This is a genomic window from Microtetraspora malaysiensis (assembly GCF_001528665.1).
Lineage (GTDB): Bacteria > Actinomycetota > Actinomycetes > Streptosporangiales > Streptosporangiaceae > Microtetraspora_A > Microtetraspora_A malaysiensis.
In genome coordinates this window covers 1-56,595 of the sequence record NZ_BBYJ01000004.1, presented here as the reverse complement: position 1 = coordinate 56,595, position 56,595 = coordinate 1, and the positions used below count along the sequence as shown (strand labels likewise).

General features: G+C 70.2%; 49 protein-coding genes, 1 rRNA gene and 1 pseudogene (1 of these 51 only partly in view). 28 read left to right on the top strand and 23 right to left on the bottom strand.

The window, feature by feature from the left end; translation table 11 throughout:
• From dprA to AWQ71_RS00255, 5 genes are all read right to left on the bottom strand, one after another.
• A protein-coding gene (gene dprA / locus AWQ71_RS00275) for a DNA-processing protein DprA (RefSeq protein ID WP_084258380.1) crosses the window boundary here: on the bottom strand, positions 1 to 425 show its start. It extends 778 nt beyond the left edge of the window; 425 of the gene's 1,203 nt are visible here — the first part of the coding sequence; its start codon is at positions 423 to 425; the stop codon falls past the left edge of the window.
• Complete coding sequence (locus AWQ71_RS00270) at positions 425 to 1,990, bottom strand: YifB family Mg chelatase-like AAA ATPase (protein WP_067124666.1); 1,566 nt, start codon at positions 1,988 to 1,990, stop codon at positions 425 to 427. The genes dprA and AWQ71_RS00270 overlap by 1 nt, the downstream gene beginning before the upstream one ends.
• A 1-nt stretch (position 1,991) precedes the next feature.
• The gene (locus AWQ71_RS00265; RefSeq protein ID WP_067124663.1) at positions 1,992 to 2,345 is read right to left on the bottom strand and encodes a YraN family protein; all 354 of its coding nucleotides are present in this window, start codon (positions 2,343 to 2,345) and stop codon (positions 1,992 to 1,994) included.
• 131 nt (positions 2,346 to 2,476) lie between these two features.
• Positions 2,477 to 3,331, bottom strand: a complete 855-nt coding sequence (locus AWQ71_RS00260) for a bifunctional 5,10-methylenetetrahydrofolate dehydrogenase/5,10-methenyltetrahydrofolate cyclohydrolase (protein WP_067124660.1) — start codon at positions 3,329 to 3,331, stop codon at positions 2,477 to 2,479.
• Complete coding sequence (locus AWQ71_RS00255; protein WP_067124653.1) at positions 3,328 to 3,948, bottom strand: cyclodeaminase/cyclohydrolase family protein; 621 nt, start codon at positions 3,946 to 3,948, stop codon at positions 3,328 to 3,330. Before AWQ71_RS00255 ends, AWQ71_RS00260 begins: the two co-directional genes overlap by 4 nt.
• Before the next feature lie 147 nt (positions 3,949 to 4,095).
• Here AWQ71_RS00255 and AWQ71_RS39725 point away from each other — a divergent pair, with 147 nt between their 5' ends.
• Positions 4,096 to 5,484 carry a CoA transferase gene (locus AWQ71_RS39725; protein ID WP_084258241.1) on the top strand — a complete coding sequence of 463 codons (1,389 nt, stop codon included), beginning with the start codon at positions 4,096 to 4,098 and terminating at the stop codon, positions 5,482 to 5,484.
• Here the strand turns inward: AWQ71_RS39725 and AWQ71_RS00245 are convergent.
• Entirely contained in the window at positions 5,375 to 6,673 is a 1,299-nt protein-coding gene (locus AWQ71_RS00245) for an MFS transporter (RefSeq protein WP_084258239.1), read from the bottom strand. The two genes, AWQ71_RS39725 and AWQ71_RS00245, sit on opposite strands and share 110 nt — an antisense overlap.
• Before the next feature lie 71 nt (positions 6,674 to 6,744).
• Here AWQ71_RS00245 and AWQ71_RS00240 point away from each other — a divergent pair, with 71 nt between their 5' ends.
• From AWQ71_RS00240 to rlmN, 7 genes are all read left to right on the top strand, one after another.
• A complete protein-coding gene (locus tag AWQ71_RS00240; protein ID WP_067124644.1) occupies positions 6,745 to 7,389 on the top strand; it encodes a winged helix-turn-helix domain-containing protein in 645 nt (214 codons plus the stop codon).
• Positions 7,390 to 7,673: 284 nt separating this feature from the next.
• The gene (rpsB, locus tag AWQ71_RS00235; RefSeq protein WP_067124635.1) at positions 7,674 to 8,621 is read left to right on the top strand and encodes a 30S ribosomal protein S2; all 948 of its coding nucleotides are present in this window, start codon (positions 7,674 to 7,676) and stop codon (positions 8,619 to 8,621) included.
• 154 nt (positions 8,622 to 8,775) lie between these two features.
• Positions 8,776 to 9,609, top strand: a complete 834-nt coding sequence (gene tsf / locus AWQ71_RS00230; protein WP_067124633.1) for a translation elongation factor Ts — start codon at positions 8,776 to 8,778, stop codon at positions 9,607 to 9,609.
• Between the two features lie 139 nt (positions 9,610 to 9,748).
• Positions 9,749 to 10,447 carry a UMP kinase gene (gene pyrH / locus AWQ71_RS00225; RefSeq protein WP_067125921.1) on the top strand — a complete coding sequence of 233 codons (699 nt, stop codon included), beginning with the start codon at positions 9,749 to 9,751 and terminating at the stop codon, positions 10,445 to 10,447.
• A gap of 9 nt (positions 10,448 to 10,456) precedes the next feature.
• The gene (gene frr, locus AWQ71_RS00220; protein ID WP_067124630.1) at positions 10,457 to 11,014 is read left to right on the top strand and encodes a ribosome recycling factor; all 558 of its coding nucleotides are present in this window, start codon (positions 10,457 to 10,459) and stop codon (positions 11,012 to 11,014) included.
• A gap of 132 nt (positions 11,015 to 11,146) precedes the next feature.
• Complete coding sequence (locus AWQ71_RS00215; RefSeq protein WP_084258237.1) at positions 11,147 to 12,043, top strand: phosphatidate cytidylyltransferase; 897 nt, start codon at positions 11,147 to 11,149, stop codon at positions 12,041 to 12,043.
• A 214-nt stretch (positions 12,044 to 12,257) separates the two neighbouring features.
• Positions 12,258 to 13,382 carry a dual-specificity RNA methyltransferase RlmN gene (gene rlmN, locus AWQ71_RS00210; protein WP_067124628.1) on the top strand — a complete coding sequence of 375 codons (1,125 nt, stop codon included), beginning with the start codon at positions 12,258 to 12,260 and terminating at the stop codon, positions 13,380 to 13,382.
• Positions 13,383 to 13,400: 18 nt separating this feature from the next.
• Here the strand turns inward: rlmN and AWQ71_RS00205 are convergent, their stop codons facing one another.
• Together AWQ71_RS00205 and AWQ71_RS00200 are read right to left on the bottom strand one after the other, a co-directional pair.
• On the bottom strand, positions 13,401 to 14,063 hold the full coding sequence (locus AWQ71_RS00205; RefSeq protein ID WP_067124625.1) for a hypothetical protein: 663 nt from the start codon (positions 14,061 to 14,063) through the stop codon (positions 13,401 to 13,403).
• Entirely contained in the window at positions 14,060 to 14,779 is a 720-nt protein-coding gene (locus AWQ71_RS00200) for an ABC transporter ATP-binding protein (protein WP_245658038.1), read from the bottom strand. Before AWQ71_RS00200 ends, AWQ71_RS00205 begins: the two co-directional genes overlap by 4 nt.
• 137 nt (positions 14,780 to 14,916) lie before the next feature.
• On the opposite strand from AWQ71_RS00200, the gene AWQ71_RS00195 reads away from it, so the two are divergent.
• Both AWQ71_RS00195 and AWQ71_RS00190 read left to right on the top strand, forming a co-directional pair.
• Entirely contained in the window at positions 14,917 to 15,783 is an 867-nt protein-coding gene (locus AWQ71_RS00195) for a DivIVA domain-containing protein (RefSeq protein WP_157570117.1), read from the top strand.
• Positions 15,784 to 15,863: 80 nt separating this feature from the next.
• Positions 15,864 to 17,252, top strand: a complete 1,389-nt coding sequence (locus tag AWQ71_RS00190) for a M1 family metallopeptidase (RefSeq protein ID WP_067124616.1) — start codon at positions 15,864 to 15,866, stop codon at positions 17,250 to 17,252.
• A 9-nt stretch (positions 17,253 to 17,261) separates the two neighbouring features.
• Here the strand turns inward: AWQ71_RS00190 and AWQ71_RS00185 are convergent, their stop codons facing one another.
• Positions 17,262 to 18,716 carry a PucR family transcriptional regulator gene (locus AWQ71_RS00185; RefSeq protein WP_067124613.1) on the bottom strand — a complete coding sequence of 485 codons (1,455 nt, stop codon included), beginning with the start codon at positions 18,714 to 18,716 and terminating at the stop codon, positions 17,262 to 17,264.
• A gap of 258 nt (positions 18,717 to 18,974) precedes the next feature.
• Between AWQ71_RS00185 and AWQ71_RS00180 the strand changes: the two genes are divergently transcribed.
• The 4 genes from AWQ71_RS00180 (at position 18,975) to speB (ending at position 23,380) form a co-directional block, all read left to right on the top strand.
• Complete coding sequence (locus tag AWQ71_RS00180) at positions 18,975 to 19,772, top strand: MHYT domain-containing protein (protein ID WP_067124610.1); 798 nt, start codon at positions 18,975 to 18,977, stop codon at positions 19,770 to 19,772.
• 384 nt (positions 19,773 to 20,156) lie between these two features.
• Complete coding sequence (locus tag AWQ71_RS00175; RefSeq protein WP_067124607.1) at positions 20,157 to 21,683, top strand: purine-cytosine permease family protein; 1,527 nt, start codon at positions 20,157 to 20,159, stop codon at positions 21,681 to 21,683.
• A 44-nt stretch (positions 21,684 to 21,727) separates the two neighbouring features.
• Positions 21,728 to 22,426 carry a cyclase family protein gene (locus tag AWQ71_RS00170; protein WP_067124604.1) on the top strand — a complete coding sequence of 233 codons (699 nt, stop codon included), beginning with the start codon at positions 21,728 to 21,730 and terminating at the stop codon, positions 22,424 to 22,426.
• Positions 22,427 to 22,432: 6 nt separating this feature from the next.
• Positions 22,433 to 23,380 (top strand): agmatinase, encoded by a 948-nt coding sequence (speB, locus tag AWQ71_RS00165; protein ID WP_067124601.1) that lies wholly within the window; start codon positions 22,433 to 22,435, stop codon positions 23,378 to 23,380.
• Positions 23,381 to 23,393: 13 nt separating this feature from the next.
• On the opposite strand, the gene AWQ71_RS00160 is transcribed toward speB, so the two are convergent.
• From AWQ71_RS00160 to AWQ71_RS00150, 3 genes are read right to left on the bottom strand one after another with little or no spacing between them, the layout of a single operon-like run.
• Positions 23,394 to 23,690: a type II toxin-antitoxin system RelE family toxin gene (locus AWQ71_RS00160; protein WP_067124598.1), complete on the bottom strand. Its 297-nt coding sequence runs from the start codon at positions 23,688 to 23,690 to the stop codon at positions 23,394 to 23,396.
• A complete protein-coding gene (locus tag AWQ71_RS00155; RefSeq protein ID WP_067124595.1) occupies positions 23,687 to 23,971 on the bottom strand; it encodes a type II toxin-antitoxin system Phd/YefM family antitoxin in 285 nt (94 codons plus the stop codon). Before AWQ71_RS00155 ends, AWQ71_RS00160 begins: the two co-directional genes overlap by 4 nt.
• A gap of 49 nt (positions 23,972 to 24,020) precedes the next feature.
• Positions 24,021 to 24,509 carry an Lrp/AsnC family transcriptional regulator gene (locus AWQ71_RS00150; protein WP_067124592.1) on the bottom strand — a complete coding sequence of 163 codons (489 nt, stop codon included), beginning with the start codon at positions 24,507 to 24,509 and terminating at the stop codon, positions 24,021 to 24,023.
• Between the two features lie 220 nt (positions 24,510 to 24,729).
• Here AWQ71_RS00150 and AWQ71_RS00145 point away from each other — a divergent pair, with 220 nt between their 5' ends.
• The 6 genes from AWQ71_RS00145 to AWQ71_RS00120 all read left to right on the top strand — a co-directional run bounded on the left by AWQ71_RS00145 (position 24,730) and on the right by AWQ71_RS00120 (position 31,833).
• Positions 24,730 to 26,163, top strand: coding sequence for a gamma-aminobutyraldehyde dehydrogenase (locus tag AWQ71_RS00145; RefSeq protein WP_067124589.1), 1,434 nt, complete (start codon positions 24,730 to 24,732; stop codon positions 26,161 to 26,163).
• A gap of 48 nt (positions 26,164 to 26,211) precedes the next feature.
• Positions 26,212 to 27,354 carry an ABC transporter ATP-binding protein gene (locus AWQ71_RS00140; RefSeq protein ID WP_067124586.1) on the top strand — a complete coding sequence of 381 codons (1,143 nt, stop codon included), beginning with the start codon at positions 26,212 to 26,214 and terminating at the stop codon, positions 27,352 to 27,354.
• Positions 27,355 to 27,382: 28 nt separating this feature from the next.
• Complete coding sequence (locus tag AWQ71_RS00135) at positions 27,383 to 28,642, top strand: polyamine ABC transporter substrate-binding protein (RefSeq protein WP_067124583.1); 1,260 nt, start codon at positions 27,383 to 27,385, stop codon at positions 28,640 to 28,642.
• Positions 28,639 to 29,502: an ABC transporter permease gene (locus AWQ71_RS00130; RefSeq protein ID WP_067124581.1), complete on the top strand. Its 864-nt coding sequence runs from the start codon at positions 28,639 to 28,641 to the stop codon at positions 29,500 to 29,502. Before AWQ71_RS00135 ends, AWQ71_RS00130 begins: the two co-directional genes overlap by 4 nt.
• Positions 29,499 to 30,278 (top strand): ABC transporter permease, encoded by a 780-nt coding sequence (locus AWQ71_RS00125; protein ID WP_067124579.1) that lies wholly within the window; start codon positions 29,499 to 29,501, stop codon positions 30,276 to 30,278. Before AWQ71_RS00130 ends, AWQ71_RS00125 begins: the two co-directional genes overlap by 4 nt.
• 160 nt (positions 30,279 to 30,438) lie before the next feature.
• Positions 30,439 to 31,833: an NAD(P)/FAD-dependent oxidoreductase gene (locus AWQ71_RS00120; RefSeq protein WP_084258230.1), complete on the top strand. Its 1,395-nt coding sequence runs from the start codon at positions 30,439 to 30,441 to the stop codon at positions 31,831 to 31,833.
• A 60-nt stretch (positions 31,834 to 31,893) separates the two neighbouring features.
• On the opposite strand, the gene AWQ71_RS00115 is transcribed toward AWQ71_RS00120, so the two are convergent.
• The 4 genes from AWQ71_RS00115 to AWQ71_RS00100 form a co-directional block, all read right to left on the bottom strand.
• Entirely contained in the window at positions 31,894 to 32,775 is an 882-nt protein-coding gene (locus AWQ71_RS00115; RefSeq protein WP_067124573.1) for a phosphotriesterase family protein, read from the bottom strand.
• A 9-nt stretch (positions 32,776 to 32,784) separates the two neighbouring features.
• Positions 32,785 to 33,441: a DUF998 domain-containing protein gene (locus AWQ71_RS00110; protein ID WP_067124570.1), complete on the bottom strand. Its 657-nt coding sequence runs from the start codon at positions 33,439 to 33,441 to the stop codon at positions 32,785 to 32,787.
• Between the two features lie 158 nt (positions 33,442 to 33,599).
• On the bottom strand, positions 33,600 to 34,325 hold the full coding sequence (locus AWQ71_RS00105; RefSeq protein WP_067124567.1) for an SDR family oxidoreductase: 726 nt from the start codon (positions 34,323 to 34,325) through the stop codon (positions 33,600 to 33,602).
• Between the two features lie 133 nt (positions 34,326 to 34,458).
• A complete protein-coding gene (locus AWQ71_RS00100; protein ID WP_067124564.1) occupies positions 34,459 to 37,641 on the bottom strand; it encodes an ATP-binding protein in 3,183 nt (1,060 codons plus the stop codon).
• Positions 37,642 to 37,727: 86 nt separating this feature from the next.
• On the opposite strand from AWQ71_RS00100, the gene AWQ71_RS00095 reads away from it, so the two are divergent.
• Together AWQ71_RS00095 and AWQ71_RS00090 are read left to right on the top strand one after the other, a co-directional pair.
• Positions 37,728 to 38,978, top strand: coding sequence for an FAD-binding oxidoreductase (locus tag AWQ71_RS00095; protein ID WP_067124561.1), 1,251 nt, complete (start codon positions 37,728 to 37,730; stop codon positions 38,976 to 38,978).
• A gap of 97 nt (positions 38,979 to 39,075) precedes the next feature.
• The gene (locus AWQ71_RS00090; protein ID WP_067125915.1) at positions 39,076 to 39,744 is read left to right on the top strand and encodes an SDR family oxidoreductase; all 669 of its coding nucleotides are present in this window, start codon (positions 39,076 to 39,078) and stop codon (positions 39,742 to 39,744) included.
• Between the two features lie 79 nt (positions 39,745 to 39,823).
• Here the strand turns inward: AWQ71_RS00090 and AWQ71_RS00085 are convergent, their stop codons facing one another.
• Complete coding sequence (locus AWQ71_RS00085) at positions 39,824 to 40,459, bottom strand: VC0807 family protein (protein ID WP_067124559.1); 636 nt, start codon at positions 40,457 to 40,459, stop codon at positions 39,824 to 39,826.
• Between the two features lie 220 nt (positions 40,460 to 40,679).
• A complete protein-coding gene (gene leuE, locus AWQ71_RS00080; RefSeq protein WP_067124556.1) occupies positions 40,680 to 41,369 on the bottom strand; it encodes a leucine efflux protein LeuE in 690 nt (229 codons plus the stop codon).
• A 202-nt stretch (positions 41,370 to 41,571) separates the two neighbouring features.
• On the opposite strand from leuE, the gene AWQ71_RS00075 reads away from it, so the two are divergent.
• The 3 genes from AWQ71_RS00075 to AWQ71_RS00065 all read left to right on the top strand — a co-directional run bounded on the left by AWQ71_RS00075 (position 41,572) and on the right by AWQ71_RS00065 (position 47,008).
• On the top strand, positions 41,572 to 42,960 hold the full coding sequence (locus AWQ71_RS00075) for a selenium-binding protein SBP56-related protein (RefSeq protein WP_067125912.1): 1,389 nt from the start codon (positions 41,572 to 41,574) through the stop codon (positions 42,958 to 42,960).
• Positions 42,957 to 43,559: a hypothetical protein gene (locus AWQ71_RS00070; RefSeq protein WP_067124553.1), complete on the top strand. Its 603-nt coding sequence runs from the start codon at positions 42,957 to 42,959 to the stop codon at positions 43,557 to 43,559. Before AWQ71_RS00075 ends, AWQ71_RS00070 begins: the two co-directional genes overlap by 4 nt.
• Before the next feature lie 191 nt (positions 43,560 to 43,750).
• Entirely contained in the window at positions 43,751 to 47,008 is a 3,258-nt protein-coding gene (locus tag AWQ71_RS00065; protein WP_067124551.1) for an AfsR/SARP family transcriptional regulator, read from the top strand.
• 236 nt (positions 47,009 to 47,244) lie between these two features.
• On the opposite strand, the gene AWQ71_RS00060 is transcribed toward AWQ71_RS00065, so the two are convergent.
• Both AWQ71_RS00060 and AWQ71_RS39720 read right to left on the bottom strand, forming a co-directional pair.
• Complete coding sequence (locus tag AWQ71_RS00060; RefSeq protein ID WP_067124548.1) at positions 47,245 to 48,036, bottom strand: ABC transporter permease; 792 nt, start codon at positions 48,034 to 48,036, stop codon at positions 47,245 to 47,247.
• 464 nt (positions 48,037 to 48,500) lie between these two features.
• Positions 48,501 to 49,301, bottom strand: a pseudogene (locus tag AWQ71_RS39720) (ATP-binding cassette domain-containing protein); the annotation flags it as partial.
• A gap of 213 nt (positions 49,302 to 49,514) precedes the next feature.
• Here AWQ71_RS39720 and AWQ71_RS00050 point away from each other — a divergent pair.
• Positions 49,515 to 51,152: a chitinase gene (locus AWQ71_RS00050; RefSeq protein ID WP_067124542.1), complete on the top strand. Its 1,638-nt coding sequence runs from the start codon at positions 49,515 to 49,517 to the stop codon at positions 51,150 to 51,152.
• Between the two features lie 99 nt (positions 51,153 to 51,251).
• Here the strand turns inward: AWQ71_RS00050 and AWQ71_RS00045 are convergent, their stop codons facing one another.
• The gene (locus AWQ71_RS00045; protein WP_157570116.1) at positions 51,252 to 51,404 is read right to left on the bottom strand and encodes a hypothetical protein; all 153 of its coding nucleotides are present in this window, start codon (positions 51,402 to 51,404) and stop codon (positions 51,252 to 51,254) included.
• Between the two features lie 149 nt (positions 51,405 to 51,553).
• Here AWQ71_RS00045 and AWQ71_RS00040 point away from each other — a divergent pair, with 149 nt between their 5' ends.
• On the top strand, positions 51,554 to 52,897 hold the full coding sequence (locus AWQ71_RS00040) for a putative hexosyltransferase (protein WP_067124536.1): 1,344 nt from the start codon (positions 51,554 to 51,556) through the stop codon (positions 52,895 to 52,897).
• Positions 52,898 to 52,915: 18 nt separating this feature from the next.
• Here AWQ71_RS00040 and AWQ71_RS00035 read toward each other — a convergent pair whose 3' ends face one another.
• Positions 52,916 to 53,326 carry a hypothetical protein gene (locus AWQ71_RS00035; RefSeq protein WP_067124533.1) on the bottom strand — a complete coding sequence of 137 codons (411 nt, stop codon included), beginning with the start codon at positions 53,324 to 53,326 and terminating at the stop codon, positions 52,916 to 52,918.
• 61 nt (positions 53,327 to 53,387) lie between these two features.
• On the bottom strand, positions 53,388 to 54,452 hold the full coding sequence (locus AWQ71_RS00030; RefSeq protein WP_067124530.1) for an AI-2E family transporter: 1,065 nt from the start codon (positions 54,450 to 54,452) through the stop codon (positions 53,388 to 53,390).
• A 610-nt stretch (positions 54,453 to 55,062) separates the two neighbouring features.
• Here AWQ71_RS00030 and AWQ71_RS00025 point away from each other — a divergent pair.
• Positions 55,063 to 56,584, top strand: a 16S ribosomal RNA gene (locus AWQ71_RS00025).
• Positions 56,585 to 56,595: the final 11 nt, after the last annotated feature.

Here is a 56,595-nt window from a genome sequence, read left to right as displayed (position 1 = left end):
AGGCAGGCGAACCGCAGGTTGACCGTGCCGTGGAGCCACAGCCCGTACGGGCGGCGGTCGCCGAGGTCGTCGAGCTGGGTGGGCCACTCCGGATCGCCGGGAACGACCAACCGGGCGCCCTGCTCGCGCCCTTCGGCGAGGTCGCGAACGGGGTCGGCGTAGCGGGCCGCCCACGACGCGGCGAGCCGATCCAGCGCGGGCGGACGGCCCGCGGCCCGGGCACGGTTGATCTCCTCAGAGACGAACTCGGCGGCGAGGACGCCGCGGCGTGCCTGATCCGCCGCCGCCACGGCGCCGTAGCGCGCGATCAGCCTGCCCATCACCTGATCGCCGGGCTCGGCCATCCGCATGATGGCGACGCGGGCCAGGAGCTCCGCTTCCGGGACGTCGTCCGTCCGGACGTCGTGGGCGAGGTCGGCGACCATCAGTCCGCCCCCAGCCACATCGCGAGAGCGGCCGACGTGTCGGACTCGTCGGGGCGGTCCTTGCCCGCCAGATCGGCGATCGTCCAGGCCACCCGGAGGACTCGATCGACACCGCGAGCGCTCAGCGTGCCGAGATCGAGGCCCCTGTGCAGGGGGGTGAGCGCACTGACGGGCAGCCGGAAGTCGGTGTGCAGCGCCGCCGAGCCGACCTCCGCGTTGTTGCGCCAGGGCGTGCCCGCCAGGCGGTTGAGCGCCCGCTCGCGCGCCGACCGCACTCGCTCGGCGACGGTCGTGCTCGACTCGGCGACATGCCGGTCCGCCATCAGCTCGGCGCGGGTGGCGCGGGCGACCCGCACCTTCACGTCGATCCGGTCGAGCAGTGGACCCGAGAGCCTGGCCAGATAGCGCCTGCGTGCGGTGGGCGTGCAGCGGCAGCGGTGGCCGGGCATGCCCGCCGCGCCGCAGGGACACGGGTTGGCGGCGAGTACGAGCATGAACTGGGCGGGGAACGTCACCGTGCCGGCCGCGCGGGCCACCGTCACCTGGCCGGACTCGAGAGGCTGGCGCAGCGAGTCGAGGACGCCGGTCGAGAACTCCGGCGCCTCGTCCAGGAAGAGGACCCCCTGGTGGGCGAGGGACACCGCGCCGGGCCGTACGAGACCGCTGCCTCCGCCCACGACGGCCGCGACCGTGGCGGTGTGGTGCGGCGCCACGAAGGGTGGCCGGTCAAGCAACGGCCGGTCGGGCGGCAGCGTGCCCGCCACGGAGTGGATCGCCGTGACCTCCAGCGCCTGCGCGCGCTCCAGAGGCGGGAGGAGCGTCGGCAGCCGCTCGGCCAGCATGGTCTTGCCGGTGCCGGGAGGGCCGAGCATCCACAGGTTGTGACCGCCGGCCGCGCACACCTCCAGCGCCTTGCGCCCGGTGGCCTGGCCCGCGACGTCGCGGAGGTCGAGACGGGGACGGCCGTCTTCGCCGTCGCTCTCGCCCGCGCGCGGCGCGTCGCCGGGCGCCGGCGAGGGCCCCGCGATCGCCACCGGCAGCCGGCGCGGCTCGTCCTCGCGGAGCCGCTCCACCAGCTCGGCCAGGCTCTCCGCGGGCACCACGGTGAGCTCGGGGACGAGCGCCGCCTCGGTCGCGTTCAGCGCGGGCACGACGATCGTGCGGGCGCCGGCCCGCGCCGCGGCCAGGGCGGCGGGGAGCACGCCGCGCACCGGGCGGACCCTGCCGTCCAGTCCCAGCTCGCCGAGGAAGAACGGCTGGGCGATGCGGTGCGCGGGGACCGCCCCCGCGGCGCCGAGTACGGCGATCGCGATGGCGAGGTCGAAGATCGAGCCTCGTTTGGGGAGGCTGGCGGGGGACAGGCTGACGGTGATCCGCGCGTCCGGCCACCCGAAACGGCTGTTGAGCAGGGCGGACCTGACCCGGTCACGGGCCTCGCTGATGGCGGTGTCCAGCAGGCCGATGAGATGCGTTCCCGCCAGCCCGCGGCCGACGTCCGCCTCGACCTCGACCATGTGCCCGGTGACGCCGATCAGTGTGACGCACCGGGTGCGTGCCACGGCCATGTCAGACCACCCCGCGCTCGTGCCGGATGGCGAAGTCGCCGGCGAACCGCTCCAGGGCGATCACGTCAACCCGTACGGATTCGAAACGCTCGTCCTGCTCGGCCAGCCAGCGGGCGGCGAGTGCCCGCAGGCGGTGGAGTTTCGCCTGGCCGATCGCTTCATAGGCCGTGCCGTGGCTGCGCCCTGAGCGAGTCTTGACCTCGACGACGACCAGCGCGCGGCCGTCCCGCGCCACGATGTCGATCTCGCCGGCCTTGCACCGCCAGTTGCGGGCGAGGACGGAAAAGCCCCTGGATCTCAGAAACTCCGCGGCGAGCTCTTCGCCCTGCCTGCCCAGTTCGTCTTTGGCCGCCATGGGACCACCTCCGGTCCCAGACGTTCGCTCATCCGGGCCGGGCGCCGAGGGCGGCTAGGCCGATCTGTGGAAACTCCTCGGCCTGTGGACAACGGCTCGTCGAGTGGACAACGGCCCGTCCGGGGAGCGCGTCAAGCCCGTCGCAGGGCGCTCGCGGCCTGGACGGTGTGCGCCAGCAGGAGAGCGGTCGTCACCGGCCCCACGCCACCCGGCACCGGTGTCAGCGCCCCGGCCTTCTCGCCGGCGGAGGCGGCGTCCACGTCCCCGACCAGCCCGCCGTCCTCGGTGGGGTTGGTGCCCACGTCGACGACCACGGCGCCCGGCGCGACGTGGTCGGCCGTGATCAGCCCGATCCGGCCGGCCGCGGCCACCACTACGTCGGCCGCGGAGGTGACCGCCGCGAGATCCCTCGTACGAGAATGGCACACGGTCACCGTGGCGTTCCGGTCCAGCAACAGATGGGCGGCGGGTTTGCCCACCACGGTGGAGCGGCCCACCACAGCCACGTGCCGGCCGGCCAGGTCGACCCCGTGATGCTCCAGGATCCGTACGACGGCTTCGGCCGTCGCCGGGGCGAACGCGGGCAGACCGGCGGCCAGCCGCCCCAGGGAGAGGGGGTTGGCGCCGTCCACGTCCTTGTCGAAGCGGATCGCGAGCGCCATCTCCTGGGCGTCGACTCCCGGCGGCAGGGGGGTCTGCAGGATGATGCCGTGGACGCGATCGTCGGCGCTGAGGGCGTCGAGCGTGCGGCGGATCTCCGGGCCGGTCGCCTCCTGGCCGAGGTCCACGATGTCGCAGGTGATGCCCACCTGTTCGGCGGCACGCGCGATCGAGCGGACGTACCAGGCGCTGGACTCGTCGGCGGTGGCGACGACGACGGCGAGCGTCGGCGCGGTCCCGGCGGCGCTCAGTCGCGCGGCCTCGGCCGTGGTCTCGGACCTGATCGCGGCGGCGAGTTCCCTGCCGGAGAGGACGGCGGCGGTCACTTCGCGATCTCTTCGCGCACGGTGGCGGTCACCCGGTCGGCGCGGAGGGCGATGTCGTCGACCGTGGCGGCCTGGGCCGCCAACTCCGCCCGCGCCGTCTCGTCCTTGATGCCGCTGAGGTTGATCTCGACGTTCACCCGGGCGGTGGCCGCCGCCGCCCGCGCCGCCTCCGCGGCGGCGGCGATGTCGGTGACGACGTTGCGGTTGCCGATCGGGAGCAGCTCCTCGGCCAGCTCGACGACCGCCCGGGCGATGCCGATCACCTCGGCCGGCGGCCGGCCCGCTTCGATCAGGGCCGCCGCGATGGCGGCGGACCTGGCGGCTTTCGCCTCGTCGGTGTCCGTTGGCAGCTTGTACGCGTGGGTGACGGCGGTGAACGCGGCCGCGTCCTCCCCGGAGAGCCGCAGCGCCGCGTTCCGCAGGCTGTCCGTCTCGGCGATGACGCGTTCAACGGTCGCCCGGTGGTCGGCGTACTTCTCACCCGTGCTGTAGCGGGCCACCATCCCCAGCAGGGCGGCGGCGTGTGCGGCGTGCAGGGCGGCGACCGCCCCGCCGCCGGGAGCCGGTACGCGGTCGGCGAGCCGGGCCAGGAAGTCACTGATCTTCTCGTCGCGCATGAACGCTCGTCCTCCGTCAGGAATGGTCACCACGCGCGGCAAATCCTCCCACGTGCCGCTCGGCGGGCGACGACGACGGCCTCGCGCCGGGAGGAAGCAGGGAGGAAGCAGGGAGGAAACTGTCACGGACGGCCAGGAGGGGGTCAGGTGACGGAAAAGCTGATCGAAAGCCTCGGCGAGGAGGTCGGAGTCGACCTTCCCGATGTGCGGATCACGGGGGTGGAGCCCCGCCTGCCGTCGGTGTTCCGCGTCGCCACGGCCGCCGCCGTGAGCGTGGGGGCGGTCACCGCCGCGGTGGCGCGGTACGGCACGCGGCACGAGGCGCCGGAACGGACACCGCCGGAGGTGAGCGTCGACGTGCGGCACGCCGTCGCCGCGTTCATGAGCGAGCGGTGCTTCCGGATCGACGGCGAGAAGATCGGCCTGTGGGCGCCCCTGTCGGGCGACTACCGGACGTCCGGCGGCTGGGTCCGGCTGCACTGCAACTTCGACCACCATCGGGAGGCCGTGCTCCGGGCGCTGGGACTCCCGCCTGACGCTGACCGGGACGCGGTCTCCCGGGCCTGCGAGAGCCGTACGAGCGTGGAGATCGAGGACGCGGTGATCCGCGAGGGCGGGTGCGCGGCCGCCATGCGCAGCCGGAAGGAGTGGCTGGCCCACCCGCAGGCCGAAACGGTGGCCGGTACGCCGCTGGTGGCGCTCTCGCGCCTCGATTCCGCGGGGCCGTCTCCGGTCGGGACCGCACGCGCGGGCGGCCGGCCCCTGGACGGAGTACGGGTGCTCGACCTGAGCAGGGTGATCGCGGGTCCGGTCGCGGCGCGGATCCTGGCGGCGCACGGCGCGGAGGTGCTTCGCGTCGGGGCCGGGCACCTGCCCGAGGTGCCCGGGCTGGTGGTGGAGACCGCGTTCGGGAAGCGGTCCTGCCACATCGATCTGCGGGCTGAGGCGGACACGCTGCGCGAGCTGGTACGGCGGGCCGACGTGGTCATCCAGGCGTACCGTCCCGGCTCACTGGCCGAGCGGGGGTTCGGGCCGGAGGGGCTCGCCGGGCTGCGGCCGGGCGTGGTGTGCGTCGAGCTCTCCGCGTACGGATCGCGCGGCCCGTGGGGGCGGCGCAGGGGGTTCGACAGCCTGGTTCAGATGGTGTCCGGCATCGCCCACGAGGGTGGCGACGGGACCCGCCCGTCTTCTCTGCCGTGCCAGGCGCTCGACCACGCCACCGGGTACCTGGCCGCCTTCGGCGCCGTGGCCGGGTTGCTCCGCCGTGGAGGCGAGGGGGGTTCCTGGCGGGTGGAGCTGTCTCTCGCCCGGACCGCGCGGTGGCTGGACGGACTCGGCAGGACCGACCGCGCCGAGTCCGCCGGCGGCGATCCGGGGTTCGGGGTGGGCGATCTCCTGGAGAGCGTGGACAGCGCGTTCGGCCGGCTCACGTACGTGCGGCCTCCGGGTCGGATTGACGGTGCGGAGCCGTACTGGGCGAGTCCTCCGCCGCGGCCCGGCGAGCACCCCGCCGAATGGGCGACAGCCACAGGCTGACGATGCAGAGCAGCGATCCGGCCGCGCAGATCCAGAGTGCGGGACGCAGGCCGAGCAGCTCACCGAGCACGCCTCCGAGAATGCCGCCGAGGGCCATCACTCCCTGGGTGGCGAAGTTCGTCGTGGCGTTGACCCGGCCGAGCAGCCCGTCGGGCGCCTCCCGCATGGTGACCGAGCCGGAGCACACGCTGTAGGCCACGACGGCCACACCGGTGATCACCTCGGCTCCGGAGATCTGGCAGATGGCGAGCCAGAGCGGGCCGCCGGCCCCCGCCGTCGCGGCGAACCCGAGAGGGAAGAAGAGCACGGAGCCGAGGAGCACCTTGTTCTCGCCGAACCTGGCGGTCAGCCGGGGTGCGAGCATGGCGCCGATCAGGCCGCCCACGCCGAAGCCGATCGCCGCGACCCCGACCAGAGGCGCGGGCAGTCCCAGGATGTTCACCGCGAAGAGGACGAAAAGGGCCATCTGGGCCGCGCCGAGCACGTTCACGATCATGCCGGTGAGGCAGAGCGCGCGCAGGATGGGGTGGTGCACCAGGACGCGCAGGCCCTCGCCGATCTCCCGGCCCAGCCCGCGCTTCACGGCCGCGGCGCCGTTCTCAGGCGTCCGGATGGCCCGCAGGCAGACGGCGGACACCAGGAACGTGACCGCGTTGACCACGACCGCGACGGGCGCGGTGAGCAGGGCGACCAGCATGCCCGCCAGACCGGGCCCGCCCATCTGGGCGACGGAGAAGACCGACTGGAATCCCGCGATGGCCGCGGTCCGCTGCGGTTCGGCGACCACGGTGGCGAGGTGCGGCGTGTTGAAGGTGCGGAACACCACCGTGCACATGCCGATCGTGAACGCGACGGCGATCAGCCAGGGGATGGTCAGCAGCCCGGCGAGCCAGGCGAGCGGCACCGACAGCGCCGCGAGGCCGGAGAGCAGCTCGCAGGCGACCATCACGGGCCTGCGGCGGGCCACGCGATCCGCCATCGCGCCGGACGGCAGGCCGACCAGCAGGAACGGGAACGTCGAGGAGGCTGCGAGCACGCCCATCTGGATCGGGGACGCGTCCAGCGTCACGGCGGCCGTGAGCGGTACGGCCAGCTTGGCGATCTCGCTCCCGGTCTCGGAAATGGCGCGGGCGGACCAGAGGAGCCGGTAGTCCCGTTGACGGCGGAGGGGGATCAGGGGAGTCGTCACAACTATGAAGGTAATACTTCATAACTGTGAAAGCAATACTTCATATCATCCGGGGCGGTAGGTTCGAAGGCATGGCGAGCTCATGGCCGGAGGGGTCCCGGCAGGTCACCGATGTCCGTGTGTTGCGGGCGCTGGCGCATCCCGCGCGGCTGGCCATCCTGAGTCGGCTTCAGACGGAGGGCCCCGCCACCGCGACCGAGTGCGCTGAGGTCGCCGGGCTGTCCCCGAGCGCCTGCAGCTACCACCTGCGGCAACTGGCCAAGCACGGGCTGGTCGCCGACGCGCCTCCGCGGGGGGACGGCAGAGAGCGCGTCTGGCGGGCGCTCCAGCCCGGCTGGGGGTTCAAGTCGTCGGACCAGGAGACCCCCGATCTCGTCGAGGCGCAGAACGCCGTGATCGACGCGGTCCTGGCGGAGGCGAACCAGCGGCTCGGCGACTACTTCGCCCAGTCGGACCGCGAGCCTCCGGAGTGGAGGACCGCCGCCTGGCTCACCCACGCGGTGCTGCGGGTGGACGCCGAAGAGCTGCGGGAGCTCGCGGAGCGGATCAACGCGTTGATCGATCCCTACCGCGTGGCCGAGCGCTCCGCCGAGGACGCGCCGGCCGGCGCCCGGCTCGCGGAGCTCCACCTCCGGATGTTCCCCAGAGCGCCCCGCAGGCAGCCGTCGCAGGCCGCCCCGCCCCCCGGCGGCGAGGAGGGTCAGGAGCCCTCCTGACACGCGGGAACGGGTGCTCGCGCCCCTGTCGCAGAGCCGGTCGCGCGAGGGGCGATTCGCTCGCGATCGCCCAGGGTGACGGTGTTCGGGACGGTCAAGTCCCCGGTCATCCGAAGGGACGGATCCAGGTAGACTGTTCGACGGCCTGCGGCATGCGGGCCGAATACGCACGCCCATTCATGAGTTGTCCCATCGGTCCGGTTCTTCCGGCTGGAACGACTCAGGGCGTCAGGGCGGGGGCGGTTGGGCTCCCGCACGGAACCGAGTTCTGGAGGACCATCACCATGGCTCCTGTCGTAACCATGCGACAGCTGCTCGAGAGCGGCGTTCACTTCGGCCACCAGACCCGTCGGTGGAACCCGAAGATGAAGCGCTTCATCTTCACCGAGCGCAACGGCATCTACATCATCGACCTGCAGAAGTCGCTCTCGTTCATCGACCGGGCGTACGACTTCGTGAAGGAGACCGTCGCGCACGGCGGCTCCATCATGTTCATCGGCACGAAGAAGCAGGCTCAGGAGTCCATCGCCGAGCAGGCCTCGCGCGTCGGCATGCCGTACGTGAACCAGCGCTGGCTCGGCGGCATGCTCACCAACTTCTCCACCGTGCACAAGAGGCTTCAGCGTCTGAAGGAGCTCGAGGAGCTCGACTTCGACAACGTGGCCAGCTCGGGGCTCACCAAGAAGGAGCTCCTGATGCGCCGTCGTGAGAAGGAGAAGCTGGAGCGCACGCTCGGCGGCATCCGGGACATGGCCCGCGTCCCCAGCGCCATCTGGATCGTGGACACCAAGAAGGAGCACATCGCGATCAGCGAGGCCAAGAAGCTTGGCATCCCGGTCGTCGCGATCCTGGACACCAACTGCGACCCCGACGAGGTCGACTACCCGATCCCGGGTAACGACGACGCCATCCGCGCCGTCAGCCTCCTCACCCGCGTCATCGCCGACGCGGTCGCCGACGGCCTCATGACCCGCGCCGGCGCCGGCCGCGGTGACGAGAAGCCGGCGGGCGTCGCCGCTGCCGAGCCGCTGGCCGAGTGGGAGCGCGAGCTCCTCGCCGGCTCCGGTGAGAGCGCCGAGGCTCCGGCCGAGGCCGCCGCCGAGACCCCGGCCGCCGAGACCCCGGCCGCCGAGACCCCGGCCGCCGAGGCTCCGGCCGCTGAGGCTCCGGCCGAGGCCGCCGCTGAGGCTCCGGCCGCCGAGGCCCCGGCCGAGGGCGAGCAGCAGGCCTAGTTCCGGCTCGGTACGGCCCCGCCGTACGGCGCCGAAGGCTCCACAGGGTGGGCGTGTCCGACGGACGCGCCCACCCCGTCCACGAGACAACTGATCTCACGCCGACTCTGGGATCAGGAACGACTTCCCATCAGGGTTCCGAAGAGGAAAAAACATGGCTTCCGTGAACATGGCCGACGTCAAGCGGCTTCGCGAGCTGACCGCCGCCGGCATGATGGACTGCAAGAAGGCGCTCGAGGAGTCCGAGGGCGACTTCGATCGCGCCGTCGAGATCCTGCGCCTCAAGGGCGCCAAGGATGTCGGCAAGCGCGAGGCCCGCACCGCCTCCAACGGGCTCGTCGCCCTCAAGCAGGAGGGCGACACCGCCGCCGCTCTGCTTGAGCTCAACTGCGAGACCGACTTCGTGGCCAAGGGTGAGCGCTTCCAGGAGCTCGCCGCCGAGGTCGTCGCGCACATCCTCGCCACCCGGCCGAGTGACGTCCCGACCCTGCTCGAGTCGGAGCTGAGCGGCAAGAGCGTCAAGGAGCTGCTCGACGAGGCCAACGCCGCGCTCGGCGAGAAGATCGAGATCCGTCGCTTCTCGGTGCTGGATGGCGGCTACGTCGGCGCCTACATGCACAAGACCGACCCGCAGCTCCCGCCGGCGGTTGGCGTGCTCGTCCAGCTCGACGCCCCGAACGCGGACGTGGCCAAGGACATCGCCCAGCACGCTGCCGCGATGGCTCCCAAGTTCCTCAGCCCGGACGAGGTTCCGGCCGACGTCATCGCCAAGGAGCGCGCGCTCTTCGAGGAGATGACCCGCGAGGAGGGCAAGCCCGAGGCCGCCATCGCCAAGATCGTCGATGGCCGGGTCAACGGCTGGTACAAGGACTTCACCCTGCTGCAGCAGGCGTTCGTGAAGGACAACAAGAAGAGCGTGGGCAAGTACGCCGATGAGGCGGGCGTGAAGGTCCTGGCCTTCACCCGCTACAAGGTCGGCCAGGCTTAGGCTAGGGACACGACCCAGAAAAGCCAGGAGCTAATTGACCCGCAGAACCATCGAGGAGGCCGCCGTCGTGCAGGAGAACATTCAACCCGCTACGCCGGCGGCTTCGTCGCAGCACGGCCCGTTGCGCTGGAAGCGGGTGATGCTGAAGCTGTCAGGTGAGGCGTTCGCCGGAAGCGAGTCTCTCGGAATCGATCCGGCCGTGGTCGCCCAGCTCGCCGACTCCATCGCCGAGGCCGTCCGCGAGGGCGTCCAGGTCGCGGTGGTCGTCGGCGGGGGCAACATGTTCCGGGGCGCGGCCCTGTCGGAGCGCGGCATCGACCGCGGCCGGGCCGACTACATGGGCATGCTCGGCACCGTGATCAACTGTCTCGCTCTGCAGGACTTCCTGGAGAAGCGCGGCATCGACACCCGCGTGCAGACGGCGATCACGATGCAGCAGGTCGCCGAGCCGTTCCTGCCGCGCCGCGCGATCCGGCACCTTGAGAAGGGCCGAGTGGTCATCTTCGGCGCCGGACTCGGGTCCCCGTTCTTCTCCACGGACACCTGCGCCGCGCAGCGCGCCCTGGAGGTCGGCGCCGAGGCGCTGCTCAAGGGCACCCAGGTTGACGGAGTGTACGACTCCGACCCGCGCAAGAACCCCGACGCCGTCCGGTTCGACCAGCTCGAATACGGCGAGGTGCTGACGCGGGGGCTCGGAGTCATGGACGCCACCGCGATCAGCCTGTGCATGGACAACGGCCTGCCCATCGTGGTCTTCGACCTGATGGGCGACGGGAACATCCTGCGGGCGGTCCGCGGTGAGAAGATCGGCACGCTGGTGAGTCCGGCAGGGAAATAGGGAGCCGCTGTGATCGACGAAACCCTCCTCGAGGCCGAGGAGAAGATGGACAAGGCGGTAACGGTCGCCAAGGAAGACTTCGCGGGCATCCGCACCGGCCGTGTCGCGCCCTCGATGTTCAACAAGATCAACGTGGACTACTACGGATCGCCGACCCCGATCCAGCAGCTCGCGTCGTTCCACGTTCCCGAGGCCCGCATGGTCCTCATCCAGCCCTACGACAAGGGCGCGATGACCTCGATCGAGAAGGCCATCCGGGACAGCGACCTCGGTGTCAACCCCGGCAACGACGGCGCCGTGATCCGCGTCGTGTTCCCCGAGCTGTCGGAGGACCGCCGCAAGGAGTACATCAAGGTCGCCCGGAACAAGGCCGAGAACAGCAGGGTCTCCGTGCGGAACATCCGCCGCCACGCCAAGGAAGTCCTCGACAAGCTGGTCAAGGACGGCGAGGCCGGTGAGGACGAGGTCCACCGCGCGGTGAAGGAGCTCGACGACCTGACCCAGAAGCACGTCGCCAAGATCGACGAGCTGCTGAAGCACAAGGAAGCCGAACTGCTGGAAGTCTAGGCATCGCCTGGGCACAGCCGTGATCCTTGTGCCGTGCTGTTCCCGCGAACAGCGCGGCACAGGGATCACGTGTATAGGGAGTAGAACGCGTTGGACGGAACGGCTGCTGGCGACCGAGGATCGGCCGAGGACATGAGCGCCTCCTCCAGCGACGGTCGGAACACGCCGCGGAACGGGTCTCCCGGCGGCTCGCCCAGCGGATCCGCGCCCGCACCGGGCGGCGGCCGCACCGGGCGCAACCTGCCGGTCGCGGTCGCGGTCGGCCTGGCGCTCGGCGCGCTGGTCATCGGCTCGCTGTACGTCGTCAAGGTGGTCTTCCTCGTCGTGCTCGCGGCGGCCGTGGGGCTGGGCGTCCACGAGCTGGTCCGGACACTCGCCGTCCGCGACGTGCGCGTTCCGCTCATCCCGCTGCTCGCCGGTACGGTCGCCATGCTGGGTGGCGCGTACTGGGGCGGGCCGGTGTCCCTCGTCGGCGCTTTCGCGGTGACCGTGATGGTGCTGCTGGTCTGGCGCATGTTCCAGGGCATCGACGGCTATGTCCGCGACGCCACCGGCAGCGTGTTCGTCGCCGTCTATCCGTCGTTGCTGGCCGGGTTCGTTCCGCTGCTGCTCGTCCCGGAGGACGGCCCGCACCGCGTGATCATCTTCATCGCTGTCACGATCAGCAGTGATATCGGGGGATATTTCGCGGGAATTCTCTTCGGCAAGCACAAGATGTCGCCGGTCGTCAGCCCGAAGAAGACCTGGGAGGGCTTCGCCGGCTCCGCCATCGCCTGCGTGGTGGTGGGTGCGCTGCTCGTCCACTTCCTGATCGACGGGGCGTACTGGCAGGGCGCGGTGCTGGGCGCGGTGGCGGTGGTCTGCGCCACCCTGGGCGACCTGATCGAGTCCGTGATCAAGCGGGACCTCGGCATCAAGGACATGGGCACGTTGCTGCCCGGCCATGGCGGCGTGATGGACCGGCTCGACTCGCTGCTCTTCACGCTGGTCCCCATATGGCTGCTGCTGCAGCTGTTCGTCCCCGCCTGACGGAGATCCGCCCGGCGGTTCCGCGTCACCCCCGCAGGTAAGCTACGAGGACGCCCGGCGACGGCCGTTCCGCACGCGGCCTCCCCCTGACGGGAGCATCCCGAGGCGTCGCCCGGCGTCCTGGCCGGGGCCGCCGTGCCGTACGCCCCGAGGGGTCCCCGCGGGTCGCCCGGGGTCCGGCGGACGAGACGAACGAGAGATCGGAAGTGACCGCGTGAGCGAGCCGCAGAGCAGGAACGCCGCCCAGCTCACCCTCGTGGCACCGCGCCGCGCCAAGCCGCAGCGCCATCTGGCCGACATGACCATGGCCGAGCGCCGCGCCGCGGTCGCCGAACTGGGCGAGAAGCCGTTCCGCGCCGACCAGCTCTCCCGGCACTACTTCGCCAAGCTGACCGCGTCGCCCGAGCAGATGACCGACCTGCCGGGAGGTGTCCGCGAGCGGCTGGTGTCCCAGCTCATGCCGTCGCTGCTGACCCCCGTACGCGAGATCACCTGTGACGGGGGCACGACCCGCAAGACGCTGTGGCGGCTGTTCGACGGCTCGCTGGTCGAGTCGGTGCTCATGCGCTATCCCGACCGCGCCACGATGTGCGTCTCGTCCCAGGCCGGATGCGGCATGAACTGCCCGTTCTGCGCCACCGGGCAGGCGGGCCTCACCCGGAACATGTCCACCGCCGAGATCGTCGAGCAGGTCGTCGCCGGAGCCCGCGAGCTCGCGGCGGGCGAGGTGCCCGGCGGCCCCGGACGGGTGAGCAACATCGTCTTCATGGGCATGGGCGAGCCGATGGCGAACTACAAGGCCGTCATCGGCGCGGTCCGCCGGTTCGTCGACCCCTCACCGGAAGGGCTCGGCATCTCCGCGCGCGGCATCACCGTCTCGACCGTGGGCCTGGTGCCGGCGATCGAGAAGCTGGCGGGCGAGGGACTCCCCGTCACGCTCGCGGTGTCCCTGCACGCTCCCGACGACGAGCTGCGCGACACCCTGGTGCCGATCAACACCAGATGGAAGGTCGCCGAGGTGCTCGGCGCGGCCTGGGAGTACGCCGCCAAGACCAAGCGCCGGGTGTCCATCGAATACGCGCTGATCAAGGACGTCAACGACCAGGAGTGGCGGGCCGACCTGCTCGGCCGGCTGCTCAAGGGCAAGCTCGTGCACGTCAACCTCATCCCGCTGAACCCGACGCCGGGCTCGAAGTGGACCGCCTCCCGCCCCGAGGACGAGCGCGCGTTCGTCCGCAGGCTGGAGTTCCACGGGGTGGCGGTCACCGTGCGCGACACCCGCGGACGCGAGATCGACGGCGCCTGCGGGCAGCTCGCCGCCGCCGCTCCCGAGGCCTGACCCCGGTCCCGAGGCCCGTCAGGGCCGCGTACGGCGCAGCCTGCCGTACGCGGCGAGGCCGATCAGCGGCCACAGCAGCGACCACGCGGCGAGAGCGGGGAAGTGGGCGAGCAGTTCGCCCTGGTGTGCCTCCCGCATCCACAGCATGAGCGGGACCGTGAGCCAGGGCAGCCCGGTCAGGCTGAGCAGCAGCACCGCGAGATAACCGAGGAGCAGCGCCAGGGTCGATGCCGCCGGCGAGCTGAGGACGGGACGGCTCGTCAGCGCGCCCAGCGTGGTGCCGACCAGGATGGCGATCAGGTGCAGTCCGATGCCCGCCAGCACCGCGGCGACCTCCGGCCGGGCCGACAGGCGCAGGGTGAGCACGGCGAACGAGATCGCCGCCAGCCCGGCGTTGAAGATCCACGCCGCGCCGAGCCCGACGACGGCCTCGCGGCGGCCGACGGCCGTGATGGCGATCATCCGCTGTTCGTCCGGCTCGTTGTCCAGGAGCCCGCGGGCCGCCCAGGCGAAGACCGGGATCAGGATGGCGGCCGAGTCGGCCATGGCTCCCAGCTCAGCGCCGGGGGGCAGCGGGGCCCCGTACAGGATCGCCAGGAGGACCAGCAGGCCGATGAGCGGCTGGAACGCCCGATGGGAGCGTACGTAGGCGGCGAGCCGGAACCGGGTCAGGGCGATCACTCCGCCACCTCCGCCTCTGAGATCCGTACCGTGTGACCCTCTCCGCGCAGGCGGTCTGCCAGCTCGCGGGCCCGGGAGAGCGTGACGACGACCTCAAGGATCGTCACGGCCTCGGGGGGACCGGAGTCCGCCGGATCGTCCGGCTCCGCCCCCGCGACCTCGGGAGCGACCTCGCGGGCCGTGGTCCCGCCCACCTCGATGCGACGCAGATCGGGAAAGCCGCGCAGGTCGCCCTGGTGGTCGCTGACGACCACCAGGCCACCGCGCTCCGCCACCTCGCGGATGATCAGGGGGAGCTCCGCGCGGGTCGCCGCGTCCAGGCCGGCGAACGGCTCGTCGAGGATGAGCAGCCCCGGCCCGCCGAGCAGCGCCTGGGCCAGCCCGACCTTGTGCGCGCTGCCCTTGGACAGGTCGGCCAGCCGATGGCCCAGGAGATGGTCCATGCCGAGCCGTTCGGCCCACGTCTGCACCGCGCCGGGGTCGGTTCGGCGGATGCGCGCCATGTGCCGCAGATAGTCCGCCACGGTGAACGGCTGGTCCACGGGGAAACGCTCGGGGGCGTAGCCGACGACGTCCGGGCGCTCGGAGATCGTGCCGTCGACGGGACGCAGCAGCCCGGCCAGTAACCGCAGGAGTGTGGATTTGCCCGCCCCGTTGCGTCCCACGATCTCGGTCACATCTCCGCGCGCGAAGGCCAGATCCACGTTGGAGAGCACCCAGGGAGCCCTCCGCCGATATCGGAAGGACAGATTTGAGACGCGCATAGGGTTCGCAGCCTATCCCGGCTCGCGCGGCCTTCCCGGTACGTCCACAATGGACAGGGTTTGGCGTGCCGGACCCCGGGAGGACATGCGTGAACCGCTTTCCACGTGTCAGGGGAGTTCGTCTGGGTTATGACCCCGGCCAGGTGGACGAGCTCGTCCGGCGGATCGAGGGCACGCTGGGCCGTACCGATCTGGACGGCCCGCCGATATCGGCGGACGAGATCCGGTCGGCGGTCTTCCGGGTCAAGCGCGGCGGCTACAACGAGACGGCGGTCGACTTCGCGCTCGACGCCTTCATCGTCGCCGTGGAGGCGCTTTCGGGCCGTCCCGCGCACAGCGACGGCGCGGACCGCTCCGGTGATCCGGAGACGCGTCCAGATCGCCCGTCCTCCGATCCGGCCCTCGCCGGCACGGAGGCCGCGAGCACGGACCCGGTGCCTGCGGAAACGGACCCGGTGCCTGCGGAGACGGAGCCAGTGTCCGTGGAAACGGCCCCTGTGGTCGCGGAAACGACCCCCGTGCCTGTGGAAACGGAGCCTGTCTCCACGGAAACGGAGCCCGGGGACGCGGGGGCCGTGGGCGGGGCGAGTCCGGTGGACACGACCGCCGACGTCGCGTCGTCCGATGTCGTGTCGTCCGATGCGGCCGCCGCCGACGGGGAAATCCCGGAGGCGATCCCCGCCGCTCCCGGCGACGGGGATTTCGCGCTCCAGGTGGAGCGCGTCGAGCGGGTGGCGTTCCGGCCGGGACGGCTCGGCATGGGCTACGTCGAGGACGAGGTCGACGCGTTCCTCGATCGTGTGGTGGCGACCCTGCGCGGCACCGCCGACCGGCCGGTGACGGCAGAAGAGATCAGGAAGGCGACGTTCGCCACGGTCGTCTTCAAGACGGGCTACGCCATCGCCGACGTGGACGCGTTCCTCGCCGAGATCGCCGGCGTCCTGGACCAGCGCTGACAGAGCGGTTCGGGCGTCCGGAGAACGTGGCTTGGTCGCTATGTGACCAAGAGGTACCGCCATATAGCACCATAGGGCGCATGCTGCACAGAAGATCCCCTCTCGCGGCGATCGCCGCCGCGGCCGGCCTGGCCCTGATCGCCCCCACCGCGGCGCACGCGGACACGTTCACCCCCGGCTCGTCCGGGATCGGCGACCCGTACTTCCCGCACGCGGGCAACGGCGGGTACGACGTGGCGCACTACGACATCGCGCTGCGGTTCAGCCCGAAGACCCGCAAGCTGAGCGCCACGACGACGATCACCGCCACGGCCGTCCAGGGCCTGTCCCGCTTCAACCTCGACTTCTCCGGTCCGAAGATCAAGAAGGTGGAGGTGAACGGCAAGAAGGCCGCGTACACGCGCAAGGGCCAGGAGCTCGTGGTGACCCCGGCGAGCGGCCTGCCCTCGGGCGAGAAGTTCACCGTCAAGGTGTCCTATGCCGGCAAGCCGCGCGCCATCAACGACAAGGCGCTCGGCAAGGAGGGCTGGATCAACACCAAGGACGGCGCGGTCGTCCTCTCGCAGCCGGACGGCGCGCGGAGCTGGTTCCCGGCCAACGACAGCCCGGCGGACAAGGCGACGTACACGTTCACCGTCACGACTCCGGTGGGGGTGACGGTCCTCGCGAACGGCGAGCCCAAGCACTCCGGCATCTCGTCCGTACGCGGCGGCTGGACCACGGTGAAGTGGGAGATGAAGGAGCCGATGGCCACCTATCTGGCCACGGTGGCGATCGGCAAGTTCAAGGTCACCGAGAGCACCGTGGGCGGCGTGCTGAACATCACCGCCTACGACCCGTCGGTGGCGAAGAAGTCGAAGCACCTGCACCGGACCACGGCCAAGGTCGTCGGGTGGGGGTCGAAGCTCTTCGGCGACTACCCCTTCGCCTCAACGGGAGGGATCGGCGACAAGGTCAACGTCCAGTACGCGCTGGAGACCCAGGGACGGCCGGTCTACGACGGCGGCCCGTCGAACGACCTGGAGGTCGTGCACGAGCTGGCCCACCAGTGGTTCGGCAACAGCGTCGGCCTGCGGAGCTGGAAGGACATCTGGCTCAACGAGGGCTTCGCCAGCTACGCGGAGTGGCTGTACGAGGAGCAGCACGGCGGCCCCTCGGCGCAGAAGACGTTTGCGGGCCTCTACAAGAACAAGAGCGGGTTCTGGAAGATCAAGACCGGCGACCCGGGCATGAAGAACATGTTCGACTGGGAGGCCGTCTACCAGCGCGGGGCGATGACCCTGCACGCGCTGCGCAAGAAGATCGGCGACGAGACGTTCTTCTCGCTCCTGAAGACCTGGGCGGAGCGCAACCGTCACGCGACCGTCGTCACCCGGGACTTCATCGACCTCGCCGAGGAGATGTCCGGGAAGGACCTCGACCCCCTGTTCGACGCCTGGCTGTACAGCTCGAAGAAGCCCGCCCTCTGACGGCGGAGGTCAGGGGATGCGGCCGAGCTGCTGGGCGGCGCGGATGGCCAGCCACACCTCGGCGAATTCGCCGGTCGCGGTCAGGTCGCGGCCGGTCAGCGCGCTGAAGCGGCGCAGCCGGTACGACAGCGTGTTGGGGTGGATGTGCAGCGCCCGCGCGGCGTCGTCGGTGCGCCGGTCCCGCTCCATCCACGTCTGTACCGAGGCGATCAGCTCGGACCCGTGCGCGGCGTCGTACCGCAGCGCGTCGCCGAGCACGTGCTCGACCAGGCCGGCCAGCACGCCCGGGTCCTCCGGCAGCCACCGGCCGGTCGTGTCGTCGCCGTACGACACGAGGGGCTGGCCGGACTCGGCGGCGCGGGCGGCGGCCCACCGCGCCTCCCGCTGGGCGACCTTGAGCGAAGAGCCCGGCGGAAGGGGACGGCTCGCGCCCGCCGCGACACCGGGGATCTCGCGCAGCGGCGCCGGGTCGTGCGCGAGCACGTAGAGGTCGGGGTGGAGCCCGAGCATCAGGTGGGGGTGCTCGTCGAGGGCCCGGACGACCGCGTCCTCGTCGACGTTCCTGACCACCAGGAGCACCACGTCCCGGTCGGGTGACATCCCCATCCGGGTCAGCCTGCGCCGCGCGGTGGCCGGGTCCAGCACGTCCTGGAGCAGCTCGGCCAGGGTTTCCGCGCCCTGGCGGCGCAGTGTCTCGCGCTCGTGGCGCACCATGGCGACCTGCAGCGCCGCGACCGTGGCGATGTGCTGGACGACGGCCAGCCCGGCGGGCCGGGCCCCTTCGCGTTCGAAGGCCACGAGGAAGCCGGCCGGGCCGCCGGGGGCGTTCACGGGGACCGCGAAGCCGCCGGGGATGGTCGGCGGGGCGTCCACGGACGGCGGCAGCGACGCGATGTCCGGCGGGACGGGCACACCGGGCAACAGCGGCCGCCCCTGCGGGGTGCTCAGGTAGACGTCGTATCCCGACAGCCGTTCCAGCCGCCGGAAGAGCTGCGCGGGATCGAGCCGTTCGGCGGCCAGCCAGCGCAGCGCGCCGAACACCTGCAACTGCGCGCCGAGCCGCTGCCGGGCGTCCTCCTGCACCGCCGCGGCCACCTCCTGCGCGACGGCGATGAACGGCACGGCCAGCGGGACCTCCAGGACCGGGAAGCCGCGCTCCTCGGCCGCGGCGAAGAAGGCCGGGTGGAGTGGCGGCACGTGGAGCCCGGCGCTCAGCGCGAGGGCGGCCACGCCCGCGTCGTCGAGCCGGTGCAGATACGCCCGCTGCCTGGCGCCGCCGCGGGGGACGCCGATGCCGGTGGTCATGATGACCTCCGAGCCGAGCAGCCAGGGCGTCGGGTCCTCCAGCTCGCTCACGTGCGCCCACGAGACCGAGCGGTCGAGGCCGCGTTCACCGGCCAGCACCCGGAGCTGGAGGGCGGGGAAGCGGACCAGGTCCTCCACCGTCAGCTTGTTGTCGCCCACAACTCCACGCTAGTTCTCCGTGGCCGCGCGACACCCCGCGGGTGCCGTCCTGACGGGGCGCGTGGCCACGCCCGGGGCTCCGACAAAATGCAAAATCGCGCTCCATATTGTCAGTGAATTCGCCTGTGCGCCCCTTCTGAAGCGCGAAACGCCGCCAGAAATGGCATTTTTCGGGGGGTAAACGGCGACCCGGTGATCAGGTGCCGGCCGGGCCCTCGCCATCATGTCGCCGATGATCTCCCTGAAATGAGTACTTTCGTGTCGAACATTGATCTTTTCTCGCATGGCTTCATTACGCCCGCCCTGGCGTACGTGATGTCCGTGCTCGGCTCGCTGATCGGCCTGTTGATGGCGGGGCGGGCGCGTTCCGTCGCGGGCATGTCGCGGTTGTGGTGGCTGGCCGGAGCGGCGTTCGCGGTCGGCGGGACCGGTGTCTGGGTCATGCACTTCGTCGGGATGCTGGGCGTACGGGTCGAGGGCACCCCGATCCGCTACGACGTGGCCCTGACGGTCCTGTCCGCGCTGGTGGCGATCGTGGCCGCCGGGGCCGGTCTGGCCTGCGCGTTCCTCGGGGGAGGTCGGGGCGGCGCGCTGGCCGCGGGCGGCCTGCTGGCCGGGCTCGGCGTGGCGGGCGCGCAGCACATCGGCATGAAGGCGATGACGATGTCGGCGGAGGTGAGCGCCAACCCGGTGTTTCTCGCCGTCTCCGTGCTCGTCGCCGTGGCGGCGGCCTTCGTCGTCCTCCGGTCGGCCCGGCGCGCGCGGGGCCCGGTTCCGGTCATCGGCTCCGCCCTGGTGGCGGGTCTCCTGCTGAACGGCATGCACTACGCGGGCATGCTGGCGCTGAGCGTCCAGCCCGTGGAGCCGCAGGCCGCGCTGGCGGGCGCGCAGGCGGTGGACTTCCTGCTCCCCCTGATGGTCGGCGTCGGCCTGCTCACCATCGCCCTGCTCCTGGCGGTGTTCCTGTCGCCGTCGTCGCACGAGCTGCGCGAGGAGGCGGAGCTGGAGGCGATGATCGCGTCCCGCCGGGCGCGCAACGCCGACTGGATGAGCTGACCTCCCGGCGCCCTTTTCCGCCCGCCCGCGGCCTTCCACGGCGGGCGGGCGGAAAAGGGAACGAGGAGGCAGAAGTTATTACAGTTCGTCATGTTGAAAAAGAGAAGCCCGGTCGCCTCGACGAGAAAGGCGACCGGGCTTTCGCGTGAGTTATCTCATAGTCGTGGAACGCCGCCGGCGAATCGCGAGTGCTTCCACCCCGGTTCCCCGAAGGTAGCGTCGAATGGCGGGTCCAGCATCCCGGGCCCCTTGTCGTGGGCCACAACCCGCGCGGCGCTTCTCCGTGTCTGCCCCAATTGTCGTCGAGGTCGGGTTCGCCGAAACTTGCTGGGATTACCACGCTGACCAGGAACCTCGCGTCCTGCAACCCTCAGAGGAGAAGCCGTGGCCGAGGCGCCGCCCATCACCGAGATCGAGACATACGGGGTCGAACGCATCCCGGACGCCGACCGCACGGCGCGGCCACTTGACCTCTTCCGGGTGGCGTTCGGCGGTGCGAACACCTTCGCCACCTGCGTGCTCGGCGCGTTCCCCATCCTGTTCGGGTTGTCGTTCTGGCAGGGGCTCGCGGCGACGCTGCTCGGCCTCTTCGTCGGCGCGCTGCTGCTCGCGCCGCTCTCGGTCTTCGGACCGACGAACGGCACCAACAACGCCGTCTCCTCCTCGGCGCATCTCGGCGTGCACGGCCGGGTGGTCGGCTCCTTCCTGTCCCTGCTCACCGCGATCGCGTTCTTCTCGATCTCGGTGTGGTCCTCCGGCGACGCCCTGGTCGGCGGCGCGAACCGGCTCGCGGGCCTGCCCGACACCGACCTGACCTACGCCGTCGCGTACGGCGTCTTCGCCGCGCTCGTGCTCACGGTCTGCGTGTACGGCTTCCGCTTCATGCTCTTCATCAACAAGATCGCGGTGGTGGCGGCCTCGGCGCTGTTCGTCCTCGGCGTCGTTGCCTTCGCGGGTGACTTCGACCCGTCGTACCCCGGGACGTTCGCGTCCACGGCCGATCCGATGTTCTGGCCGTCCTTCATCGGCGCGGCGCTGATCGTGCTGTCGAACCCGGTCTCGTTCGGTGCGTTCCTGGGGGACTGGTCGCGGTACATCCCCGCCTCGACCCCGCGCAAGCGCGTGATGACCGCCGCGTTCCTCAGCCAGATCGCGACCGTGCTGCCCTTCTTCTTCGGCCTGTCCACCGCGTCGATCATCGCGACCAAGGCCGCGCCGTACCTGGACCCGGCGGCGCCGAACTACGTCGGCGGCCTGCTCGCGATCGCCCCCGCGTGGTATTTCCTCCCGGTCTGCCTCATCGCACTGATCGGTGGCATGTCCACCGGCACCACCTCGCTGTACGGCACCGGCCTGGACTTCTGCAGCGTCTTCTCCCGGTTCAGCCGGGTGCAGGCGACCGTGTTCATCGGCACGCTGTCCATCGTCTTCATCTTCATCGGCCGGTTCGCCGCGAACCTGACCACCAGCATCTCGACCTTCGCCACGCTCATCATCACCTGCACCGCGCCCTGGATGGTGATCATGATCCTGGGCTACGTCACCCGGCGCGGCTGGTACGACCCGGACGCGCTGCAGGTCTTCAACCGGCGGCAGAGCGGCGGCCGCTACTGGTTCACGCACGGCTGGAACTGGCGCGGCATGACCGCCTGGCTCGGCTCGGCGCTCACGGCCGTCCTGTTCACCAACATCCCCGGCCAGTTCGTCGGGCCGTTCGGCGAACTCGCCGGCGGCATCGACATCTCGCTGCCGCTCGGCCTCGCGCTCGCCGTGCTCCTCTACCTCGGCCTGCTCTTCGTCTTCCCCGAGCCGCGCGCGGTGTACGGCCCGGCCGGCCCGCGTCTGGTGCGCGCGGCCGACACGCCGGTGCCGCCTATCGTGGAGGCCGGCGCGGCCCTGGCCGAGGCGTAGGGCGTGTCGCCGCATCAGGCACAGCCGCCGCCCGGGGAGACAGCATGATCATCGATCTGTCGGTGCCGATCGAGACCGGCATGCCGGTCTATCCCGGCGACCCGGAGGTGGAGGTCCGGGCCGCGCTCACCGTGGCGGCCGAGGGCGTCAACGTCCTCGGCCTGCATCTCGGGTCGCAGTCGGGCACCCACGTGGACGCGCCGTACCACGTCGGCGACGGGCTCCCCACCCTCGACGAGCTGCCGCTCGACCGCTTCGTCGGCCCGGCGGAGGTCGTCGACGCGCGCGGCCTGCCTCCCCGCTCCCCGATCCCCGCCGCCCTCGTGGCCCCGCGGCTCCGGGCCGGGACGATCCTGCTGATCGCCACCGGCTGGGCGTCGCTGTGGGGGAGCGAGGACTACCTCGCGCACCCGTACCTCACCCGGGAAGCGGCCGAACTGATCGTCGAGGCGGGCATCCGGACCGTCGGGATCGACGCGCTGAGCGTGGACCCCACCCCGGCGGAGGACTTCCCCGCCCACCGCGTGCTGTGCGGCGCGCACGCCGTCATCGCCGAGAACCTGCGGCACCTCGACCGGCTCGTGGACCACCAGGGGGCGGGCCACGAGATCGAGGTCTCCCTGCTGCCGCTGCGCCTGCGCGGCGCGGACGGTGCGCCCGTACGCGCCGTGGCACGGGTGAGACCGCGCGTGCCACATGCGCCGCATGACACCTGTTCCGACCCCATCCTGCGAAAGGACTGACCAAGAATGACCGAGCCTCGGGGGCCCGTCGACTCCTCCCGCGTCCCGCGCTTCGCCGGCCCGGCGACCTTCGCCCGGCTGCCCCGCCTGGACGAGGTGGACCGAGCCGACGTGGCGGTCGTTGGCGTCCCGTTCGACACCGGCGTCTCCTACCGTCCCGGCGCGCGGTTCGGCCCCTCGGCGGTCCGCGAGGCCAGCCGCCTGCTGCGGCCCTACCACCCCGGCCTGGACGTCTCGCCGTTCGCCACCCAGCAGGTCGCCGACGCCGGCGACATCGCCTGCAACCCCTTCAACATCAACGAGGCCGTCGAGACCATCGAGGAGGCCGCCTCCGCCCTGGCCGCGGACGGCACGCGGCTGGTCACCATCGGCGGCGACCACACCATCGCGTTGCCGCTGCTGCGCGCCGCCGCGCGCCTCCACGGCCCGATCGCGCTGCTGCACTTCGACGCCCACCTCGACACCTGGGACACCTACTTCGGCGCCGAGTACACCCACGGCACGCCGTTCCGGCGCGCGGTGGAGGAGGGCATCCTGGACACCGAGGCGCTCAGCCACGTCGGCACCCGGGGCCCGCTGTACGCCAAGAAGGACCTCGACGACGACCGGCGGATGGGGTTCGGCGTCGTGACCAGCGCCGACGTGATGCGGCGCGGCGTGGACGAGGTGGTGGACGCGCTGCGGCAGCGGATCGGGCAGCGGCCGCTCTATCTGTCGATCGACATCGACGTGCTCGACCCGGCGCACGCGCCCGGCACCGGGACGCCGGAGGCGGGCGGGCTGACCAGCCGCGAGCTGCTGGAGATCCTGCGCGGCCTGGCCGGGGCCAACCTGGTCGGCGCGGACGTGGTGGAGGTCGCCCCGGCCTACGACCACGCCGAGATCACCTCGGTCGCGGCCTCGCACGTCGCCTACGACCTGGTCAGCCTCCTCGCCCTCAACAAGACGTCCTGAGCGGATGACGGTGTCAGACGCGGTAGACGTCCGACCGGTGGTCGATGCGGACGACGTGGACGAGGCCCTTGTCGTCGTCCACCGAGTAGACGACCCGGTACGCTCCACGCCTGGCGGAGAGAAGCCCCACGAGCTTTCCACGCAGCGGCTTTCCCAAGCGGTACGGATCGTCGAGTAGCGGTCCCGAGAGGAACTCCGCCACGGCGGCGGCCGCAGAGAGGCTTAAGCCATTCGGCGGCCCGGTTTCCAGTTTCCGGGCCGCCGACGCGGCGAGGCGTATCTCGTATCGGGTCGCGTCGGCGGATGTCATCTCTCCGCTTCCTTGCGGCGGGCGATGATCTCCGCGATGCCCGCCGCGTCGACTGCGTCTCCCCGGGAGATCTCCTCCTGGGCGGCGCGGATTTCAGCCAGGGCGCCGGGGGTGCTGAGGACGTCGAGAGTCTCTTCCAGAGCGTCGAGGTCCTCGGCCGAGATGAGAACCGCCGAAGGGCGGCCATGACGGGTGATGGTGACGCGGTCATGCGTGCGCTCGACCTGATCGACCAGTGCCGACAGGGCGTCGCGCGCCTCGCTGAGAGGCAGTTTCGTCATGTGCTCAGTCTAGCCAGAATTCTCGCCAAATCCCGGCCGGCTGGCGCGCCTATCTGGTGCCCCAGGTGTAGGTCTGCTTGTGGAGCTTGAGGTAGACGAAGGTCTCGGTCGCCCGCACCGTCGGGATCGCCCGTATCTTGCCGAGGATCTCCAGGAGGTGGCTGTCGCCCTCGCAGACCACCTCGACCATGATGTCGACGGAACCGGCCGTCAGCACGACGTAGTCGATCTCCTCTATGGAGGCGAGCTCCTGCGCGACGATGTCGAGGTCGCCCTCGCACTTGATGCCGATCATCGCCTGGCGGGGAAAGCCCAGCGTCAGGGGGTCGGTCACCGCGACGATCTGCATGACGCCCTGGTCGAGCAGGCGCTGCACGCGCTGTCGCACGGCGGCCTCGGACAACCCCACCGCTTTGCCGATGGCGGCGTACGGCTTGCGCCCGTCCATCTGGAGCTGCTCGACGATCTGCTTGGAGATGTCGTCCAGCACCACCGGACCGGATTTGGCGGTCGAGCGTACCTTGGGTGGAGTCGTCATCCCGGGGGAGTTCCTCTCTCGGAGGGGTCGAGTCAGGCCTGACGCCCCCGTTACGGGGCGGTTCCTGACATGTTGCCTTCCTGGTGTTACATGCTGTCAGTTCCATCGTTCCTGTCAAGCGATTTCGTAGCAGTTTGGTATCTTCGCCACGAAATCCCTTGTTAAGGCCAAGTTATTCTGTCAGAGTCGCGACAACCAGCACACCTCCAGGAGGTCAAGGGTGACCACCCGTCTGCAGAACTTCGTTAACGGGAAGTTCGTCGACGCCGTGAGCGGCCGCTTCTCCGATGTGATCGACCCCACCACCGGTGAGGTCTACGCTCAGGCCCCCATCTCGGGCCAGGAGGACGTCGACGCGGCCTATGCGGCCGCCGCCGCCGCTTTCGAGACGTGGGGTCAGACCACTCCCGCGGAGCGCTCCACCCTGCTTCTCAAGATCGCCGACGCGATCGAGGCGCGGGCCGACGAGATCAACGAGGCCGAGTGCCGGAACACCGGGAAGCCGCGCGCCCGCATGGCGGAGGACGAGACGCCCATCGCCGCGGACCACTTCCGCTTCTTCGCCGGTGCCGCCCGGACCCTCGAAGGCCCGACCGCGGGTGAGTTCCTCGCCGACCACACCTCGATGATCCGGCACGAGCCGATCGGGGTCATCGGTCAGGTCACCCCGTGGAACTACCCGATGATGATGGCGGTCTGGAAGATCGCGCCGGCGCTCGCCGCGGGCAACACCATCGTCCTGAAGCCGTCGGACACCACCCCGGTCTCCACCGTCAAGCTCGCCGAGATCATCGGTGACGTCCTCCCCGCCGGCGTCTTCAACGTCGTCACCGGCGACCGGGAGACCGGCAGCCTCGTGGTGGGTCACCCCACCGCGTCGATGGTGGCGATCACCGGCTCGGTCGGCGCCGGCATGGCCGTCGCCCGCTCGGCCGCCGACGACCTCAAGCGCGTCCACCTGGAGCTCGGCGGCAAGGCCCCGGTCGTGGTCTTCGAGGACGTCAAGGACATCAAGGCCGTCGCGGAGGCGATCGCCGGAGCCGGTCTCTACAACGCCGGCCAGGACTGCACCGCCGCCTGCCGCGTGCTGGTACAGGAGAGCATCCACGACGAGTTCGCCGCCGCGCTGGCCGAGGCCGCCGCGGCCACCCGGCTGGGCGGGCTGGACGACGAGGAGGCCTACTTCGGCCCCCTCAACAACGCCAGCCAGCTTGAGCGCGTCTCGTCCTTCTTCGAGCGGCTGCCGGAGCACGCCAAGGTGCTCACCGGCGGTCACCGCGTCGGCGAGAAGGGCTACTTCTTCGCGCCGACCGTCGTCGACGGCCTCCAGCAGGACGACGAGATGGTGCAGAACGAGGTCTTCGGCCCCGTCATGACCATCCAGACGTTCTCTGACGAGGCGGACGCCCTGGCCAAGGCCAACGGCGTCAAGTACGGCCTGTCGGGTTCGGTGTGGACCTCCGACCACGGCCGGGCGATGCGCATGTCCAAGCGCCTCGACTTCGGTGTGGTCTGGGTCAACACCCACATCCCGTTCGTGTCGGAGATGCCGCACGGCGGCTTCAAGCACTCGGGCTATGGCAAGGACCTTTCGGTCTTCGGACTGCACGACTACACGCGCGTCAAGCACGTGATGCACTACATCGGTGAATAGGCCGGGCGGCGCGACCGTACGGCCTCCTGAAAGAGGGATATGCCTGGAATGACAGAGATCCAGGCGGGTGCGGGGGTAGCCGGCGAGGCTACCTCCGACCAGGTGCCCGCCATCGAGCTCGACGAGGTCGTGAAGGAGTACGTCTCACACGGCGAGGTCGTACCGGCCGTCAAGGGCGTCAGCATGACCATCGGCGAGGGGGAGTTCTTCTCCCTCCTCGGGCCGTCGGGGTGCGGCAAGACCACCTCGATGCGGATGATCGCGGGCTTCGAGGAGCCCACCCGGGGCGTCGTCCGGCTCCACGGCCAGGACGTCACGAACGTTCCCCCGAACAAGCGTGACGTCAACATGGTGTTCCAGTCCTACGCGCTCTTCCCCCACATGAACGTCTGGGACAACGTCGCGTTCGGACTCAAGCGCAAGAAGGTGCCGGACGGCGAGATCCGGCGCCGCGTCGGCGAAATTCTGGAGATCGTCGACCTGGTCGGCCGCGAGAAACGGCGTCCCCGGGAGATGTCCGGCGGCCAGCAGCAGCGCGTCGCGCTCGCGCGGGCCCTGGTCAACCGGCCGCGCGCGCTCCTCCTCGACGAGCCGCTCGGCGCGCTCGACCTCAAGCTGCGCCAGCACATGCAGATCGAGCTCAAGCGGATCCAGCGCGAGGTCGGCATCACGTTCGTCTACGTGACGCACGACCAGAGCGAGGCGCTCACCATGAGCGACCGCATCGCCGTCATGAACGACGGTCTCGTCGAACAACTCGCCGGCCCCCGGGAGATCTACGAGCGGCCCGCGACCAAGTTCGTCGCGGGGTTCATCGGGACGTCCAACCTGCTCAGCGGCGTCGTGCGAGCGGTGAACGGATCTTCCGCCGTGCTCGCGCTCGGCCCCGATGACCGGGTCGTCGTGCCGATCAGGGAAACCGTCGCCGAGGATGACACCGTCGAGCTGACCGTGCGCCCGGAGAAGATCACGATCTCCACCGAACGGCCCGAAGGCGACCTTAGCATGGTGGAAGGGACGGTCTCCGAGGTGGTCTACCTCGGGACCTCCAACAGCTACGCGGTCGCCCTGGCGGGCGGGGCGGAGATCACCGTCTTCCAGCAGAACGCGCACGACAGCACCACCACGGCCGAACGAGGCGACACGGTCTGGCTGTCGTGGCAGCCGCAGCACTCCTACGCGCTGCAGTAACACCTCTCGACACGGGAGCAAGAACCCCATGAGCAACCCCTCAACACCGGACCCGTCGTTCCTCCGGGGTCTGACCCAGCGCCGCCTCGGCCGTCGCGACGCCTTCCGGGTGGCCGGTTTCTCCGCCGCCGGTCTCGCTCTCGCTGCCTGCGGGGTGAAGGGAAAGGGCGTGGCCCGCCCGACCTCCTCCGCCGAGGCGCAGTCCGAAGTGGAGAAGTACTGGGCCGGCAAGGTGAAGAACGGTCACATCGACTTCGCCAACTGGCCCCTCTACATGGACCCCGACCACCCCGAGCTGAAGAAGTTCACCGAGCAGACCGGTATCACGGTGACCTACAAGGAGGTCATCCAGGAGACCACGAGCTGGTTCGCCAAGATCCAGCCGCAGCTCGCCGCCGGGCAGTCCATCGATTACGACCTGATGGTCGTCACCAACAGCATCCAGCTCACCCAGCTCATCAAGCTCGGCTACCTGGTGCCCCTCGACCACGAGAAGCTGCCGAACTTCACCAAGAACGTCGGCGAGCGGTACAAGAACGAGTCGTTCGACCCCGGCAACGTGTTCACGGTGCCGTACGCCTCGGGCATGACCGGCATCGCCTACAACCCCAAGTACATCGACACCCCGCCGACCAGCTACGCCGCGCTGTGGGATCCGAAGTACAAGGGCAAGGTCGGCATGATGTCCGACTCCCAGGAGATCGCCAACTTCGGCATGTTCGCGCTGGGCATCGACCCGGAGAAGTCCACTCCGGCCGACTGGGAGAAGGCCGCGGAGAAGCTCCGGCAGCAGCGCGACTCCGGGATCGTCCGAAAGTACTACGACCAGTCGTACATCGACCCGCTGGCCAAGGGTGACATCTGGCTCTGCCAGGCGTGGTCGGGCGACGTCTTCCAGAAGAACCTCTCCGACGGCACGGACCTCAAGTTCGTGATCCCCGATGAGGGCGCCACGATCTGGACCGACAACTTCATGATCCCGAAGACGGCCGCCAACCCCGTGGACGCGATCACGCTCATCGACTTCTTCTACGAGCCGGCCATCGCGGCCAGCATGGCGGAGTACATCAACTACGTCCCGCCGGTCCCGGCGGCGCAGGAGATCATTCGCGCCGACGCGGCGAAGGCGACCGGCGAGGACAAGAAGACGCTCGAGATGATCGCCGACAGCCCGCTGGTGTTCCCGAGCGCCGACGTGTACGCGAAGCTGCGCACCTACCGGACGCTCGCGGACGCCACCGAGCAGAAGAAGTTCGAAGGCATCTTCCAGCCGATCACGACCTCATGAGAAGGCTGAGGGCGGCGCTGACGCCGTACGCGCTGATCTTCCCCGGCGGTGTGTGGCTCGCGATCTTCTTCGTGGTCCCCACCGTGGTCATGCTGTCGCTGTCGCTGCAGTCGGGCAACGTGGCCGACGGGTTCGTCTTCACCTGGAACTGGCAGTCGTACGTCGACGGGCTGACGAACTACCACGACCAGATCATCCGCTCGCTGGTCTACGGCCTGGCCGCGACTCTGATTCAGATCGTCATCGGCTTCCCCGTGGCGTACTGGATCGCGTTCAAGGGCGGTCGGCACAAGTCCGTCTACCTCTTCCTGCTGCTGCTGCCGTTCCTCGTGTCGTTCGTGCTGCGGACGATCTCGTGGCAGTTCCTGCTGTCGGACAACGGCATGCTGCTCGGCCCGCTGAAGGACCTGGGGCTGCTGCCCCACGACTTCCGCGTCCTGGCCACGCCGTACGCGGTGATCGGCGGCCTGGCGTACAACTTCCTGCCGTTCATGGTGCTGCCGATGTACGTGGCGCTGGAGCGGATCGACCCGCGGGTGCTGGAAGCGGCCAACGACCTGTACGCCAACAAGTTCCAGACGTTCCTCCGGGTGGTGCTCCCGTTGTCGCTGCCCGGCGTGTTCGCCGGGGTGCTGATGACGTTCGTGCCGGCCAGTTCGGACTACGTCAACGCCTCGGTGCTCGGCGGCACGAACACCACGATGATCGGCAACGTCATCCAGAACCAGTACCTCGTCACACAGGACTACCCGACGGCCTCGGCGCTGTCGTTCACCCTGATGGCGCTGCTGCTGGTCGGCATCTTCGCCTACGCCAAGGCGCTCGGCACCGAGGACGTGCTGGAGGTGGCGGCACGATGAGGCTCTTTCGCGGCCGCTGGCTGCAGATCTACACCTGGCTGGTCATCGCCTGGCTGGTCGTCCCCATCGGGGTGATGGTCCTCTTCGGGTTCAACGACACGAAGGGCCGCTACAACAGCACGTTCCAGGGCTTCACCCTGAAGTGGTACGGCAAGCTCTTCGAGATCGGCGACCTGACCCAGGCGCTGGTGAACTCGCTGCTCATCGCCGTGCTGACGATGCTGATCGCGGGTGTGCTCGGCTCGCTCATCGGCCTCGCGCTCGGCCGGTACCGCTTCCGCGGCTCCGGGACGATGAACGTCATCATGTTCGCGGCCATCTCCTGCGCCGAGATCGTGATGGGCGCGTCCCTGCTGTCGCTGTTCGTCACCCTCGCCGTCCCGCTCGGCTTCTGGACGATCGTGATCTCGCACGTGATGTTCTCGATCTCGTTCGTGGCCATCACGGTGCGGGCGCGGGTGATGACGCTGGACGCCTCCCTGGAGGAGGCGGCCCGGGACCTCGGCGCGGGCACCTGGACGACGTTCCGGCTGGTGACGCTGCCCATGATCTTCCCGGGCGTGCTGGCCGGGTCGATGCTGGCGTTCGCGCTGTCCATCGACGACTTCGTCATCACCAACTTCAACTCGGGCGGCACGGTCACGTTCCCGCTGTGGATCTGGGGATCCACGCGGGTGGGCATCCCGCCGCAGGTCAACGTGATGGGTACGTTGATCTTCGCGGCCGGGTTGCTGATCGCCTTCGGCAACGCGCTCATCGCGCGCCGCCGCCGCTAGACCCCGGTTGAGCCCCCTCGCCCGGCGAGGGGGCTCAACCACGTCCACGTCACAGGCACTCAGGGAGAGGTGAGATCGGAGCGAGGGGGATCCCGCGCGTGACCGGCCGTCTCGGGGCCACGCAACCAATCAACACGTGACACGTAGGGAAGTGAAATCTGTGGATCCGCTGAAGGCGCTTGCTGACGCGGAGCGCACGCCGTACTGGCTGGACCGGCCAGGGGCACCGGAGCCGTCACCGTGGCTCACGAACGACACCACCGCCGACCTGGCCGTCATCGGAGGTGGATTCTCCGGTCTGTGGACCGCGCTGATGGCCAAGGAGCGAGACCCCTCGCGGGACGTGGTCCTGCTGGAGGGCAAGAGCATCGGCTGGGCCGCCTCCGGACGCAACGGGGGCTTCTGCGCCGCCAGCCTCACCCACGGCCTGCTCAACGGCCTGGCCCGCTGGCCCGACGAGCTTCCCACCCTGGAGCGCCTCGGGCAGGAGAACCTCGACGAGATCGAGGCGACCGTCGAGCGGTACGGCATCCGCTGCTCGTTCGAGCGGACCGGGGAGATGAACGTCGCCACCGAGGAGTGGCAGCTCGAGGGGCTGCGCGAGGCCGAGCGCGCCGCCCGCGACCTCGGTTCCGAGCCCGTCTATCTGGACCGCGACCAGGTGCGCGCGGAGGTGAACTCACCCACCTACCTCGGCGCGCTGTGGGAGCGGGACGCCGTCGCGATGGTGGACCCGGCGCGGCTCGCGTGGGGCCTGCGGGACGCCTGCCTCCGGATGGGAGTGCGCGTCTTCGAACACACCCCGGCCAGGTCCGTCTCCGACGCCGGGGAGCGGCTGGACATCGTCACCCCGCACGGGACCGTCCGGGCCCGCCGGGTGGCCCTGGGCACGGGCGTCTTCCCGCCGCTGCTGCGCCGCCTGCGGCATTTCCTGGTCCCGGTGTACGACTACGTCCTGATGACGGAGCCGCTGCCGGACCACAAGCTGGCCGAGATCGGCTGGCGGAACCGGCAGGGCATCGGCGACTCGGCCAACCAGTTCCACTACTACCGGCTGACCGACGACAACCGGATCCTGTGGGGCGGCTACGACGCCGTCTATCACAACGGCGGCCTGATCAAGGACGGGTACGACCAGCGGGACGCGACCTTCGAGAAGCTGGCGCGGAACTTCTTCACCACGTTCCCGCAGCTCGACGGCGTCCGCTTCACCCACAGGTGGGGCGGTGTGATCGACACCTGCAGCCGGTTCGCCGCCTTCTACGGCACCGCCTACCGCTCCCGGCTGGCGTACGCGGTGGGATACACAGGGCTGGGGGTGGGGGCCACCAGGTTCGGGGCCAACGTCATGCTGGACCTGCTCGGCGGTGAGAGCACCGAGCGGACCCGGCTGCGCATGGTGCGGACCAAGCCGGTGCCGTTCCCGCCCGAGCCGGCGCGGTCGGGGGTCATCCAGCTCACCCGCTGGTCGATCGCGCGGGCCGACGCCCACGAGGGGCGGCGCAACCTGTGGCTGCGCACCCTCGACGCGATGGGGCTCGGCTTCGACTCCTGACGGCACGCGGCGGCGTCCTGCGCTCCATCCAGGAGCGTAGGACGCCGTGTCAGACACGACTTAGCGGTCGAGACCGGTGAGCCAGCGCAGCGTGTTGCGGCAGGTGATGAGCTCCAGCGTGCTGTCGTCGATCCCGGCGGCGCGCATCGCGGGGACGACCTCGTCGAACAGCCGGCCGTACCCGTGCCCGCCGTAGTCCCGCAGGTGCCCCTGCCGGGACACGCCGCTGCTCAGCAGGACGTGTGCCGCGTGGCCCGCCTCGACCAGCGCGAGCGCGTGCTCGGCCTCGGTCACCCCGACGTACGCGCCCGCCTCGGCGATCTTGCGCTGGACGAGCGGGTCGGTCGAGCGGGCGCTCAGCCGGGTGGGCGGGACACCCTCGGCCAGCAGGGCTTCCAGGACGCCGAGGCCGTCGGCGGCCACCGGGAGGTCGGTGCGGGCCGAGGCCCGCGCGGCGGCGGTGAGGGCGCGCGCCTCGGCCGCGGTCGGCTGCTCGCCCCATGTCGCGGCCACGATGACGCCGGGCCGGGCGGCGGTGCCGTCGAGGCCGGTCCCGATCTCCTTGAGCAGGTCGGCGGTGAGGTCGTCCACGCCGTACCGGCGGATCAGGTCGCCGCTGAACGGCTCCGGGGCGAACCCGGTCGCGGCGACGACCGCGACCCTGGCCGCCGTGGCGATCCGCGCCAGGGCCGTCACATCACGCTCCATGCCGAGGCAGCTGTGCTCGACGACCAGGGCGAGCCCCCGCTCCCGGCCCAGCTCGGCCAGCTCGGAGGTGACGTGCGTCTCCTCGTCCAGCCAGCGGTACGGGTCGGAGTCGCCGCTCGTGCCCCAGCGCGTGTCGGTGCGCAGGTGCTCACCCGGAAGGACGGGTCCTTCGATCAGTGAGACGGGCAGGGCGCCCGTGACGGTCTGGACACGGGGGAAGTACGCCTCGGACATGCCGGGACACTAGCGGATGTTTCCCCTGGCGAGCGACCCAGAGGGGGTGGACGGTACGGCGCGGGCCGGACGACCGCGCGTGGCCGCCGCCGCCATGGCGAGCACGAGCACGACGTCGGAGATCACCAGGGCTCGCTCGGCGAGGCCGTAGAACGCCGCGCCGCCGATCGTTTCGGCGACGGGGGAGCCCGGACGGCCCAGCAGATACGCGGCCAGGGCGAGCACGGAGCCCAGGCTGACCGCGTCGAGCACCCGGCCGGCCGTCCGCCAGCCCGGCAGCGCCCTGGTCTGCCTGGCCAGGATCCAGGCCGCGCACGGCAGGCCGGTGAAGACGAGCGCGATGGACCAGCGGTGGATCTCGGAGGCGTCGACCGGCCACAGGGCGGCCAGCGTCAGCGCCACCGCGACGCCCGTGAGCAGCACCCGCGCCGCCGCGCTCCGCGCCGGCTCGACCCTGGCCAGCGCGCTGACGAGTCCGGCGATGCCCGCCGTCAGCGAGAGGACGCCCAGCGCGAGCAGGGGACCGGCCCCCTTCACCCAGGCGTAGCCGGCGACCGGGGCGACCAGCGGGTCCACGGCGCCGGGGTAGGCGACGTGCAGCCAGATCATGACGCTGAGAGCGAGGATCGGACCCGCGACCGCGATCCGCCCACCCGTTCCGCTCACCGTTCCACAACTCCTCACCGGCGTGCTGCTCGCCCCCACGCCGCCGCCGGAGCGGGTATGGGGGATCACAACTGAGCCTGCTGCACGCCGGCGGTCGCGGCCATCGGGGATCACCCTGAAACGGGCGGGGATTCGCCGGTCCCGGTCTCAGGGACGCCTCAGGTCATTGTCTTGCCGCCGTTGACCGCGAGGCGCTGCCCGGTGACGAAACGGGCGCGGGGGGAGGCGAGGAAGGCCACGGCCTCGGCGACGTCGGCCGGCGCTCCCATGTGGCCCGCGGCCACTCCGTCCAGGTAGGCGTCGAAGTCCGCCGTGGACAGGCCGGCGTGCCGCTCCACCGGGATCCACCCCGGCTCCACGGTGTTCACCGTGATCCCGTAGGGGCCGAGCTCGCGTGCCCAGGAGCGGGTGAGGCCGTGCATCGCGGCCTTCGCCGACACGTAGTGCCCGAACTCCGGGTTGCCGAGGTCGGCGACCTCGCTGCCGATGTTGACGATCCGGCCCGCGCCCGCCTCCCGCATCGCGGGCAGTACGGCCTGCAGGATGAGCAGCGGCGCCTTCACGAAGAACCGAAGCTGGTCCAGGTGGTCGTCCCAGGTTTGCTTCTCGACCGGCAGCAGGGGTTGCGGGCCGGTCGCGTTGTTCACCAGGACGTCCACCTGGCCGATTTCGGCGATGCCCCGCCGTACGGACTCCTCCTCGGTCACGTCGAAGCGGGCGAGCCGGGCGGAGCCGCCGCCGGCGTGGATCCGCTCGACGACGCGGGTCGCCCCGGCGGTGTCGTGGGCGTAGTTCACGGCGACGTCCCAGCCGTCGGCGGCGAGCCGCTCGGCGATGGCGGCGCCGAGCCCCCGGGACGCTCCGGTGACGAGTGCGGTACCCATCGGGCTCCTCTCGGTCCGGGAGGGACCGCCGCTGGCCCGCGATCTCCTCCGTCTGCGGGGAACGACCCTCTCACAGCGCCGTCGTGCCCCGGCAGGGAGGTGGGAGCGTTCCCAAAGTGTGTCGGAGGCAGGTTCAGTCCAGATAGGAGCGGCTGCGTGGCGACCACGCGACCAGGCCGAGTCGTTCCTCGGCCTCGACGGCGCGCCGGGCGTGGTCGCGGGCCGTCTCCTTGTCGCCCATGGCGGCGGCGAGACCGGCGAGCAGGCTGTCCACAGAACCGCCGCAGTCGAGGCCTACTCCGGCGACGGCGAGCTCGCCCGCGTGCGGGAGCAGCCTCGCGTAGAGGAGGGCGGGGTCGGGGACGCCGATCAGGGCCGACACCGCCGACCACAGCCCCATGGGAAACATCCATGTCCAGTCTTCCGGGGGTGGCGCGAACCAGCGGGCAGCCAGGCCGCGCGCCTCGTCCTCCCGGCCCGACTCGGCGAGCGCGAGAACCGCCGCCGGCCGGCTGATCGAGAAGCTCCATGGCACGTTCTCGGCCATGCCCAGCAGGGAGCCGGACATCGCCGCGAGGGTGCCCCGCGCCCGCGCCAGGGCGATGTCCGTGGCCAGCCGCGCCCAGGTGAGACCTGGCGCGCCGGTCAGTCCGATCAGCCGCAGGCCCTCGTCCCTCAGCCTCTCGGAGTCGTCGCAGCGACCGGAGAGGAGGGCGACCGTCGCCTCCGCCAGCCGGAGCTGCCCGGTCAGCTCGGGAGAGCGCAGCTCGGCGGCGAGATCCCGGCAGCGGGCCAGCTGCACGTCCAACGCCGTGAGGTCCCCCGCTCTCGTCACCTCGAAGACGCGTTGCATCCGAAACGCGAACTCCTCCCGGCGGGCGCCGCGCCGGGCGGCCAGGTCGATCGCCTCGATCGTCACCGGGGGCGTCCTGGCGAAATGGGACGGCCCATGGCACGCGTGCAGAAAGGCGTTGAACGCCAGCGCGAGCAGGTCCGGATCGTCGAGCCGCCGGGCCAGGTCGAGCGCCTGCTCGGCGTAGGCCGCGCAGTCGGCGACCCGGTCGCTGTAGCGCAGCTCCAAGCCGAGCGTCGCGAGGATCCGCACCCTGGTCGCGTCATCCCCCGCCGCCGCTCCCAGTTGGCTCTCCAGGAACCCCACCACGGCGGGTTCGTGCTCGCCGTACTCGCGGCTGCCCCACGTGGTGACCCCGATGAAGGCCGTCGCCGCCGCGATCACCCGCGTCGGGTCGTCGAGGGCGGTGGCCAGCGCCACGGCCTCTTCGATGGCCTCGTGCGCCTTCGCGTGCTCGCCCGCGTCGCGCAGCGCCCGCCCCAGGTCCACGAGCACGTCACAGCGCATCGGCAGCTCGGCGTTCCCGATCAGGACGGCCGCCGCGTCGCGCAGGTGGGCGACCGCCTCCGACCAGGCCGTCTGTCGTACGGCGAGCGCGGCGGCGGCCCTGGCGTATCGCACTGACTTCTCCGGGTCGCCGAGCGGTCCCGCGGCGAGATAGTGCAGCGCCAGCGCGGTAGCGCCGGCGCCGGTGGCCTCCAGCGCGTCAGCGATGCGGGCGTGCAGTCCGCCGCGCCTCACCCTGCCGAGCGAGTCGTACAGGGCGTCCCTGATCAGCCCGTGGCGGAAGCGGTAGCCCCACGAGTCGGCGTCCTCCACCAGGAGCCCCGCGCCCAGTGCGGGGTCGAGCGCCACGAGCAGCTCCTCGCCGGTCATCCGGGCGGCCTGGGCGAGCACCGCCGGGTCGAGCGCCTCGCCCGCGACGGCGGCGAGCGTGAGCGCCTCGCGGGTACGCTCCGGCAGGGCCGAGACCCGCTGCGCGATCACGTCGCGCACGCCCTCCGGCACGCCGCCCACGGTGCCGCCGCCGCGCACCAGCGACACCAGCTCACCGAGGAAGAACGGGTTGCCGCCGCTGCGCCCGGCCAGCTCACCCGCCAGCTCCGGTTCTCCCGGGAGCGCCCGCTCGACATAGCGCGCGCACGCCTCCTCGGGCAGCGCTCCCACGGCCAAGCGCTCGACCGCCGGAGCGGCGAGGACGGTGCCGTCCCTGGAGGTCACCACGAACAGGAAGGGCAGCCGGGCGAGGTCACCCGCGATCAGCCGGAGCAGCTCCAATGACGACGCATCCGCGCCGTGCGCGTCCTCGAACACCACCAGCCGGCGCTCGGGCCCGGCGGCGAGGGCGGCCAGGACCGCCTCGTAGACCTGGAACCGGTCCCCCTGGGGGAGCGGGCGCTCGCCGGTCACCACACCAAGGGCCGCGTTCGCCGCCGGGCCGCCGAGGTCGCGGAGGACCTGCGCCCACGGCCAGTAGGCGGGAGCGCTGGTGGCGTCCACACAGCGCACCCAAGTGGCCGGGACCCCCGACGCGGCGGCGAATCGGCGGGCCGACTCCGCCAGCGTGGTCTTCCCGATGCCCGGCTCGCCGGCCAGCAGCAGGCAGCCCCCGGCGATCCGCAGCCCCTCCACCCGGTCCCGCAGCACGGCCAGCTCACGCTCCCGGCCGACCGGCTCGTCTGGTGTGCTCGCGGCGGTGGCGGGTGCCGCCGGGGCGCTCTCCCACCGGCCGCCGACCGGCAGCGACGGGTCCTGGGCGAGGATCGCGGTCTCCAGGCGGCGCAGCTCCGGCCCGGGATCGATGCCGAGTTCGTCCGCGAGCAGGGTCCGGCACCGGTGATAGGCGGCCAGGGCGTCGGCCTGCCGCCCGTTCGCGTACAGCGCCCGTACGAGCTGCGCCCAGCGGCGCTCGCGCAGCGGCTGCCGCGCGATCATGCTCTCCAGTTCGGCCACGGCGCTCTCGGCTCGGCCGCCCGCCAGCCACGCCTCGGCCCGATCCTCCGCCGCGGCCTCGTAGATCTCCATGAGCCTGGTCCGGTACGGCACGGCCCACGCGGCATCGGCGAACTCGGCGAGCGGCTCTCCCCGCCACAGCGCGAAGGCCGCCTCCAGGTCGCCCCGGGCCACCAGGTCCTCGAAGGCGAAGGCGTCGATCTGCTCGGGGGCGACGTCGAGGAGGTATCCGGTGCCCCGGGTCAGCAGGACCGCCGGGCGGTGGCGCGGCCTGCGCTCGGGCTCCAGCGTCTGCCGGAGCTGCGCGACGTACGCCTGGAGTGTTCCGAACGGCGTGGACGGAGGCCGGCCTCCCCAGAGCCGCTCGACCAGGGCGTCGGCGGGCACGACCCGGCCCACGTCGACGAGGAGCAGGGCCAGCAGAGCGCGGCGCATCCGAGCGGTGATGTTCAGCCGCCGCTCGGTGTTCCAGACCTCCAGATTGCCCAGCAAGCGGAAGGAGAATGACATATCGGCAATTGAACGGGCACTGACTTGCGTCCCGCTAGTCCGAGTCCTTCAGTCGCGCCCAACCGCGCCCGTCCACGCTCGTCCCCATGAGAATTCTGCAGCCGGGAGACGCCGGATACGACCAGGAGACAAGCGGGTTCAACCTCGCGATCGCGCACCGCCCCGACGCGGTGGTGCCCGCGGAGTCGGCCGAGGACGTGATCGCCGCCGTACGCCGCGCCGCCGATGCGGGCCGGCCCGTCGCGGTCATGGGCATGGGGCACGCGCCCGGCCTGCCCGCCGAGGGCGGCCTCCTCATCACGACGCGGCGGATGAACAACGTCACGATCGACGCCGCCGCGCGCACCGCTCGGGTCCAGGCCGGAGCCCGCTGGGCGGACGTGGTCGGCCCGGCCTCCGAGTACGGCCTGGCGCCGCTCTCCGGGTCGTCCCCCGGGGTCGGCGTGGTCGGATACACCGTCGGCGGCGGCATCGGCCTCATGTCCCGCACGTACGGCTACGCCGCGGATCGCGTACGCGCCCTGGAGATCGTGACCGCCGACGGGCGGCTCCGGCGGGTGAGCGCCGACCAGGAGCCTGACCTGTTCTGGGCGCTAAGAGGCGGCAAGGTCACCCTGGGCGTGATCACGTCGATGACGTTCGACCTCCTGCCGCACGCCCACGTCTTCGCCGGAAGCCTGATCTACCCCGGAGACGCGGCGCGCCAGGTCTTCCGCGCGTACGCCGACTGGACGCGCGGCCTGACCGAGGAGACCACGACGTCCGTGGCGCTGCTCCGCCCGCCGGGCGGCGCGCCGCCCCTGGTCGCGCTCCGGGTCGTGCACACCGGCGCCGACGGCGACCGGGTGGTGGCTCCCATGCGCGCCGCGGCTCCGGTGCTGGCCGACGCGCTCGGCGACATGCCGTACCGGGACACGCACCTGGTCTACAACGACCCCGAGGGGCCGGTGCCCTCGTGGGGGCGGGGCATCCTGCTCGACGACGTGGACACGGACGCGGTTCTCGGCGCCGCCGGCGAGTCACTGGTGGTCGTCGAGATCCGCCATCTCGGCGGGGCGATGGCCCGCGACGCGGGCAACGCGGTCGGCTGGCGCGACGCGGCCTACAGCCTGTCCACCCACACCGTCGCCTCCCCGGAGGGGGCCAAGGCGGGCGACACCCTGATGGCGGTGGCCGGTCCCCGGCCCGCCCAGGTCAACCTGCTGGGCCTGACCGGCGACGCGTTGCGCGAGCAGCTCAGGGTCGCGTGGCAGCCGGAGACGGTGCGGCGGCTGGCGGAGATCCGCCGCGCCTACGACCCGCGGGGCGTCTTCCGCTTCGGCCACCCCGTGGAGTGACGCGGAGTTGACCGGCCGGCGGGACGGGAGCGCCCGCCGCGCCGTACCGCCCCGGTCCGCAGTGCCGTGCGAGGATCGTCGGCGGGAGGTGAGCCAGATGCGCGTAGTGATCGCGGGAGGCCACGGCAAGATCGCACTCCGGCTGGAACGGCTGCTCGCCGCGCGCGGCGACGAGCCGGTGGGGCTGGTACGCGACCCCGATCATGTGGACGACGTCCGGGCGGCCGGAGCCGAGCCCGTGCGGTGCGACCTCGAACAGGCCCGGCCGGAGCAGCTGGCCGAGATCCTGATCGGGGCCGGGGCGGTGGTCTTCGCCGCGGGCGCCGGGCCGGGCAGCGGCGCGGCGCGCAAGGAGACGGTGGACCACCGCGGGTCGGTCCTGCTCGCGGACGCGGCCGAACGTGCCGGGGTCCGGCGGTTCATCCAGATCTCGACGATCGGGGCGGGCGCGCCGCCCGCGCCGGGGAGCGACGAGGTGTGGGTGGCCTACATCAACGCGAAGACCGCGGCCGAGGAGGACCTGCGCGCCCGGCCGAACCTCAACTGGACCATCCTTCGTCCCGGCCGGCTCACCGACGACAAGGGGACCGGCCTGGTGACCCTCGCGGACGTGCCGCTGGCGCAGCACGACCCGGTGCCCAGGGACGACGTCGCCGCCGTCGTCGCGGGGCTCATCGACACGCCGGAGACCCGGCACCGGGTCCTCGAAGTGGTGGGCGGGGGCACGCCGATCCCGCTGGCGATCCGGATCCTGCTCTTCCGCTGACGCCGTCGTGAACGGCTGTACGCGGAACGGCTGTTGTGGCGAAACGGCTGTGCGGTGGAACGGCTGTGCGGCGGAACGGCTATGCGGTGGCGGCGTCGAGGTTCAGCCGGTGCAGCACGCGCCGGAAGCCCCAGACGGACACGGCGATCGCCAGCCCCATGGCGGCGGCCATCGCCACCGTGCGCAGCAGCATGAAGCTGCCGATCGACTCGTTGAGGAGCAGCCAGATGTTCCCCGCCGAGTTCGCGATCAGCACGAACGCCCAGAGAAGCGTGACCCGGACGAAGAATTGCCGGACCCGTTCGTGCTTCAACACGAACGCCGGCAGGTGGACGAAGTCCTGCGCGAGCTTGGCCAGCAGCGGCCGGCGCAGCCGCAGGGACGCGAGGAGGACCAGGCCGAGACAGATCGTGCCGACCTCGGGCTGGATCAGGTAGACGACGGCGCTGCCGGTCCAGAAACCGAGCGCGGCCTGGGTCGTGAGCGCGACCGCGGTCAGCACCATCGTGCCGGGAACGCGGGTGCGCCGGACGACGCGCCAGAGCATGCCCAGGTAGACCCAGGCCAAGGCCGCGACGAGGGCGCCGTTGAGCCCGATCAGAGTGAGGGTGGCGTAGAAGACGGCGAGGGGGGCGAACACCCCTTCAATCAGCATCGGCACCGCCTGTCTCAGCAGAGACGGCAGGTGCGGCGGCGTGAAGGGCTGGTGGTCCATGACTCTCCCTGGGGTGACGGCGCGCCCCGGCGATCTCGCGATCACCCGGGCGAGGCGTGCTGCGCGTCGCCCCAGGCGGCCTGGCGCCGTCGGCCCGAGGTGGTCGGCCACGGGACGACAGCCAGCTTTGAGCGGGTCTTTTGTGGAGATATGCCGTGGTATGTCCGATTAAACGGCGGTAAACGGCTTGCTATTCCGGCAGACCCGCGCTTTGCCGACCTCAGCCGAGGCTGGAGGTCGCCAGCTTGGCCCCGAAACCCAGGAAGAGCACGCCGACGCCGGAGGTCAGCCCGGCCGAGAGCCTGCGCCGCCGCCGGAACTGGGCGGACAGGAACGTGCCGCTGAAGATCAGCATCGACAGGTAGAACGCGCTGAAGATCTGCACGATCGTCCCCAGAATGAGGAACGAGACGGCCGGTGCGCCGTACGACGGGTCCACGAACTGGATGAAGAACGAGACGAAGAACAGGATCGCCTTCGGGTTCAGCAGGCTGATCACCAACGCCCTGCGGAACGGGTCGGCGGCGGACTTGCCGGCGGACGTCGTCTCGGTCGCCATGCCTTCGGCGGCGACGGACTCGGCGGCGGACTCGGTCATGCCTCGAGAGCGCCACGCCGACCAGGCGGCGCGCAGCATGCCGAACCCGATCCACGCCAGATAGCCCGCCCCGGCGTACTTGACGACGTTGAACAGCGTGGGGTTCGACTTGAGTAGCGACGCCACGCCGGCGGCGGACAGCACCATCAGGACCGTGTCGCCGATGAAGACTCCGGAGGCCGCTCGGTAGCCCCGTCGTACCCCGCGCTGGGCGGCCGTGGAGAGCACGTAAACCGAGTTGGGGCCGGGCAGCAGGATGATCAGGAACGCGCCGATGGCGTACGTCCAGATGTCGGTGATGCCGAAGAACATGGGGCGGGCTTCCTTTGGGTTCGCGGTGACGGACCTGTCGGCCGCGTGACCCGCGCCGGCATGTTCACTCGCAAAAGATGACATATCACGCCACCTGTCGGCGGGATTCCCGCACCCCTGGCGAAGAATCCTGGGGTCACCGGAAGCGGTAAGGAAAATTACCTATTGACCCGGTGGGAAAAGTAGGAAGAACCTGGTGGGCATGAGCCTTTGGACGCCTGATCCCACGTTCTACCCCTCGCCCCGGGACGCCGTCGCCGCTCCCCGGGAGAAGCTCGCCTACGTCGCCGCCTTCGACCGGTCCGCGGAGCGGCCGGACGCGCTGGCCGTCCTCGACACCGACCCCGAATCCCCGGCGTACGGCACTGTGGTCGGCTGGACGGACCTTCCGTACACGGGGGACGAGCTCCACCACTTCGGGTGGAACGCCTGCAGCAGCGCCCTGTGCCCCAGCGCGCCGCACCCGCACGTCGAGCGGCGCTACCTGATCGTGCCCGGGCTGCGCTCCTCCCGGATCTACGTCTACGACACCAAGGGCCGGGTCAGCCCCGAGCTGGTCAAGGTCATCGAGCCTGAGGAGCTGGGCAAGCGCGCCGGATACTCCCGCCCGCACACCGTGCACTGCGGCCCCGAGGGCCTGTACGTCTCGGCGCTCGGCGGGTTCGGCGAGGACGGGCCCGGCGGCATCGCTCTGCTCGACCACACCTCGTTCGAGGTGGTCGGCCGGTGGGAGGCCGACCGCGGGTCGCAGCACCTCGCCTACGACTTCTGGTGGCACATCAACCACGACGTGCTGGTGAGCTCCGAATGGGGCACCCCGTCCATGGTCGAGGACGGCCTGGTCGGAGAGCTGCTGCTCGGCCGCAAGTACGGCCATCGCCTGCACTTCTGGGACCTGCGCAAGCGCAGGCACGTCCAGGAGATCGACCTCGGCGACCAGCACCAGATGGTCCTCGAACTGCGCCCCGCCCACGACCCGACCAAGACGTACGGCTTCGCCGGGGTGGTCACCAACGTGGAGGATCTGTCCGCGTCGATCTGGGTCTGGCACCGCGAGGGCTCCCGCTGGGAGGCGAGGAAGGTCATCCACATCCCGGCCGAACCCGCCGCGCCCGAGGAACTGCCCGACATACTCAAGCCGTTCGGCGCCGTGCCGCCGCTGGTCACCGACATCGACCTGTCCGTGGACGACCGCCACCTCTACGTGTCCTGCTGGGGGACGGGCGAGCTGAAGCGCTACGACGTCTCCGACCCCTTCGCGCCGGTCGAGACCGGGTCCGTGCGCATCGGCGGCATCGTCGGGCGCGCTCCCCACCCGGCCGCGCCGTACGAGCGGCTCGCGGGCGGGCCGCAGATGATCGAGGTCAGCCGCGACGGCCGGCGTGTCTACGTCACCAACTCGCTCTACGGATCCTGGGACGACCAGTTCTACCCCGACGGGGTCGGGGCGTGGATGGCCAAGGTCGACTCGGAGACGTTCACGTTCGACGAGCGGTTCTTCCCGCACGGCGACGACTTCCGGGGGCTGCGGCCGCACCAGACCCGGCTGCAGGGCGGCGACGCCTCCTCGGACTCGTACTGCTACCCATGACGCTGACCGCGGTCATCCTGCTGGGGGCCTTCCACGGGATCAATCCCGCGATGGGCTGGCTGTTCGCCGTGGCGAGGGGACTGCAGGAGCGCAGCCGCGACCGGCTCCTGCAGTCCCTCCCGGTGATCGCGCTCGGCCATCTCGCCTCCGTGGCCCTGGTGGCGCTGGTCGTCGGCGCCACCGGGTCCCTGGTGACGGGCACCGCGCTCTCGATCGGCGCGGGCGTGGTGCTCGTCGCCTTCGGCCTGTGGCGGCTGCTGTCCACGCGGCACTTCCGCTGGGTCGGCATGCGGTTGTCGCTCGGCCAGCTCGCCGCCTGGTCGTTCCTCATGTCGTCCGCGCACGGCGCCGGCCTCATGCTGCTGCCCGTGCTGACCCGCATCCCGGCCGGTCACCACGGCCACGCGATGTCCGGCGGCCTGTTCGTGGCCGGGATACACACGCTCGCCATGTTCGTCACCGCGGGGGTGGTCGCGCTCGCGGTGTACGAGTTCGCCGGGCTCACGGTTCTGCGCCGGGCCTGGTTCAACCTGGACCGGATGTGGGCCGTCGCCCTGGTCGGCGCGGGCGTGTTCACCCTGGTCCAGACGGCCTGGTGAGGCGGCTCAGCCGCTCACCAGACGGTCCCTCTGCCGAGCTGAGCCGGTGGTTGGCGGGCCGGGGTGGGCCAGGACGAGACGATCGGATGGTCGTGGTTGCGCTTTGAGGATGAATTGGTCGCAAAGGTGACGGCTTCCATAGCAGGGCGAAATGGACGACTAGGCCATGCGCGGGGTGCAGGATGTCCGCTGTGCGGATTTCTCTCCTGGGATCGTTGGAGGCCGTGAACCGTGGCGGCGAGCGGATCGCCCTGGGCGGACTGCGGCTCCGGGCGTTGCTCGCCGGCCTGGCGCTGGAACCCGGGAAGCTCCTCACTCAGGAGCGCCTCGCCGACATTCTCTGGGGCGAGGAGCAGCCGGCCAACACCGCGAACGCACTTCAGACCCTGGTCAAGCGACTTCGCGCGGCCATGGGCCTGCCCGGTGTGATCATGGCTCGTTCCGGCGGTTATCTCGTCGACGTCGATCCGGCCGATGTCGATGCCCATCGCTTTGCCCGGCTCGCCGAACGTGGTCACGCCGAGCGGGCGCCTGAGGCGGCCGCCCGTGCGTTCGACGATGCCCTCGCGCTCTGGCGGGGTCCGGCGCTCGCCGACCTGCACGCCGTGCCGTACCTGGCGAACGCCGCCGCGCTGCTCGAAGAACGGCGGCTGGCCGTGATCGAGGCCCGGGCGGAGGCGTACCTGGCGCTCGGATGGCGGATCGACCTGTCCGCGGAGGCGGCGGAGCACCCGTTCCGAGAGCGGTTGCAAGGGCTGGCGATGCGTGCTCTGGCCGCTAGTGGCAGACAGGCCGAGGCGCTCGCCCTCTACGAGAACACCCGCCAGGCGCTCACCGAGGGGCTCGGTGTCGACCCGGGGCCTGATCTTCGCGACGCCCATCTCGCCGTCCTGCGGGGCGATTCCGTACGGCCGTCGCCCCCAGCAGCGGATGGAGCCTCGCCGCCCGCTTCGCGCTCGGCCGATCCGCGACGGCGGCAGGCGACCGCACGCGTGCCTCTGACCAGCTTCGTCGGGCGGGAAGAAGAGGTCTCCCATGTGGGCGACCTGCTGCGGATCTCGCGCCTGGTGACGATCATCGGACCAGGAGGAGCGGGCAAGACGCGGCTCGCCGTCGAAACGGCACTCGGCATCACCGGCTCCGTGGCCGGTGGCCCGAAGCCTCATGCCTCGGCGGTGCTCGACACGCTTCGGATGGTGGAGCTCGCTCCCGTCACCGACCCGGTCGACGTGCCGTACGCCGTCCTCGACGCGCTCGGTGTTACGGCGGACCGATCGGCGGCGGGGGAGTGGCGAGCCGATCCCATCGATCCCATCGACCCCGTCGCGCAGATCGTCGCAGCCGTGGGTGCCCGGCGGCTCCTGCTCGTGCTGGACAACTGCGAGCACGTGATCGACGCGGTGGCATTGATCGCGCGTCGCCTTGTCGAGGAATGCCCCGGGGCGATCGTGCTCGCCACCAGCAGGGAACCACTCAGGGTCCCGGGTGAGATGCTCGCGCCGATCCCACCGCTGCGGCTGCCGCCCGAAGGCGCGACGGTCGAAGAGGCGCGCGACTGTCCGGCCGTGCGGCTCCTCCTGGAGAGATCTGCCGGCGCGCGGCCGGGGTTCACCCTCGACGAGTCGAACGTGAACTCCATCGTCACCATCTGCCGTCGTCTCGACGGCATGCCCCTGGCCATCGAGCTGGCGGCGGCGCGGCTGCGCGCTCTGACGCCCGCGCAGCTCGCGATGCGCCTCGACGATCGTTTCCGCTTGCTCACCGCGGGCAACCGTACGGCCCTTCCACGGCATCAGACGCTCCGCGCCGTGGTGGAGTGGAGCTGGGACCTGCTGGACCCGAGAGAGCAGGAGCTGGCCCGCAGACTCGCCGTTTTCGCGGGCGGAGCGACGTTCGACGACATCGAGCGTGTGTGCGGAGACGAGTGGCCGCTCAGCGCGACCGGAAGCGGTGCCGACCTGGACGTGCTGGAGCTCCTGCCGTCGCTGGTGGACAAGTCCTTGGTCGAGATGGTGGACGACGGCCGATATCGGATGTTGGAGACGATCCGTGCCTTCGCTCTCGAACGGCTCGGCGAAGCCGGGGAACTCGATGTGTTCCGGCGACGCCATGCCCTGCGGTTCCTGGAACTCGTGGAGAGCGCCGAGCCGCGACTGCGTACGGCCGGCCAGATCGAATGGATCGACCGGCTGATCGCCGACCAGGATGACCTCCACGCCGCGCTCCGCTGGGCGCTGGATCGCCGGGACGTCGAGCTGGCCGTACGGCTCTGCGGTTCGCTGAACTGGTTCTGGTGGCTCCGCGGCTATCGGGCCGAAGGCGCGGTGTGGGCCGAGCAGGTTCTCACGCTGGCGGGGGAGGAACCTCCCCCTGGCCTGGCCGGAGCGTACGCCGGCTGCCAGTTCGCGGTCGACGTCACGAAGCTGGGCTCGCTGCTCGCCGATCCCGACCGGTTGAGGACCATGGCCGCTCGGATGGACGCGCTGATCGACCGCGCGGTCCGTGAGGGCTCCCTCCATCCGATGTTGCTGATCGGCAGGGTCGTCATGGCGTTCATGGGAGGACAGGAGGAGCACGGCCTCGCCCTGCTCGACGGCTATGTGCGCTCCGACGACCCGTGGTTGGCGAGCTCGGCCCACATGATCAGGGGCGGCTTCCAACCTGAGCGGGACCGGTCTCGGCAGGATCTGGAGGCGGCCGTGGCCGGTTTCCGGGCGATCGGCGAACGCTGGGGCCTCAGCGAGGCCCTGCTCGGCCTCGCCTCGCTCCACGCCGCCCGCGGTGACCTGCCGCCCGGCCTCATAGAGGAGGTCGCGGAACTGACCTCCGAGTGGGTGAGCGCGGAGGAGGTGGTCTCCACACTGACCCGGCTCGCGGGCCTGCGCGCACAGGCGGGAGACCTCGAGGGCGCCGCCGGCGACATCGCCCGGGCCAGGGCCGCCGTCGCTCCCGACCTTCCCGCGCACGCCCTGGCCCAGCTCCGGATCGGTGAGAGCGAGGTGGCGCGGCGCAGAGGAGACCTCGACGGAGCGTTGCGCGTCTACGATCAGGTCATCGCGGACCTGGGTCGAATCCCCGTGATCCCCCAGCAGGAGGCCTGGGCACACCACGCCTATGCCAGAGCTCTCGCTGAGAGGGGCGACTTCGCCGCGGCGCGGGAGCACCATCTGCTGGCGATCGACGCATTGGGTGCCGCCCCCGACCTGCCCGTTCTCGCCTCGGCCGTCGCCGGATTCGCGATCACCCTGCTGCGCGTGGGCGACGCAGAGCGCGCGGTCGTGCTGTTCGGCGCGGCCGTCGCCATCCACCCTTCCGCCGACGCCGACACGGACGTCGTGGCGGCGACGACGGCGGCCCGTTCGGCCCTGGGCTCCCGGTTCGACGAGGTGTACGCACGCGGCGCCACCCTGTCCCGTCAGGAGATCGACCGGCTCCTCCGCTCGACCTGACCGCCACGCACGACCAACCAGGACCGAGACGAAACCTCTGACGTATCGGGCGAAGGCGGCACGCACACGATGCGACGAGCGGGCAGCCGCACGCGCGCGACGGACGGGATACCTTCCTCCGGAGGACGGGCGCCAGAGGCCGGCGACCATTCGCACGCCGCCTCGCATGGTGGCCCACTCTGTTCCGGCGACGACGGCCCGGCCGAGCCGCTCGTTGATGCCGGTGATGTCCATGGTCAACGGATCCGCCTGGTGTAGCTGTGGACGGCGAGTGGGAAGAAGACGGCGGCGATGGCGATGGCCCAGGCCAACGTGATCCAGAGGTGGGCTCCCAGCGGCCCTCCGGTGAGCAGGGCGCGCAGCGACGCGGCCAGGTGTGAAACCGGGTTCACGTCCATCCACCAGCGGAGCCAGCCGGGCACGTTGGTCGCCGGGATGAACGCGGTGCTGCCGAACGTCAGGGGAAGCAGGACGGCGGTCGCCATGCCCTGCATCGAGGCGACGCTTCTGGCCTTGAGCCCGATCCACGCGGAGGCCCAGGACAGCGCGAATGTGAACAGCAGCACGAGGGTGACCCCGGCGAACGTCTCCGCGAGTGAGGTGCGGACGCGGAATCCGACGACGAAGCCGGTGAGCAGCGATGCCGTGACGGTCAACAGCATGGTCAGAGTGTCGGCGAGGATCCGGCCGATCAACGGGGCCGATCTCGCGATCGGCAGGCTGCGGAACCGGTCGAAGACTCCGTTGCCGATGTCCTCGGCGAGATTCATGCCGGTGGTGTTTGTCGCGACCAGCGCGACCTGGACGAGCACGCCCGGCAGCAGGAACTGGGCGGTCCCCGTCTGATTGCCCGTCATCACCCCGAACAGGCAGACGAACAGCATGATCATGAAGATCGGCTGGAGCAGGAGCTGGACGAGCCGCCCGGGCTCATTGCGCAGCGGCACGAGACTGCGCCACGCGAGCGTGAGCCCCTGTATGAGCGCACCGCTCCGGGGCCGGGCCCGATGAGAGGCGAGAGAGGTCATGCCATGCTCCTTCCGCTGGACTGCGGCTGCCGAGACGACACGGTGGGGCGTGGCGCAGGCGGCTCTGACGATGGTGGCGGCGCCTGCCGCGATGCGGACGCCGTTCCGCCCGTGCCTGTGGACAACCGCGGGGCTGTGGACAACTCCGGAGAGGGAGTGGTGACGAGGGCGAGGAACGCCTCGTCGAGGCTCGGCCGCCGGAGCGCGTGTTCGGTGAGCGTGATCCCGGCGTCCTCCAGGCGGCGGAACACCTCGGGCACCATGGCCGGATCGATGATCGGCACGCTGAGCACGCCGTCCTCGACCGGCCCGTACGCGCGACCGGGCATCGCGCCGGACCGCTCGTCGGCTGTCCGCTCGTCGGCCGTCCGCTCGGTCGCGCCCTCGGCCCGTTCCTCCGCCGCGGCCGTGCCCCCTGCAGGCCGGGACATCGCGTCCTTCGACGGCCGATTCGTCGCCTCAGCGGTGGCCGGCCGGTGGGTCGCCTGGCCGCGGGTCACGTGCGGCGTGACGCCGGTGACCTGGGTGAGGATGTCGTGTGCCTTCCTCAGATCCCGTTCGGGCCTGATCTCCAACCGTCGGTGTCCGGCCCGGCTCTTGAGCTGGTCGGGCGTCCCGTCGGCCGCCACCCGGCCGTGGTCGATGACCACGATCCGGTCGGCGAGCTGGTCGGCCTCCTCCAGATATTGCGTGGTCAGCAGCACCGTGGAGCCGCCCGCGACCTGCTCGCGCACGATGTCCCAGAGCTCGGTCCTGGCACGGGGGTCGAGCCCCGTGGTCGGTTCGTCCATGAAGATGATCCGCGGGTCGGCCACCATGCTCACGGCCAGGTCGAGCCGCCGTCGCATGCCTCCCGAATAGGTTCTCGCGGCCCGGTCGCCCGCCTCGGTCAGGCGGAAACGGTCGAGCAGGCCGACGGCCCGGGCTCGTGCGTCCGCCCGGCTCATCCCCAGCAGGCGGCCGATCATCATCAGGTTCTGTGTGCCGGTGAGGTTCTCGTCGACCGACGCGTACTGCCCCGTGAGACCGATCAGCTCGCGTACCCGGCGCGGCCGGGCGACCACGTCGTGCCCGCCGACGCGGGCGCTGCCGCCGTCGGGGGAGACGAGCGTGGCGAGGATGCGCACCGCCGTGGTCTTGCCCGCCCCGTTCGGCCCCAGGACGGCGAGGACCTCTCCCGGGCGTGCCGTCAGATTTACCCCGTCGAGTGCCGCCTTGTCCCCATATCGCTTGATGAGCCCTTCGGCTTCGATCGCGTACGTCATGGAGTGAAGGTTCGCCGCCCGCGCTGGCACCCGCCTGGCACCGCCCTGGCATTCCGTTGGCGGAGCCGCGCACCGGGGGATCGGCGTCCTCGGCCGGATTAGGCCTTGTCCGCCCATGGGCGCGGGGTTACGATCCCGATAACTTTTAAGAAACTTTATTAAAAGAACTCGCCGAAGTCCGTTCCACACCCCCTTCTCGAACGGAAGACGCCCATGAAGAAACCGCTGACCATCGGCGCGGTCGCGCTGCTCGCCGCCGCCGGCTTCCTCTTCACATCCGGTACGGCGTACGCCGCGAACATCGCCGTGAACCCCGGGTTCGAGGACGGGCTGTCGGGGTGGACGTGCTCGGCCTCGTCCGGCGCCCAGGCCGTCTCGTCGCCCGTACGCACCGGGTCGAAGGCGTTGTCCGCCATTCCTGCGGGTAGCGACACGGGGCGGTGCGAGCAGACGATCGCGGTGCGTCCTTCGACGTCGTACACGCTGTCGGCCTGGGTCCAAGGCAACTACGTCTTTCTCGGCGCGTCGGGCATGGGGGTGAGCGCGCAGACATGGGCGGCGCCCGGATCGTCGTGGACCCAGGTGACGACGTCGTTCACGACCGGTTCGTCCACGATGAGCGTGTCGATCTATCTCAACGGCTGGTACGGCCAGGGGGCGTACTACGCCGACGACGTGGTGCTGGACGGGCCCGGGGGCGGTCCCTCCCCGTCCGCGAGCCCGTCCGCGAGCCCGTCCGCCAGCCCTTCGGCGAGCCCGTCCGCGAGTCCCTCACCGAGTCCGAGCGCGTCTCCCAGCGCATCTCCCAGTGCGTCTCCGAGCGGCCCTCCGCCCGGCGGAAAGCGGTTGCTGGTGGGCTACCTGCACGCGTCCTTCGCCAACGGATCGGGATATGTCCGGATGGCCGATGTGCCCGCTGAATGGGACTTCGTCAACCTCGCGTTCGGCGAGCCGACCTCCGTCACCTCGGGCGACATCCGGTTCACCCGCTGTCCGGCCACCGAATGCCCGGCTGTCGAGAGTGACGCGGACTTCATCGCCGCCATCCGCGCCAAGCAGGCGGCGGGCAAGAAGGTGCTGATCTCGATCGGCGGGCAGAACGGCCAGGTCCAGCTCACCACGACCGCCGCCCGCGACGCCTTCGTCCAGTCCGTCGCCGCGATCATCGACAAGTACGGCCTGGACGGCCTCGACATCGACTTCGAGGGCCACTCGCTGTCGCTCAACCCCGGCGACAACGACTTCAAGAACCCGACCACACCCGTGATTGTGAACCTGATCTCGGCTCTGAAGACCCTCAAGGCCAGGTACGGACCGGGCTTCGCGCTCACGATGGCGCCCGAGACGTTCTTCGTCCAGCTCGGCTACCAGTTCTACGGCCCCGGCCCGAACGGCGCCGCGGATGCCCGCTCCGGCGCATACCTTCCCGTGATCTACGCGATGCGGGACGACCTGACGTTGCTGCACGTCCAGGACTACAACTCCGGGCCGATCATGGGCCTCGACAACCAATACCACACCATGGGAGTGGCCGATTTCCACGTCGCCATGACCGACATGCTGCTCACGGGCTTCCCCGTGGCCGGCGGCGCCACGTTCCCGCCGCTCCGTCCCGAGCAGGTGGCGATCGGCCTGCCGGCCGCGCCGTACGCGGGCAACGGATTCACCACGGTCGCCGAGGTCCAGAAGGCGTTCGGCTGCCTGGCGAAGGGCTCCGGATGCGGTTCCTACCGCCCGCACGGCGTCTTCCCCGGCCTGCGCGGGCTGATGACCTGGTCCATCAACTGGGACAAGTACAACGGCTACGAGTTCTCGCGCAGCCACCGCGCCTACCTCGACGCGCTCGGCTGATCTCCCGAACCGGGTGAGGGCTGCCACACTCTGACGTCTGCGAAGGCGGGCAGGTCGGGTCCGGCCTGCCTGCTACGGCATGCGGAGCGAGTCCCGGCGTCAGATAGGCCGGGAGTCCACCAAAACGGCCAGGGTGTTGCGGGCCAGATCCGCGTCCCGGCGGGCACGGTAGGCGGCCCAGCGCCCCGTGTCGTGCCGGGCGCTCCGCGAGGGGGACAGGAAGCCGATCACCATCCCAACGAACGTGGCCACGCCAAGCACGATCCACAACCGCAACTTCATCACTACCCCCTGATATTGCTGTAAGTAATCATGCTACGACGCTCTGTCGCGAAAATCCCCGAAATCTTCCTTCCCCGGGTGGCCGATATAGCCACCCATCGGGCAGTCTTGGGACCGTTATGGATTACGCGATTCCCACGGGCCTCGTTCTCGTCATCGGTGTGCTGCTTGCTCTGCTGGCACAGCGGAAGGGATGGAAGCCGTCGCTGGCCGTCACTCTGGCCGTCGGCATCGGCTTCCGTGTCCTGATCATGGTGCTGTCGGCGAAGGACAGTTGGCAGCCGATCGACTTCGTGAACAGCTTCCGCCCGGCGGGTGAGGCGATCCTCAATCACCGCGACCCCGTGCTCGAAAGCAACGGTGGTTGGCACTTCCTCCCCACGATCCCGTACATGTACGGGCTGTTGCTCTGGCTCGGCATCCCGTGGGAGGTCGCGGGCCGGCTGGTGACGGTCGTCTCCGACATCGTGCTCATCCCGCTCGTGGGCAAGCTGGCCGGCGGCGCGACCGCGAGGCTTCGCGCGTTCCAATACGCCTGCAACCCCCTCGCGATCCTGGTGGCCTCCGTGCACGGCCAGGTCGAGCCGGTCTCGCTGGTGTTCGCCGTGGCGGCGTTCGTCGTGGCTCGCGGGCCGAACGGCTGGACGCTCCCCGAGACGCTCCCGTGGCGACGACCGGCCGATTTCCTGCGCCGCTTCACCCATCCGACCGACGCGGACCGGGCGGCGACCGGACGCGCCCTGTGGGCGGGAGTGCTCATGGGGATGGCCCTCTGCGCGAAGAGCTGGCCGGTCATCCTGGTGCCCGGCATGCTCATGTTCCTGCCCGGACTGCGCTCCCGGGTGGTCTCGCTCATCGGTGTGGGCCTGCCGCCGGTGCTGTTCCTGCTCACGCTGCCGATCGGCGGCTGGACCGCGTGGAACCAGCTACCCGAGGTGCTCAAGACGATCGGCCTGCGTCCCAGCGACGTCCGTCCGATCACCGGCGACTGGGGCTGGACCGCGGTGCTGAACGGAGGCGACTGGGTGCTCAGCCCCACCTCCCTCAAGATCGGCCAGTACCTCATTTACGCGTCGCTCGTGGCCTGCGTGATCTGGTGGCGCAAGGCCGATCCCATCGACGTCACGACCGCGATCGTCCTGGCGTTCATGATCTTCACGCCGCGGCTGGGCGCGCAGTACCTCATGTGGTTCATGCCGTTCCTGGTCGCCCGGCCCACCCGCTGGGCGTGGCCGGTGATCATCGGCAGCACCGTCTGGGCGGCCATCGGCTACTTGGTGCTCACCCAGTTCACCGGCGCGAAATGGGGAGAGCTCCACTCGCCGTGGGCGATCAGCTCCATCGTGCTGTTCCCGGTGCTCATCGCGGGGATGCCGTGGAGCCGCCGCAGAGCGCTGCCGACTACGGCGCCGCAGCACGCGCTCACTGTCACGCCCACCGTGCAGGAGCGCACGTCCCCCTGACGCGCGCCCGGCCGCGGGTCACTTGACGATCAGCCGGATCAGGTGGCCGTGGCTCTTGAACTCAAGACTGTCACCGTCCAGCACGCCCGTGACGCAGTCGAACACTCCGGGCCCGCGCTGCCGTACGAAGAAGGCGGACTCGGCGACCGCGGAGAGGAGGCGGATCGCGTCGCGGTGGATGCGCACCCCCTCCTGGTCGCCGGCCAGCGAGACGGTGACCTCGTAGACGCCGTCCGGGAGGAGCCGCTGCCCGGTGAGCAGCCACTCCGAGCCGCAGGCCCGGCGCAGGTGCGGCAGCAGGTGCACCTCGGGATCCTCGGTGACCCAGCCGTCCCGATTCATGCACTCCAGTAGCTGTCGGATCTCGGGATCCATGGCGGAGCCATCCGCGATCCCGGTCTGCCGCTCGTCGGTGTCCCATCGCCGCATGTTTCGACCATACGCGTCGCGATGCCGGGCACCAGGGGAGGCCGCCACGCGTCGTGCCAGGTCAGGCGGCCGCGTCGGGAGCCTTCGAGGCCGATGGCAACCGGCCGGACACGAGCGCGGCCGCCCACTTGCCGTTCGGGTCGCTGTCCACCAGCAGCGCGCGTACGAGCAGGCTGAGCGGGATCGCCAGCAGGGCACCCAGCGGGCCGAGTACCCAGGTCCAGACGATCAGCGACAGGAACGTGATCGTCGTGGACAGCCCGACGGCGTCCCCCAGGAACTTCGGCTGGATGAAGGACTGGATCACCACGTTGATCGCGATGTAGGCGACGATCACCAGGATCATCGTCTTCGGGCCGCCTTCGAGCAGTCCCAGCAGCGCGGGAGGGATCAGGCCCAGGAAGAAACCGATGTTCGGTACATAGTTCGTGATCAGTGCGAAGACGCCCCAGAGCAGGGGGAGTGGCACGTCCAGCGCGTACAGGGCCACGATGTCCAGCGCCGAGCAGATCGCGCCGAAGATCGTCGAGACGATCAGGTACCGCCTGGTCTTGTGCGTGAACGTGGTGAACGCCATGATCAGGGCCGGCCGATCGTCGCGCGCGGCGGCCATGATCCGCGAGTAGATCGGCGCGTCCAGGCTCATGGCGAGCAGCATGATCACGATGAGGAAGAGGCTGGAGAACACCCCGAGCAGCCCGGAGAACACGCTCTGCGCCACGTCGATCAGCTTGCCGAAATCGATGGAGGAGAGCGCCCTGTTGATCTCGGCGGCGCCGTAGCCGAGCCCGGCCAGCCACTTCTGGAGGTCGGCGATGACCTGGTTGAACTGGTGCGCGTACGTCGGCGCGAGGATGGCGAGCTGGGCCGCCGCGAAGCTGAGGATGGCGATCATGCCGAGCAGCACCACGATAACGACCAGCAGGGGGATCGTGATGAGCATCCACCCGGGGGCCTTGCGGCGGTAGAGCCACTCGCGCAGCGGGGACACGGCGATGACGAGCGTCAGCGCGAGGATCACCGGACCGAGGATCGACTGAACCGCCTGCATACCGGCCAGGACAATGACGGCGGCGGCCGTACAGACCAACACGATCAGGGCCCGGGGAACACGCTGTTCAGCCATCTCCCGTTTCTACCTGATCGGGGGGCAAAGATCGATCGGCGCCCGGTTCGCGGGCGCCCGCCCCGCCGGCACGAGTGCCGCCCGGCCCGTCCCGGCGTTTCGTGGCTCGAACACTCTGGGCTGCTGTTAATCTTGTCCAGTCGGCGCAGTCCGGCGTCTTCCTTCCCCTTCCGCTGAGCGGTTCAGGCATGGGACGGCGTGGGCTAAACTCGACAAGTCTCCTCAAACGATCAGTTTCGGGTCATTCGTTCGCGAAGCGGACAAGGATCTGGTAAGTTAGAGGGGTTGCCCCGGAAACGGGGCGGCTGCGATTCCTCTGGAGTTGCGCGGTTCGGGTCAAGTGCTCCGAAATGGGGCGGTTTGACACGGACCGGGCGACACGGAAGAATAGTAAACAGAAAGAACGAAGCGAATAACGCCCCGGAGCGGATGGCTCGGTTTCGAGTCTGAGGTGATGGTGGTCGCTTCCGTTTCTTGAGAACTCAACAGTGTGCTAAAAGCCAGTGCATGATGCACAACCCCGTCCTTACCTGCATCTTTGGGTGTGGGGGGATGGATTCCTTTGGTTGACATTCATGTTGAATGTTGGCCAGGAAAAACTCGAAGACATTGTTTGGAGAGTTTGATCCTGGCTCAGGACGAACGCTGGCGGCGTGCTTAACACATGCAAGTCGAGCGGAAAGGCCCTTCGGGGTACTCGAGCGGCGAACGGGTGAGTAACACGTGAGTAACCTGCCCCTGACTCTGGGATAAGCCTGGGAAACTGGGTCTAATACCGGATATGACTACTTCGGGCATCCGATGGTGGTGGAAAGTTTTTTCGGTTGGGGATGGACTCGCGGCCTATCAGCTTGTTGGTGGGGTAGTGGCCTACCAAGGCGACGACGGGTAGCCGGCCTGAGAGGGCGACCGGCCACACTGGGACTGAGACACGGCCCAGACTCCTACGGGAGGCAGCAGTGGGGAATATTGCGCAATGGGCGAAAGCCTGACGCAGCGACGCCGCGTGGGGGATGACGGCCTTCGGGTTGTAAACCTCTTTCAGCAGGGACGAAGTTGACGTGTACCTGTAGAAGAAGCGCCGGCTAACTACGTGCCAGCAGCCGCGGTAATACGTAGGGCGCAAGCGTTGTCCGGAATTATTGGGCGTAAAGAGCTCGTAGGTGGCTTGTCGCGTCTGCCGTGAAAGCTTAGGGCTTAACCCTAGGTCTGCGGTGGATACGGGCAGGCTAGAGGCTGGTAGGGGCAAGCGGAATTCCTGGTGTAGCGGTGAAATGCGCAGATATCAGGAGGAACACCGGTGGCGAAGGCGGCTTGCTGGGCCAGTTCTGACGCTGAGGAGCGAAAGCGTGGGGAGCGAACAGGATTAGATACCCTGGTAGTCCACGCTGTAAACGTTGGGCGCTAGGTGTGGGGACCTTCCACGGTTTCCGCGCCGTAGCTAACGCATTAAGCGCCCCGCCTGGGGAGTACGGCCGCAAGGCTAAAACTCAAAGGAATTGACGGGGGCCCGCACAAGCGGCGGAGCATGTTGCTTAATTCGACGCAACGCGAAGAACCTTACCAAGGTTTGACATACACCGGAAAGCCTCAGAGATGGGGCCCTCTTCGGACTGGTGTACAGGTGGTGCATGGCTGTCGTCAGCTCGTGTCGTGAGATGTTGGGTTAAGTCCCGCAACGAGCGCAACCCTTGTTCCATGTTGCCAGCACGCCCTTTGGGGTGGTGGGGACTCATGGGAGACTGCCGGGGTCAACTCGGAGGAAGGTGGGGATGACGTCAAGTCATCATGCCCCTTATGTCTTGGGCTGCAAACATGCTACAATGGCCGGTACAGAGGGTTGCGATGCCGTGAGGTGGAGCGAATCCCTAAAAGCCGGTCTCAGTTCGGATTGGGGTCTGCAACTCGACCCCATGAAGTCGGAGTCGCTAGTAATCGCAGATCAGCAACGCTGCGGTGAATACGTTCCCGGGCCTTGTACACACCGCCCGTCACGTCACGAAAGTCGGCAACACCCGAAGCCCGTGGCCCAACCGGTTTACCGGGGGGAGCGGTCGAAGGTGGGGCTGGCGATTGGGACGAAGTCGTAACAAGGTAGCCGTACCGGAAGGTGCGGCTGGATCACCTCCTTTCTAAGGAGCAT

Excerpts from the sequence above, each read along its gene's own strand:
- AWQ71_RS00270 (WP_067124666.1), bottom strand. The coding sequence starts at position 1,990 with ATGGCCGTGGCACGCACCCGGTGCGTCACACTGATCGGCGTCACCGGG.
- AWQ71_RS00265 (WP_067124663.1), bottom strand. The coding sequence starts at position 2,345 with ATGGCGGCCAAAGACGAACTGGGCAGGCAGGGCGAAGAGCTCGCCGCG.
- AWQ71_RS00255 (WP_067124653.1), bottom strand. The coding sequence starts at position 3,948 with ATGCGCGACGAGAAGATCAGTGACTTCCTGGCCCGGCTCGCCGACCGC.
- AWQ71_RS00240 (WP_067124644.1), top strand. The coding sequence starts at position 6,745 with ATGGCGAGCTCATGGCCGGAGGGGTCCCGGCAGGTCACCGATGTCCGT.
- rpsB (WP_067124635.1), top strand. The coding sequence starts at position 7,674 with ATGGCTCCTGTCGTAACCATGCGACAGCTGCTCGAGAGCGGCGTTCAC.
- tsf (WP_067124633.1), top strand. The coding sequence starts at position 8,776 with ATGGCTTCCGTGAACATGGCCGACGTCAAGCGGCTTCGCGAGCTGACC.
- pyrH (WP_067125921.1), top strand. The coding sequence starts at position 9,749 with ATGCTGAAGCTGTCAGGTGAGGCGTTCGCCGGAAGCGAGTCTCTCGGA.
- AWQ71_RS00215 (WP_084258237.1), top strand. The coding sequence starts at position 11,147 with ATGAGCGCCTCCTCCAGCGACGGTCGGAACACGCCGCGGAACGGGTCT.
- AWQ71_RS00190 (WP_067124616.1), top strand. The coding sequence starts at position 15,864 with ATGCTGCACAGAAGATCCCCTCTCGCGGCGATCGCCGCCGCGGCCGGC.
- AWQ71_RS00170 (WP_067124604.1), top strand. The coding sequence starts at position 21,728 with ATGATCATCGATCTGTCGGTGCCGATCGAGACCGGCATGCCGGTCTAT.
- speB (WP_067124601.1), top strand. The coding sequence starts at position 22,433 with ATGACCGAGCCTCGGGGGCCCGTCGACTCCTCCCGCGTCCCGCGCTTC.
- AWQ71_RS00160 (WP_067124598.1), bottom strand. The coding sequence starts at position 23,690 with ATGACATCCGCCGACGCGACCCGATACGAGATACGCCTCGCCGCGTCG.
- AWQ71_RS00155 (WP_067124595.1), bottom strand. The coding sequence starts at position 23,971 with ATGACGAAACTGCCTCTCAGCGAGGCGCGCGACGCCCTGTCGGCACTG.
- AWQ71_RS00150 (WP_067124592.1), bottom strand. The coding sequence starts at position 24,509 with ATGACGACTCCACCCAAGGTACGCTCGACCGCCAAATCCGGTCCGGTG.
- AWQ71_RS00140 (WP_067124586.1), top strand. The coding sequence starts at position 26,212 with ATGACAGAGATCCAGGCGGGTGCGGGGGTAGCCGGCGAGGCTACCTCC.
- AWQ71_RS00135 (WP_067124583.1), top strand. The coding sequence starts at position 27,383 with ATGAGCAACCCCTCAACACCGGACCCGTCGTTCCTCCGGGGTCTGACC.
- AWQ71_RS00130 (WP_067124581.1), top strand. The coding sequence starts at position 28,639 with ATGAGAAGGCTGAGGGCGGCGCTGACGCCGTACGCGCTGATCTTCCCC.
- AWQ71_RS00125 (WP_067124579.1), top strand. The coding sequence starts at position 29,499 with ATGAGGCTCTTTCGCGGCCGCTGGCTGCAGATCTACACCTGGCTGGTC.
- AWQ71_RS00115 (WP_067124573.1), bottom strand. The coding sequence starts at position 32,775 with ATGTCCGAGGCGTACTTCCCCCGTGTCCAGACCGTCACGGGCGCCCTG.
- AWQ71_RS00105 (WP_067124567.1), bottom strand. The coding sequence starts at position 34,325 with ATGGGTACCGCACTCGTCACCGGAGCGTCCCGGGGGCTCGGCGCCGCC.
- AWQ71_RS00100 (WP_067124564.1), bottom strand. The coding sequence starts at position 37,641 with ATGTCATTCTCCTTCCGCTTGCTGGGCAATCTGGAGGTCTGGAACACC.
- AWQ71_RS00095 (WP_067124561.1), top strand. The coding sequence starts at position 37,728 with ATGAGAATTCTGCAGCCGGGAGACGCCGGATACGACCAGGAGACAAGC.
- AWQ71_RS00090 (WP_067125915.1), top strand. The coding sequence starts at position 39,076 with ATGCGCGTAGTGATCGCGGGAGGCCACGGCAAGATCGCACTCCGGCTG.
- AWQ71_RS00085 (WP_067124559.1), bottom strand. The coding sequence starts at position 40,459 with ATGGACCACCAGCCCTTCACGCCGCCGCACCTGCCGTCTCTGCTGAGA.
- leuE (WP_067124556.1), bottom strand. The coding sequence starts at position 41,369 with ATGTTCTTCGGCATCACCGACATCTGGACGTACGCCATCGGCGCGTTC.
- AWQ71_RS00075 (WP_067125912.1), top strand. The coding sequence starts at position 41,572 with ATGAGCCTTTGGACGCCTGATCCCACGTTCTACCCCTCGCCCCGGGAC.
- AWQ71_RS00070 (WP_067124553.1), top strand. The coding sequence starts at position 42,957 with ATGACGCTGACCGCGGTCATCCTGCTGGGGGCCTTCCACGGGATCAAT.
- AWQ71_RS00060 (WP_067124548.1), bottom strand. The coding sequence starts at position 48,036 with ATGACCTCTCTCGCCTCTCATCGGGCCCGGCCCCGGAGCGGTGCGCTC.
- AWQ71_RS00050 (WP_067124542.1), top strand. The coding sequence starts at position 49,515 with ATGAAGAAACCGCTGACCATCGGCGCGGTCGCGCTGCTCGCCGCCGCC.
- AWQ71_RS00040 (WP_067124536.1), top strand. The coding sequence starts at position 51,554 with ATGGATTACGCGATTCCCACGGGCCTCGTTCTCGTCATCGGTGTGCTG.
- AWQ71_RS00035 (WP_067124533.1), bottom strand. The coding sequence starts at position 53,326 with ATGCGGCGATGGGACACCGACGAGCGGCAGACCGGGATCGCGGATGGC.
- AWQ71_RS00030 (WP_067124530.1), bottom strand. The coding sequence starts at position 54,452 with ATGGCTGAACAGCGTGTTCCCCGGGCCCTGATCGTGTTGGTCTGTACG.